Genomic DNA, 40,614 nt, shown 5'->3' on the forward strand with positions numbered 1-40,614 from the left:
ACTTTTGTTACCTCTGTGGAAAAAATCCTGAAAGAATTTGGAGAAAACTATGTAATTAATTTTGTCTAGCTACTTATTGACCCACCAGACGAGTGTCACCCCGTCAAGTCACGCTTGTTGATTCGGGCTGACGGCTTGAGGTTGGACGAGTTGAAAGTAAGGAAACACGGAATACTGACGTGCGAAATTCGATCGCCCATTAACAAAATTAGGACTTACGCACGGGGGCCAGAAACCGGGTTTTAGGAAAATCCTTCGTTTTTACCCAGAGATATAAGTAAAAAACCCCATTTCTTTGTCGGGAGTGCGTCTAGGACTGAAAATATAGGATGTTTTTTGATCTGGGGCTATCTGGAATCCTTTAGAATTGATTGAGCGGATTACCCATTTGCTGTTTTTGCAACCAGCAAAAAAACGGAAGCCCCCGACAATCGTTGTGGATACTCCCCAAATTTTAGACTAAAGCTCAACCTCCCAGATTTATCAAGGCGAGTCAAATCTAAAATCTAAAATCTAAAATCGACTGAGGGTTCGAGCAGTTGCATAGGTTAGAGGAGAGGTTGGGTTAATGCGTCGAGATTCAATATTTTACAAGTTATTTCAAGAAGCTCCGACGCTGCTGTTTGAGCTATTGGAAGAGTCACCATCGAATGCGGAACAGTATCGATTTGACTCCGTTGCTGTGAAGGAACCCAAGTTTGAAATTGATGGGGTGTTTTTGCCGCCGGATGCTGAGCCTGGAGTTGTATATTTCTGTGAGGTGCAATTTCAGCGGGATGAATTGCTTTATGAGCGATTGTTTGGTGAGTCGTTTTTGTATTTTTATCGCAACCGTCAGCGATTTACAGATTGGGAAGCGGTGGTAATTTATCCGAGTCGATCGACTGAACAATCAGAAACGCATCCGTATAGAGCGCTCTTGAGCAGCAATCAGGTGCATCGCGTATATTTGGATGAGTTGGGGGATATTGAACAGTTGCCGCTGGGGGTGGCGCTGATGGCTTTGACGACGATCGACGAAGCGAGTACGCCGGAAGTAGCGCGATTGTTGCTGGCGCGATCGCAGCGGGAGGAATCTGAAGCAGCGAGTCGCGCCATAATAGAGATGCTGACGACAATACTGGTTTACAAGTTTACAAGTTTGAACCGAAGGGAGGCAGAGGCGATGTTAGGGATTACGCTTGAGGAAACTCGGTTTTATCGGGAAGCTAAGGAAGAAGGCATCGAACAAGGCATTGAGCAAGGCATTGTGCAAGGCATTGTTCAAGGTCGCGAACAAGAAGGAAGAGCCTTGATTTTACGTCAGTTAAATCGCCGTCTGTTAAATCGGCGAGTTGGAACATTACCGGAATCTATCACGACTAGAATTGCTGATTTGTCGATCGAGCAAATTGAAACTCTAGCAGAAGAATTGTTAGATTTTCAGTCAATCGAGGATTTAGAGGTTTGGCTGGAGAATTTGCCGCAGGGAGATTGATACGAGGTTAAGAATTGCACTTGAGGGGGCGATCGCCCCATTTACGCGCACCAACACATCAAACGTACCCCTCTTCTATTTCCTGGGTTTTAGGGTTCTTTTCGTGCATCCGCCGTTGCTGAGAGGATGTTCAGGGTGCGATCGGGGATGATTCCGGCGGATTAGAAGCGGATTGATGATGGTGGAAGATGTTTTGGGCGATCGAACCTGCAGACTTATAGTCATTTCAAATAAGTATGAGACACTCTTTATGCACAATAAGCACGAATAACTTCATCAAGAGATGTGTTAGGAGACGCATACATTTTAGCTCTCTTTAATGCACTAAAATCATGCTCAATATCATTTAAGTCAGGAGAGTATTTTGGTAAAAATATTATCTGATGACCGGCCTCCTCAACCAATAGTCTAATGACCGTCTTACGATGAATGAGTGCATTATCCATAATCAATATAGATGGACTGGTTAAATCTGGTAACAAATATAAAGATAACCATCCTTCAAATCCTTCTGCATTCAAACTACCCATAAATAGCATTGGTGCAATTAAGTCCTTCTTTCCTTTTCTTCTTCCTGCTACTAAATTTTCTCTTTTTCCCCGTTTTCCTGGTCTTTCACCATAGACTTTATTTCCTCTTTTTGCCCAGGCATAGACAGAACCTTCAAATTCCTCAAATCCTGACTCATCAATGAATACAATACTTTTGCTGCCATAAATTTTAATTAATTGTCTCAGATTTCTATAATATTTCATTCTTTCTTCTCGATTTCTTTCTTTATAGCGAAGTTCTTTTTTTTTGTAATTTTCAATTTTTTTAAGGCATAGCAGATGGCACTCGGTCTGACGGAGAAAGTTTTTGCTCTTTCTACTAATCTTGCTTCCGGATTTTTTTCAACATCTTTTTTGAGGGCTTCCCAATCTAGCTTTCGTTGACGGTGAGTGACCTGAGTTGGTCGAAGGTCTTCCCAACGAGCGATCTATAAATTGTTGCTCTTCCTAACTTAAATATGGCGGCAGCTTTCGTTATACTCCCTCCATTTTCTACATAATTGACTACTTTTTGTCTGAGGTCTAGACTGTAAGCCATTTTTTTTTAATTAACTATTTTTATCGATTTTATCATGATCTTGCCTCTGTCTCACATTTATTTGAAATGACTATATATTAAATTAGACCTCTTGCAAAAAATAGCTAAGACGGGATCTCCGCCCCATTCCACAAGAAAAGATGATTTTTGTGGGATGGGCCGGAGATCCCGTCCTTATAATTTCATTAAAAGGACTTTTGCAAAAGGTCTATTTTCCTGTAGTTTCAGTCCCTCACAGTACCTCCGGCGAACGACTTCTTTTTAAAGCAATAGATAATTGCCTCAATCGTTCGCTAACTTCTAAATTCGATTCTTGTGACTTCAAGTTATCAGGTATTTCAGCAAACAGAAGTGGATTTCCCTGCAACCACTCATTGAGAGCAACGCCAGTCCAAGTACCTTCTTTGTCTCGGAAACTATCAACTAAACCCTTCAGTTCTTGAATACAGTATGACTCAAAACCAGCCGCACTGAAGATTGCATAAACTAAGTATTCTTCAAACGCACTAATATCATTTCCTACCTCAAAAACTACAGCTTCTTCTTGTGGCGATTTTATGTCATTAGAAAAATCTCCCACTATTTGCGCTGCTACCCCAGCAATTTGTGTTGCTATTCCTGTAACTCCTAATACTTGTTGCCGAATCTCCGAATTAAATAGTAAATCTGAACCATATTTTACATATTTTTTGAGAACCCTAAATGCAGCTTCTTCCCCACTATAGTAGTTATCAATAATTTCAATATCTACCCCTAAACTTTTGATTATTTTATTTCGAGTATCACTATTAACTGGGCCGCGAATCAGCGCTTCAGCAACTGGACGTGCAAAGCGTAAAAATAATACGCTTAAGCTATTCTCTAGTTTTGCTAAAAAATATTCCTCTGAATTTTCAATTAGCCTGGGTTTTACTTGATTACTTTCCCATAATAAACTTGTCATATATTCAACTAATTTTAATGCTTCATCCTTAAGTTCTAAAGCAAGTTGATGAGCAATTGCAGAGAGAAGCTTACTAATATCACCGTACAAATCATCACGCCAAGCAAAATTGGCTTTCATGCGGTCAAACTCTGGATTGGAGTTAGCAAGAAAGATAGTATCTTTCTTTTTAAATGTTTCCTCCCTGAGTTTCTGCATTTCATTGTCAACGATTTGTAAATATCGTTGTCTAAATTTTTCTATTTGAGTGAATGACTTAGCATTAGAACTATCTAAGGATTTGTTTATAACAGAATATTCATAGTATTTTTGTAAATCAGCTTTGATTGTTTCCCATTTTTGATTCCACCATTCGGTAAAGAAAACCCGCCGATTATTTTCTTCAAATAGCTTGGCTTCTTCAGGATTTTCGGGATACTTTTTGCTGACTGTAATATAAATCTGTTCTGAATTGCTGAAAATCTTATTGATAGACGCTTCGCATCTTTTCTTTAAAATCGAGACACGCTCAGTGTTGATATAGTTAAATATTTTTTCCTTAATTTCTGGAATTCCAGTACCATTTTTATTCAGAGTTTCGTCATCGGTAATTCCAGTCAGTCTCTTCAACTGAGCTTCGATATTACTTGCATCCCCAATCTCTAACTTAGTCTGTTCTCCTGCTAAACCATTCAAAATTAGATAGGCTCCGGCTGAACCATATACAATGCGTTCAGGTGGAAGCTTTGCACGCTTTAACCAGTCTTGAGATGCTTCTTCAATATGTGTTTTAAGCGCCTCTGCACTACCTAATGAATCAATCCGACTTAAAAATACAAAAAGCTTATCAGCAACGGTGACGTTTTTATCGCCAAGTTCGGTAAACTTGATTATTTCTAGTTCCTTTTCTCGGAGGCTAGTAAACCGCTGTACCAATATCACCGCATCACAGTCAGAGAGCATTGCTTGTGCTTCATCAACGTGCTTTGCTAAACCTGAATCTAAACCCGGAACATCATAAAAAACGATCCCTTCAGCTTGAGCAAGTTTGTTAGTATAAAGTCTAGCTTCTAAAACAGCGTGAGCATACTTTTCATCTGCTACATACTTCTTGAGTGGTTCTCTAATATCTTCGAGTCTAGTAAAGGGAAAAGTCAGATTACCTTCTCTTCTTACCTGTTGTAATGTTATTTCGTTTGCTCGTATAGTATTTAGGTCTTCTTTCGCCCCAACTTTCTCCAGTTCCTTGAGTAAGTTGATAAACTCTTCTTCAGTTCTCGCTTGTACTTCCAGCCTTTGTTCAGACTCGTTTTCAACTGAATAAATTTGTGTTGTGGTAAATGTGCATCTTCCTCCCTTTGCTGGAAGTAAATCACATTGCAACCAAGCATTAATAAAGGTGCTTTTTCCTGCTTTCTCTAACCCGACAACTGCAATGCGAAACTCGCGCTTTTTGAGTCTTTCAAGTTGGCGGCGAGTTGGTTCTGCTTCTTGTAAAAGTACGTCTTTTAATCGAGCCGGAACTTCGGCTTGGGGTAAGTTGGCTAAATTTACCGCGTGTCTTTGGATGTTTAAAGCGTCAGTGAGACGAGTCTCATAGTAAGAAGATGCTGTTTTCCAGTCCATTTTTATACTCCTTAAATGCGGTTAAATTTTTCTAATCCAGATAAATTTTCAAGACAAGCTAATTGTTTAACAATACACTGAGCTTGAAGTGGTAGATTCGTCTTTAAATAGTAAGGAATCTTTTTATCAATCAGGTTTCGACCATCATTAATATTGATTCTGAGATAAACTTCTCTTCTACTATCAAGTTGAATAGACTCACCTGTTATTTTTAAATATTGCTCATTTGAGTCAGCAACTTTAACAGTAGTACATAAAAAGTAAGAGGCATTATCTATGAGGTATGTTAGCTCATCAACTTTTAAATTTGAACGGTTTATGAAATTGCTTGCTATAGATGCTGGAATAACAAGACATAAATCAGCAGGAATTGGATGTGAAAAAATGGGTTGCTCTTTTATTTCTTGAACCGCCGATTTTATTTTATCCTGTTCCTTTTTATCAAGAGTTTGCTTATAAAAAAACAATCCAACGAATGTAAAAGCTGCTGCTACAAAAATCCACTCCATATTTCCTCCTTGAAAATTTTTTACCAGTTTTGCAGGTCGTTTTAATATTGGAATATTTCTTAAAATTGCATCCAACAAGTCATCAATAATTTTATTGTCTTCATCTTTATTAGCATGAGGTTTTATCCCAAAATAATCACATATTTTTCTTGTTTTTTCTTGTTCTAGTGATTGTTCTTCACCAAGTATCATCTGAATAGTCTCATATAAAAGACCTCTTTCAATCCCTTGTATTTGAGGATATATGTTATTACAAACTTGATCATATAGGCTTTTAGGATTTTCGGTTGCCACTAGATTTTAATGCTCCTCTTTTAAAACTTTTTCTAAGCTAGAAAATTCTTCTGCAAGGTTTTGAGCTTTTTGTTGAATAGGTTGCCAAACATTTTTTTGCTTTTCATAATCTAGAGTAATTTCTTGGTTAGCTTTATCAAGTCTGGTTTGATAACGGTCAATAATATCATTCTGAATTTTATCTACATTTTTTTTTAAACAATCAATTTGTTCTAGTAGCCAAGTTGCAATTTTGTTTACTATTTCTGCTTCTCCCTTTTTCGACTGAATAATCCAACCTGTTAGTAAATTTTCCACACTAGGTATTTCGGCATTATCACTAGAGCGTGTTTCATATTTCGTGTCATAAACAGTTTTTTTTGCTATCCATAATGTATACCAAATTCTTTCCTCTCTGGCAACCTGTACGGATTTTTGCCACGTTCCTTTGTTAATAGGAAAACCTGCTTCAAAACGAAAATTAAATGTAAGCTGACTATCAACTTTACTAAATTTAGATTCAGGGAATTTTATGGCTATATTAGGTGCAATATAATTTGCACCTTCTTCAATATAAGATAAGTGGCAATTGAAAAGTTCTACTACTGCCTGATACATTCTATTTAATTCTTGGTTAGAAATTTGCTTTAACACATCCTCCATTACAATATTCAAATGAATAGCTAGTTCATTTAATTCTTCATTTATTTGTTTAAGTTGATTCTTCTCAGAATCAGTTTTTGCTTCCATTATTTTACCTTCTTTAGCTACAGAAGCAGTATAACCTAAGTTTACAAGTCTGTTTAAGTTTCTTCCTAGCAAATTGACATTTAAAAGATTTGCTTTTTTTAAATTTGTACTGTCTAAGTCTACCTTTCCAGTTTCTAAAGACTTTGCTACTGCTTCTAATACTTGTTTAATTCCTTGACCTAATTCCCGTCTCCATCCATAAAGAGGATATAATTTTTCTCCTAATAGATTATAAGGTTCTACATTCTTAAGTTCTAAAATTGTTGATTCAAGATATAGCACAGGATCATCTTCTGACTGTTCTGCTATAACTTGTTTAATCTTTGTATCTATTCTTTCAAAGGGCTCTCTTAACTTTGTATCGCTAATTTGTAAGAAACGCTCAATGCATAATCTAATTTGTGATATCTTTTCGCATTCCTGTTGGTAGTGTTCTTCTGAACTGCTAAGAATGGCCGTGGTTGTTTGTACGGCCCACTCTGCTACAGCATTTCCAGCAGCTACATTAAAACGTTCTATAGCTTGCGGTATTACTAACTGTGGAAAGTGTTGAGTAATATGTTCCTTTAAGTGCTGCTGAAACTCTTCTGCATAAGATTTTTTCCATAATGCTTCAGCAACTCGGTTTCGGTCGTGTCTAGACCATTTTTGTACGTTACGTGGCAGGTCTTCTAATATATCTTCATCAATTAATCCATTGAAATTGTTATCCGCTTTTTTACACGCATCAACACTGAATATCTCATCATAATTTTGGATCTGAAGAGCCAGTAAAGCTGGCCATGTACTAAGTTTGACAACCTGCAACTTCTCAATATCTTCTGTATATTCTTTTAATTGGTCAGTCAATTCACTTTTAATACTGCAGATAGCATTTTCAAAAAAGCGATCTTCTGTGTCAGGCCAATTTCTATCGGCTCGAAAAACGTCAATCCGATTCAGAGTAAAGAGCATACGTGCAGGGGAACCCCCTAAATCTTTTACCTGCTGTACAACTTCTTGCAGTAAACTTTTTACTTTATGTGCATCGGTTTCTGCACTATTGTATGTTACTATGCACAATGCCTCTCGGCACTGTTTAATAACATCTGCGTTACCTTGATCGCCCACATAAGCCAAACCAGGTAAATCAAGAATTTTTACCCTTGTTCCTTGTGGTAGTTCCAGTTTAGACTCTTTGACAAGCCTGAAAGGGTAAAATATTGTAGATTGTGGGCAAGCTAAATTCGGTTGTTTTTCTCTGTTTTCGATATAACTTATCATTACTTGGTATAAGCGCTGATAAATTTTTTCCTCTCTGATACCTCTCCACTCTCCACATTCCCACAATGCTCCTGGTGTTTCATGAATTATTAGACACTTTTCCTTGCTATATTCGATAGTGACTGCCCCAGCGCTCATTTCACTTACGGCTACGGGGACAATTTCGGCTCCACATAACAAATTTACCAAAGTGCTTTTCCCACTACTGGTGGTTCCTGTCGTCGCAAGAGTCAGAGTTGGATTACGGAGTGCCTCAACCAGAATGCTTAAAGCCTCGTCTAATTTACTGGAGAGCTTTTGTATCTCAGGCTGATATGTATCTGGTAAATGCTCGGAAATTTCTGTATAAAAATTATTCCAGTATTTAGCAAGCAGTTGAGCTTTGAATTCTACTTCGTCAAAAACTTTGTATAATTGTTTACTCATGTGTTAAATACTGGTGTTGATAGTGAATATGTATTCTAGGTAACATATTTGAGTCGCAAGTCATAGAGGGCGGACAGCAGCACTGTTTAATTATGACTCTAGGTATAATACTATAACCTGTCCAGAGACGATCGCACTTTCTTTATTTAAATAAAGTTATAAACAGGCTCTTCAGATTTTTGCTGGTATTCAATTAGATTATCAGCGGCCGTTTCTGAATCCAGGTCTAAAACGATCGCACACACGCCGAAGGAGCGCTCTAAATTGCGATCGATTATACCCATATTCCCCAACCCCGCTGATCGAAATCTCGCACAATTAGCCAACAATCGATCGACTAAAACAAACCTCATTACCAAGGATTGCCAATCATTCTAAAAGCAGACCAATAATAAGGATGAGAGAAATTCTGACTCGCCGTGTTTGCCAATTCCGGGGGTAACGGCAGATTGCCAACAGAAGTGTGCAGCATCCCCCCTTCAATTCGCACTTCTCCCCGCAACATCGCTAATTGCGCTTGCTGCAGTGCTTCTGCTTTAATCGGAGCAGTTTTTAACTGCGCGTAAAACTCCGTCATCAATCCCAAACTGCCCTCGTCGCTGACATACCAGAGAGTCGCCATCGCCGATTTAACCCCGGCTTGCACGGCTAACCCGCCAAACCCCAACTCGGCCTCTCGATCGCCCACAGCAGTCTTGCAAGCACTCAAAACTAACATTTCCACTTGCGGGCTGTGCCATCCCATTTGCCGCAACTGATCCAAACGCAATTTAGTATCCCACAACTGAATAAAGGATTGGCTGGGCTCTCCTGCTCGAAATTCGGCGTGAGTAGCCAAGTGAATCATCCCAAAAGGATACTGCTGGCGCTGCGATTTTAAATTAGCCAGGGTGAAAGCTTCGTTCAAGAAAGACTTGCCGGGCCACTGCTGCGGCGTGATTGTCGATACTTCTATTTCCACCGCAGGCAAAGGACTCATATCTGGAAATTGCGACGCCCCCATTGCCAGAACTTGGGTATTTTTGAAATTGGCGACGCTGGTATCTGTCAAACTGAGACTCGGCATCGATCCAACACTGTAACGCTCTACCAGAAAGCCTTTGCCGTCGTGCAGTGCACCCATCGGTATCGATCGCAACCCCATATCTGAGATAAAAGATAAATTCTCAATGCCTTTGGCTTGCAGTTCTGCTTCGAGCGGCGCTACCATCCACTGGTAAAGTTGCTGAGCCAAGGGCAAATAACTTTTAGTGTTGCGCTTTACCGGATTAGTCAGTTCATCGCGAAATTTCCGAACAGCTTCCATTACCTGGGCGCGAGAGGTTCCAGGGATGCGCTGGCGAACGGGCAAACCTTCCGGGGTGATCACCATCATTTCCAGTTCGTCAGAGGCTTGAATTTGCTGTTCTACGCGCAAGATGGGGGAACTGCCGTAAGGCCGATCGACTGTAGAACCCCTGGGTACAAAGCTGATATAAATGAGAGCTGGTTTGATGCCTGTGGCTTGTTGGACACTGCGAAGGGTATTTTGGGCATCTTCTAGGGTGGCGATCGCAGTTGTTGATGGCAAATTTAGGTAATCGGTAAACTCCCTGGTAAATCTCTCCTCCACGGGAAAAATAACGGCATCGACGTTAGTTGGCAACTTGGAAGCGTCAAGATTCCCAGATGCGGGAGGTGAAATGCGCTGTTGCAAGGAATTAGATATCTGGTTTTGCTCTTGCAAGCTGGGCGAAAATAAACGATTTGTGCTGGGTGGCTGGTTGGCAGCGAGCTCCGGTGTCGGTATCGGTGCGAGATTTATCGGCGCAGCAGCAGGCGCAACCACTGGATTTTGAGTAATTGTTGGTGCTGGTGGCACATTTGAGACTGGTGCTGGATTTTGAGTAATTGTCGGTGCTGGTGGCACATTTGAGACTGGTGCAGGGTTTTGAGTAATTGTCGTTGCTGGTGGCACATTTGAGACTGGTGCTGGCGTCGGCGTTAATGTTTGTGCGGGTGCGGGTGAGGGTGCAGGAGTTGGCGCGGGTGCGGGTGCGGGTGCGGGTGCAGGAGTTGGCGCGGGTGCGGGTGCGGGTGCGGGTGCAGGAGTTGGCGCGGGTGCGGGTGCTGGTGCTGGCGCTGGCGCTGGTGCTGGTGCGGGTGCAGGAGTTGGCGCTGGTGCTGGTGCGGGTGCAGGAGTTGGCGCGGGTGCGGGCGCTGGTTCCGGCGCTGGTTCCGGCGTTAGTGTTTGTAAAGGTGTTGGCGCTGGCGCGGGTGTTGGCGCGGGTGTTGGCGCGGGTGCGGGTGCGGGTGCTGGTGTTGGCGCGGGTGCGGGTGCTGGTGTTGGTGCTGGTGTTGGTGCTGGTGTTGGTGCTGGTGTTGGCGCTGGAGTTGGTGCTGGTGCGGGTGCGGGTGTTGGTGCGGGTGTTGGTGCGGGTGCGGGTGTTGGTGCTGGTGCGGGTGCGGGTGCGGGTGCGGGTGTTGGCGCTGGAGTTGGTGCGGGTGTTGGTGCGGGTGTTGGTGCGGGTGTTGGTTCGGGTGTTGGCGCAGGTGTTGGCGCAGGTGTTGGTGCGGGTGTTGGTTCGGGTGTTGGCGCAGGTGTTGGCGCAGGTGTTGGTGCGGGTGTTGGTTCGGGTGTTGGCGCAGGTGTTGGCGCAGGTGTTGGCGCAGGTGTTGGTGCAGGAGTTGGTGCGGGTGTTGGTGCTGGCGAGACAGAAGAAGCCGTAATGTTAATTTGGGTCGGCTGTACTATCTGAGGATCGGGGCTGAAATAACTTCCCTGTGTAATAACATTTTCCTTCTTTGGACCCCCAGTGGCAATGCTGCCAGCAGTACCGTTGAGTTTGTTATAGTCGGCCCCAACGCTGAAAGGAGTGTTCGAGGCTTCGCCATTGTGGCGAATGGTGATATCTCCACCATTGGCGCTACCAGTAGTGGATGCGGAAATGCTGCAAGCTTGCGACAAGCAATTGTTATCGTTTGTGAAAGTGCCTGTAGCTCGGAAATTACCGCCGGCTGTAATGTCAATCTCTCCTCCGCCTGTTCGGCCTTCGGTGTTGATATGGGTTACTTGGATATCGTTGCGGGCGTTGAGAGTGACTGCCCCTCCTTGTTTTTCTTGGGAGTTGGCGTCTATGGACCCTGTTTGAATGCTGCTTGAGGGTGCTGCAATACTAACGTCTCCGGCGTTGCTGGTTTTGTCGATCGACCCTGCCTTGATATTGCCTGTTTCTACTTTTCCGGTACGGCTGGTGACGGTGATGTTGCCGCCTGCGGTGGTGTCGGAATGGGAGTCGAGATCGACAGTGCGAATGTCGCCACTAGCTTGTAGGGCGATTGGGCCGCCTTGGGAACTTGCCAGGTTTCCGCTGACTGTAATGGTGTTGGCTGCTTGAATGTCGATCGCCTGAGCGTTTGCATCTTTTAGTGCCACGTCCCCCGCAGCTAATGCTCGGTTAGAGGCCGTGAGTACCACTTCACCGCTGGCATTGACGCTGATGCCTGTAGCGTTTGTTTCACCAATGCCGGTGAGCAGTTCGGGCAAGGATGCGATCAAGAATGTCGAAGCTGTTGGCGCTGTTCCTGGGCTCGTCGCTGAGGGCGGCTCGATTTCCAAACTCAGCAAATTGCCTCGCTGGCTGACGCGGACTAAATTTTTCCCGATGACTGATGCTACGGTAATTTGACCGCCGGGGGCAGAAAGGCTGCCGGTGCCGACAACTGTGCCACCCACCAAGGTTAAGTTCTGCCCTGACTTGACTGCTAAGTCTGCCGTGCTGATAATTGCCCCTGCTCGATCGGCCCCAAAAGTAAAGGAATTGGGCGCGCCTGTCAGAGATGCGTAAGTGCTACTACCGACAGCGTTAAACGAGTTTGAACCAAATCCAATAGCGGTGGCGGTGGTTGCTGTGAAAGAAGCCGGCACGTTTAAGCTGGCACTGTTGCCAAATATGATGCCGGATGGATTCATCAGAAACAAGTTAGAGTTGCCGCCGGTTACTTGAATTAAGCCGTTAATAATCGACGGGTTGCCGCCGCCTATGCCCGCTAAAATGTTGCGAATGTTGGGGTTTGATATAAAGTTGGCAATCTGATTTTCCGACAAGCCGAATTCTTTAAAGCTGTGGAAAAGATTTTGTCGATCGCTCGATAATTGTCCGCCTTCAATATCGAAGCGAGTTGGCTGCCCAGGAGTTCCGTTTTGCGCTGCGGGAGTGACGGTAGTACCCGTTGCGTCCGCCGCTGGAACAATTGTTTGACCTTCGGCTTTTGCTTGCCAAAAGTAAAGATTTATTAAGACTATTTGCAGAGCAAGTGCCAGTTTGCTTATTCTTGCTTTTGATAAAAATTTCGACTTTTTTTGAATATTTTTGACGGCTTTCATAGGTTTTTAATGGGTAAAATATATAAATCACAGAAATTAGGTAAAGAAATCGGCTTTTTAGAAAAAACTTGGGTTGACGGCTGTGTCACTAAATATCTGCACATCTCTGCTGTGTCTGGTCAATGTGCATAGAAGATTGGAAATCCACCCCTCATTTTCAGAGGGGTATTAGTGAGTTATTCTGTGAGTCTTATTGCTAAGTAAGCTTGACCTGGTAAATGTTCACATTCCCTTGTTAGGAAAGCGATACGCTTTATCAACCTGTTTACTCGTTCCTTAATCGCCTTCGACACTGCATAATGCTGGTGTTTGCATCACGGTGTTATGGCCAGATGAAAGTGGTCAGTTAAGACGCTTGACGGCAGGTTCCGATGTTGTACAGGTGCTGACTAGAAATGCCAATATCTGCATAGGTTTTTCGGAACAGTTGAAGACGCTATATTTATGAAGCAACCGGGTTACTGACTGCAAGTACATTTAGGAGTCAATGGGTAGAATTTGCCTCTGCTTTTGCAATTTTCTCAGCGTATCTTCTCCACATTCTAAATATAACTTGAAATGCCTAGGCTCTGTATCTTCCGCATGACATATTAATAAAAAATAACAAAAACGGCTTTCCTAGAGGCTATCCGACGCCTAGAAACCCGGTTTTTTAAATATTATTGATAGTCTGAAGGAAGGATGGGGGTTCAAAAACTAGGTTTCTGCGTCCAAGACTAACCGGGAAACATCCCAAAATATTTTATACACAACAAAAAATACTATATGCTTGCCGAAAATTAAAATTATGGAAAGAAGAAATGAGAAGGAGTCAAAAGAAAGAATTCAGAAGGTAGAATACCCCCTGCCTCCAGTGATAGTTAAGGGTCACGGAAAGAATTTTTGTGATCCACGATTAAAATCGGGGCTTTAAACCTCGATTCTCGATCCTGTCGCACAGAATCCCTTCTGGATTCTGGCTGCTGAATTCTTCTTCAGTAAGTCAAATTGTTAGAGTGTTCAGAAACCCGGTTTATTTAAAAAACCGGGTTTTTGGGTTTATTTGTGTGAGCTTTTGTGAAGTAAAACTCCTTAAATCCGGCTCTATTTCCTTCTTGCAGTCAACTCCACTATTGCAGATTTTGAGCTGCTGCTTTTCGGTTTTAATCGATCGCCCTGTGGGTGTTTAAGGGGGTGTGCAGGCGGATTTGTGGCAGGATTTAAGAGTTAATTGGGTGAAGTTTGGACAGTGGGCGAGGGACTGGGTGAAGCAGAGCGCGGTGAAGCAGGGCGCGGTGAAGGATTTGCAGAAGGAGTGGATGGGGTGGATTTTTTGAGACCGACAAAAGCGTCATAACGGGTGGTACGATCGCCAATGACGGCCGCTGTAACGCCGATCGACCGCGTGGCGTCTATCCACATTTTTTGGTTGGGAGGAAACTCCGGCAAAGCTAGGTTTTTCGGGTTAAACGCACTCTCGGTGTCAATGAAGAAATTGCCGTTGTGGGGTTTAAGTTCCGATCGGACAGTCTTCTGGAACAGTTCGCTGCTTAAAAGCGGACTTTTCGGTTCCGGAACGATCGAATCAACCACGGGAGCTCCTACTGTCATAAACGCTACATTGTTCATCCAGCCGCGAGTTACCGTAATCCCTCCAAACGGCGATGTCCATTTAATCGCCGGTTTACCGCCGACTTGAATTTCCTCCACTCTAAATCCTTTACTTTTCATGGTTTCATCAAGCTGTTTCAGGGATTTGTTCGCTGCGCCCTGGTTGTTTGTTTCCACCATAAATACAAATCCGGCAGCAAATTTGTCTCGGGGATTCTGGGCGGGCGCTGGTATTAATGATAGAGAAAATTCTCCCGCCATCCAGTTCATCAAGTCTTTATCTAAATCCAAGCCGGTAGTGGATTTTAAACCTGTGCGTAAAACTTGGGGATTAATTGGGGAAATCGGGTTTGCATCGGCTCCTAATACGTAGTCTTGCCACAAACGCTGCAAGTTGCCGCCGGATACCATCATTATTGTATTGTTTGGCAGGCGGTTAACCATTTTTAGAGCATTGTTTTCTACTGCTATCCTTCTGGTAGAATCTGGTTTTAGCCAAGAGACTGATTTGAAGGCAATTCCTTCTACATCCAGCGTCGCTGTGGTGGCAAATCCCTGATTTTGTTGCAATTTTTCGAGGCTTTCTGGCGAAATTTCACGGGCTGAGTTGGCGGCCGCATAGGCGGTGGCAACGGGCATATTGACGTAGATTTGACCGAAGGCGCCCGGACTTTTTATTTTGTCTATGGCGTCTGCATAGCCAGGGGTTTTTGCTAGGGAAGGTTCGCCTTTGTAGGTGTCGATTATTCTGTCTGTAGCGCTAGGATCTGTGGTGACTGCTAGATAGCTTGTGCCGAGTACCGCGACGGAGAAATTGCGATCGGGTACGCCTTGAGTTTCTGTGACTTGCACACCTTTATAATTACGCTCAACTATTTTTCCTTGGCTGAGGGGTCTGGATTTTGCTAATAATTCTTTGGCTTTGATCGGGTTGGCAATTGGCAGGATAATTGCCACTGACTGTTGAATTGGCGGAGATGGGGGCGCGTTGGGTGCCGGCGAGGGGGCTGGTATAGCTATTTTGTTGCGGAGAAAGGCTACCATTGCTGTGTTACCAACCCAGGGTTGAATGTCTTGCTGGTAGGCGTAGCCGTTGCTTGTGAGCAGGCGATCGCGCATTTCCGTTAAAAACCTCTCAAACGAAGCTTTTGACTCCGGCGTGCCAAATTCTCGCAGTCTATTCCACTGCGATTCATCGGTGGTGATGGATAGGGCCATCATCGTATCTTGCGGGACAACCGTTGCCCCCGGCGGCAAATCTTTGGCGGGCCCACGGGAAATGACGAGGTAGTAGGTGACAAAGCCTAAACCGATCAGAAGTGTGGCGGCTCCGATCGTAAACAACAGGGAAGATTTATCTTTCTTAAACATTATTCGTAAGGTTCGGGTGCTCGCAACATGATAGATTATTTTCTTGGCTCATGTAGCAGATACATTAGCAGATACATTTAACCGGGCAAATTTAGGAAAGTTGAGTGTTGAGTGTTGACTGTTGACTGTGAGCCGAAAAACAAATGATGGTTGAGTGTTGACTGTTGACTGTTGACTGTGAGCCGAAAAACAGAAAATTGTGCTTATATTTGGTGGCAGATTGAAGGAGACTTTACCAGAACGATGCTACCGGATTTGATATAAGTCCGTGTAAGGAAACCCAACACAAAAAATGTGTCAAGACTTTGGTGAAATGGTATTAACTGAATCAGTTTCTGGCCTTAAAGTCTTTAAAGATTGTTTGAAACGAGTACATCAGCCGGTGGACATCGTTTGTGGCTCTAGGAAAAATGTTGAGTTCCCATTTTTTGCGAGCAGTAGTTAGCAGTTTTGCTATGGGTTGGGAGTAACTGTTAGAAATGAAATAGCTGCCGCCTTCGTAGCGAATGTCTGACGCTAAGCCGATAACAGCACCAGCCATTTCTAGTTTTAGTTCCGAGGTGCTGTGTTCCGATTTTACTGCTAAAATTACCTGCGAGTGTCGGGGTTCGCGGTTGAGCAAGCGGCAGATATTTGCTTCTTTTTGGTACAAAATTAAAACGTTACAGTTGTGCAAAACTCCGGCTCTACCTTGGACTTTTACTCCTAGGTGAACTTCCAGGGCTGGTTTGTCGGGAAATTCCACAACAGCATGAGTGTATGGATGTGCACTTCCGTGGATTTTTCCCGCTGTCTTTCTAAATGTTAAATATTTCGGTGTTTCGTCGTCTAAAACATTGTTGTAATAAATAGTACCGCCTTCATTAGCAACAGCTTTTAGCAAGATGGTGAAGAGGTAAGTATCAAAAATTCTGGCTTGTTCTGCCGCTGTGTTAAACTCTGGATCGATTGAGCTTTTTAATTTGCTTTTAATTTCGGAATTGATGGCGTAGTTGGTGGGCCCAGAGGGCAGTTTTTCCAGCAAGTGCTTGAGGGCGATCGCCTGTTTGTGACGGGGGGCTGTGACGCTGGAAGTAAACTCGATTGTTTGGGCAGTTTCGGAACCTGAATTGGCAAATGTAATTTTTGTGCCGAGGGGAGAGGTTTCTGATTCTACTTTCAAGAAATAAGCAATTTCGTCTTCCATTTCGGAAGTGTTCACCGTCGCTTGTTCGACAGCATCAATTAATAGCAAAAGTTGTTCTTTTGCGGTATAATCTTCTATCTTGAGCAGGGGTGTTTTTCTTTTGAGCGATCGCTCTTCAATTACTTTGCCTATCTCTACAGTATCCGCTACTTGTTGAACGACCCAACTCAAATTAAACTCATCCAGAATTGCCGCCAGTTCTTGATAGAGTTTGGCGTACTCGATCTCGTCCATAATTGTTTCTGCGCTGCACACTATTTTGATTATACAAGCAGATTTGATTTTTTGGTCAATGGCTTTTGAGCAACTACGCAGATTGCCTGTAATGGCGGATTGGTGAAGTGTTCGAGTGTCCCAATGGGGAAAATTTTTCTCTTCCGCGAACATCCATCCGTTACATCCGTTAAATCCCGTACACTGCTGGTTGCCGAACTTGCTGCTGCTTGAGAGAGACAATTGGGAGTAAGCTATTCTACGACATTTGTAGCGATCGAACTATGGCAACTATCAACGACAACTACCTCAAACTCAAAGCTGGCTACCTGTTTCCCGAAATTGGGCGCAGGGTGAAAGCCTTTGCAGAGGCGAATCCCGAAGCGCCCATCATTCGGCTGGGGATTGGCGACGTGACTGAACCGCTACCGGAAGCTTGTCGCCAAGCGATGGTGAAGGCGGTGGAAGACATGGGCTCGCGGGATAGCTTTAAAGGATACGGCCCGGAACAAGGTTATGAGTGGCTGCGGGAGAAAATTGCCGAGCACGATTTCAAGTCGCGGGGATGCGATGTTGATGCTTCGGAAATCTTTATTTCTGATGGTTCTAAGTGCGATTGTGGCAATATTCTCGATATCTTTGGCAACAATAACACGATCGCAGTTACCGATCCAGTTTATCCGGTGTATGTAGACACTAACGTGATGGCTGGACACACGGGAGATGCCAACGAAAATGGCGAATACGGTGGCTTAGTTTACCTGCCAATTACAGCGGAAAACAATTTTACTGCCGAAATTCCCACCGACAAAAAAGTCGATTTAATTTACTTGTGTTTTCCGAATAACCCGACGGGGGCAACTGCAACCAAGGAACACTTGCAAGCTTGGGTAAATTATGCTAAAGCTAACGGTTCGATTATTTTCTTCGATGCGGCTTACGAAGCGTATATTACCGATCCGAGTTTACCGCATTCTATCTACGAAATTGAAGGGGCGCGGGATTGTGCGATCGAATTTCGTTCTTTTTCCAAAAATGCTGGTTTTACGGGTACTCGCTGTGCGCTGACAGTTGTACCGAAGACTTTGACTGGAAAAGCAGCAGATGGTTCCGATGTCGAAATTTGGAAGCTGTGGAACCGCCGCCAATCTACTAAGTTTAACGGCGTTTCTTACATCGTGCAGCGCGGTGCTGAGGCGGTTTATTCTGAGGCTGGCAAGGCACAGATTCAGGCATTAGTCAATTTTTACATGGAAAATGCTGCGATTATTCGCGAGAAATTGACAGCGGCGGGAATCCAGGTTTTTGGTGGCGAAAATGCACCTTATGTGTGGGTGAAAACGCCTCACGGTTTGTCGAGTTGGGATTTCTTTCAGAAGTTGCTGGAAACTTGCAATGTGGTGGGAACTCCAGGTTCTGGTTTTGGTGCGGCGGGTGAGGGTTATTTCCGCATTTCGGCGTTTAATAGTCGGGAGAATGTGGAGGAAGCGATGAGACGGATTGTGGAGAAGTTTAAGGTTTAAAATCATCTTCTGCTTAAACTGAAAGGCCCCCAGTCCGCCAGGGAATGAATTCCCTGGCTAATAGCTAAAGTCCTCTGGAGAGGACTAATGAGTTCTTCAGTCCTCTTCAGAGGACTTTAGCTTTGAGACAGGGGTTTCAACCCCTGGCGGACTGCCGGAATCAGCGAAAAAGCATTAATTTAATATGTTGTGGAACAGGCCGGAAAGTCTGTTCATGAAAATAGTAAAAGATGTGAGTTATAATCTAAAATGATTGTGGCTCAGGGTTTAAATAAAAAATGCAACCCAACACCAGGAGTTTATTATGCACTTGCTACGAGTTCAAGTTCCTGACTTTCGCGGTTTAAAGGACATTGACATCACTTTTGAAAAAGATTTTTTTCCTAAAATTTTTCCGCTGGGAAGTCAAAATGGCGGCGGGAAAAGTACGCTGTTGCAGTTAATTTTTGGGTTGCTGCACTGTTCTGTGGATGACGATAAAAAACCATTTTTACAAAACTTGATACAAGGATTTAAAGTGGCTGAGGGAGAAGATAAAAAAAACTTAGCAATTATTGATATTTGGAATGAAAAAAAAATAGTTCAAATTATTTTTTTTGCTTGCAAAAATTCTTTTCTCAAAAAGTCCGCGTCTTTAAATATTAAAATCAAAAATACAGAAGATATCACTTTTTATCCTGTAACACAATTTAAAGGAATGGAAAAACAAATTGCCGATTTAGAAGCAGTAAATAATAGCTTAACACAGAGTAGTCATCGATTAGATACAATCAAAAACATTGAAGACAATGAACAAAGGTTTGACACGGCTAAAAAAGAATTTATGTGGATTCAACAATTGGTATCAAATTCAAGAGTTTCAGCATTAATATCTGTTGTCAACTCCAAAAAAAATGTATCTATTAAAGAAATTGAAAGGTTTCAAGACGAAATAAAATACAGACTACAAGAAGTTGAAAATAATCTAAATAATTTGAAAAGTACCTATAGAAGCTGTGAGGAAGTTTGGAAAAAGATCGTTGAACATTTAACAGAAAAAAATATGACATATATATGTAACTATTCAAGTGGAAAAAATTCAAATGATCAGCAAAATGAAGCTTTACTCTGTAATTTAATTAATATAGATAGGAAAGAAACCAACGATTTTTTAAACAGACTTTCAGAAAAAATATTTTTAGCAGCTCCCTCCACACAAGTTTTTCTATTCCTAGATAGATCTGCTAGAGAACTATTATTTAAAAGTCATAGTCAGACAAATGAGCATTATTTCGATAAAATTAAAAAATCAAAATCTCAATTAAAAGGATTTTTTACTTATGACTTCCTGGATGTAGATTTACTCATTGAAGCCTTTAAAGCTGCTATAGATAAAGATATTAAAGAAGCTAGAGAAACAGGTAAATATGGTAACAGCTATCAAACCTTAGTAAATGAATTAAGCTTTTTATTAAGCTGTAAAACAATAAATATTGACAAAGACCTTTCGGGAGTAAATTTAAAATTAGAGAAAAATGGTGAAACTATAGAACTATATCCAGAAGATTTAAGTCACGGCGAACTAAAAAGACTCAGCATTTATCTATGGCTCAAGTTCCGCAACATAGAAGATGCTATTGTTTTGATGGATGAAATTGAAATAGCTTTTCATCCAGATTGGCAATATCAAATTATATCAGACCTCAAAGAGTGGACTCCCAGCAATCAATATATTCTAGCAACTCACTCCTACGCATTGTGTGAAGCTTTGACACCAGCTCACGTTAAAGAAATCGAGCCAAAACTGCTCAAACAACAATCTAATATTACAAATGAGTCTTAATCCAGAACAGCTAAAACAACATTGTGAGGCAATTCTTCAATCTCACAGAATTAACAACAGAATTGTGGTGCTATGCGAAGGCCCTATTTCCGATATCGAGGGTAGGCGATCGCCTCAAGCTTATAAAAAAATGGAGGAAATGCCGGATGCCAACTTTTATAAGGCTTGCGTTCCGAGATGGTGGAGAGAAAAGCTGCCACAATTTTTCAACTGTGGCGATCGCGCAAGTGTAATAAATACTTATTTGAAGCTTTTAACATTACACAAACAGGATACCGCTAACTCGTATTTAGAGCCCGATCGACTTTTTGCAATGATAGATTTGGACTTGCACCTGCAAAAGATTGATGATTACCCTTTTCCCGATACAGAAGCAATTTTTTGCGATCTTTACGAAAAATCGGAGGTGCGATCGCAAAATGCAAAACGGCACCGGATATGGATTACAGGGTTAATTCATAAAGAAGCATATTTTCTTACACCTGAGCTTCAATCAATATTTGATGATTATCCTCATCCTCCGATGTATCAGGATAATCCTGTTGAAGTGAATAGTATTTATATGGATATGGCTGATAAAATTAGTAGCGATCCCGACTTGAAGAATAACCTTAACATACAGAGAGCGCTCAATCGCATCAATCATTGTTTAAATTGTGCGGACTTAAATAGATTACAAGATTCATGGAAAACTGAGTTTCAAAATACCTCCGATGAAACGTGCAAGCATCAATTAATTATGGCTTTGCTCACAATTAAAAAAGCTAAGGATTATTGGGGAGAAATCAAGCCACCCGTTGACTGGAGCGGTAACGATCGCCAATTTAGAGACCAACTCTCGTTAAAAATTGGGGAATTTTATTCCCAGCAAAATAGCGATGTTAAGTATCATATTCCTTTTTTTTTCAAAACATTGCATGACTTCGTTTAAATAAAACACATCGATTATAATGTTTCATTTTCTATCCATCAGCATCGCTAGGAAAACCAAATTGATCGGGTAATTCAGCAGAGGTAATTTGCAGAATCTCTAGCAACTTCTTGTATTGAACAGGCGTTAGCTTCGGTACCGATCGCCCGGATTCCCAGTTCCTTACCGTCGCTTCCGTGACTCCAAGTGCTTCTGCTAGCTGCTTTTGAGTCAAAAACCGCTGAACTCTCAGTCGCATTAGGGGCGATCGCTCGGCTCTTTCTGAGATTTCCATAGGCTATTTGTTACTTTATGTTAAAAAATGCACGGTTTTATTAAATACGTTGACGCATACCGTTATTTAATTTACGCTTATAGCAAGAGAGATTACACAGCACCAGCTAAGCCACTTGTGCTTTAGGGGAATTGCTGTCTTTTCTTCAACTTGTTATTGTACGCGGTTTTACCGTTACAAAGCATCAAACCTATCCAAAATTATCAGTCAAAGCTATGTTGCAAGATTCATCATCGAACCAAACATCGCCCAATGTTTTAACCAACCAAACCTTTGAGGGCGATCGCGAAGCAGTCCGTCACGTCATCATCGGTTCGCCGCTGGGGGTACGCCGAACTATCCACCAACTGCACGCATTGCGCTACGAAGAAGCTGTTCGTTGGACTCATCCGATCGCCATTCCCGACAACCGCATCATTATTACACCCGATCAGGGAGAAATCATGAGTCTGTTAGTCAAATTAATCCGCCTGCAATGAAGTCTAAATGTGCGATCGATGTTTCTAGAATTGAGTCAAAAGTGCGATCGCGAATCTCTTCTCGTTCCCCGTGCTAAACTCAACAGATATATCCAAAAACTATTGTGGGGTAGGCATCCTGCCTGCCCGCACAAACTTAACAACTAGCTCGCAATTCAGCTTATGATTGTTATCACCCCCGTCCTAAAACCCGTTAGCCAAATAACGCTTTCTCCCGGTAGTGTCGGAACTATTCCCAATATAACTTGGCTGGAATTTGAGTCGATTTTGCAGGAATTAGGGGAAAAACGAAGGACCAGAATTGCCTACAGCAACAGTACCTTAGAAATTATGGTTCCCTTACTAGAACGCGAAATTCCGAAAGATTTAATTTCCGATATTGTAAAAAATTTACTCAAGTCAGCGGGCAGAAGATATGAACCCTTTGGTTCTACTACTTTCAAACGGGAAGGTGCAGCAGGAGTTGAACCTGATGCTTGCTTTTATATTCTAAATTATCAGCGGATGATTAGCCGCCGCCGACTTTTACCGGACGACCCGCCGCCCGATTTGGCAATTGAGACGGATGTTACTTCTAAAACTAAGATCGATGCCTATAAAATTATTGGAGTTCCAGAAGTATGGGTTTATGACAGCGGCAGACTTCGCATTTATTTGCTGCAAGATGGAGAGTATGTAGAATCGGATATTAGTCCGAATTTTCCAGAAATCGCGATCGCACAACTTATCCCCACTGCGGTAGAACGTGCTTTACAGGTGGGAAGTTGTCAAGCGCTAGAAGAATTTGAAAGTGCGATCCTCTCCGAGGGCTTCGCTAACGGCTAAACTCCTAGGATGCGTTACGCACTTCGCACTTCGCATCCAAAAAATCACACACTTACTGCCAAATTGTCAACCCCTAAAGGTCGATAAATTGTATCTCTTTGCTGATAACTCCGCCCCAAAGAACGAATCGCATTTTGCAAATCTTCGACAGATTGACAACTGCCGCCAACCGCACCGGCCATCGTTGTAATATGCTCTTCCATCAATGTACCGCCGATGTCGTTGCAGCCCCATTTCAGCGCTTCTGTAGCTCCATCTAAACCTAATTTTACCCAACTCGGCTGGTGATTGGAAATCAAATTGCCTAAGAAAATTCTCGATACAGCGGTGAGTAACAATGTATCTGCTAAAATTGGTTGGTCGCGGCCGACTCGACTCCGCAAAGGAGCCGGTGCTTCCTGTCCGACAAATGGTAGTAAAATAAATTCTGTAATGCGTGCCCCATAGTTTTGGTCGATCGCAGCTTGTTGGAGCGATCGCACTTTTTCTAAATGCAAAACCTGCTGTTGGGCCGTCTCAATATGCCCGCAAAGCATCGTACTCGTTGTCGGCAAACCCAGACTGTGAGCAGTTCCCACAATTTCCAGCCAAGTTGCCGAATTTAGTTTTTCCGGGCAAATCACCCGTCGCACAGAATCGTCGAGAACTTCCGCCGCGGTTCCCGGCATCGAACCGACTCCCGCATCCTGCAAAGCCGAAATTACATAGCTGAAACTAAGATTATCTTCTCTGGCAATAAATTCTATTTCTTGCGGCGAAAAAGCGTGCAAGTGCAACTGAGGAAACTTATCCTTAATAGTTTTCACCAATTGTAGATAATAAGGTAAAAATGCGCCGTTCAGCTTAGCTTGAAGATTTAAGCCCCCCTGCATACAAATTTCCGTTGCACCCCGCTGCACTGCATCAGTTGCCTTTTCCTGAATTTGAGCTGCATCTAACCAAAAAGCACCCTCATCTCCCTCGTCGCGGCGGAATGCACAAAAACTGCAATGCTGCTCGCAAATGTTAGTAAAGTTAATATTCCGATTGATAACGTAGGTGACAGTATCCCCTGATTGTCGGCGGCGGAGCAAGTCAGCGGTTGTTTGAATAGAAGCTCGCACGTCTGGATCTCTTTGCTGCAAAAGTACCAAGGCTTCTGCAGCAGAAATGTTATAACCTTGTAAAACTCGATCGAGAATTGCATCCACAGTTTTCTTTTTAACTCAGCTACAGAATTACTGACTAGAATTAAGCCGTTTTTATATTTTAACTAATCAATTATGGAGGAACGATATTTTACAATCTCAAGTGCTACCAAACTATTCTTAACTTTCTGAACACTCAAATTATGGGCAGCTACCAACCAAATCAGGTCTTGCCAGTGCCGTCGGGGCCTTTGCAAATTCCTGCTATACAGACTTTCGGTTCAACTTTTGTAAACGCAGGCACACCACCAATTTATTTTTCCCTGGTAATTCCCACGTACAACGAGCGCAGGAATATCCAGAGTATTGTGGAAAAATTGAGCCAATTGCTTGATGGTATCCTTCCCCGCAACTACGAATTAATTGTAGTCGATGACGACAGCCCCGATCGCACCTGGGAAGTCGCCCTGTCCCTGACACCGGAATATCCGCAATTGCGGGTAATGCGCCGGGAAGAGGAGCGGGGACTTTCCACAGCGGTAATTCGCGGATGGCAGGTCGCTCGCGGTGAGGTTTTGGGCGTCATCGATGCCGACTTGCAGCATCCCCCGGAGACGCTGTTGCAGCTTTTAGCAGAAATTCAGCGGGGAGCAGATTTAGCTGCTGCCAGTCGTCACGTGGGCGAGGGTGGGGTGAGCGACTGGAGCGTTGTCAGGCGATTTTTATCGCGGGGCGCTCAAACCGTGGGGTTGGTGATTCTGCCGGGAGTGGTGGGCCGAGTTTCCGATCCGATGAGTGGCTATTTTATGGTGCGCCGCAGTTGCATAGCCGGCAAAACCATGAATCCTGCTGGTTACAAAATATTGATTGAAGTGCTCGGCAGGGGGGACATCCGCTGGATTGGAGAAGTTGGTTACGTGTTTCAGGAGCGGCAAGAAGGCGAGAGCAAAGTTACCTGGAAACAGTATATTGACTATTTGCGACATTTGCTTCGGTTGCGGCTTGCCCGCTGGCCGATGGGCCGATTCCTGCGGTTTGGCGTGGTTGGTTTCAGCGGTGTGTTTGTCGATATGGGAGTTTTTTGCCTGCTGCGGACTGTCCTTGGTTTGGGGCTGACTCGCAGTGCAATCTTTTCTGCTGAAGTGGCAATTATCAATAATTTCTTGTGGAATGATTTATGGACTTTTCGTGATATTTCTAAGCGGCAGCCTGGAAACCGCCAGCGCTTGAAACGGCTGTTGAAATTTAATGTGATTTGTTTGATTGGCTTGATTATAAATGTGCTGCTGGTGAATCTGCTGTTTAATGTTTTTAAGGTAAACGAATATTGCGCTAAGTTGATTGCGATCGCGACTGTGACTCTGTGGAATTTCTGGATCAATATGAAACTGAGTTGGCGGGTGACGGACGTTCAAAAATAGCTTTTAGTTTGGTTACTTGTTAGTTCTTATTAGAACTGACAACTAACCACTGACAACTGCCAACTGCCAACTGCCTTTAGATGACTGAATTAATGATTAAGAACAAACAACTGTTGTTGCTATTTCTATGGACTGCGATCGCCTTTATTTTGCGCTTTGCCAATTTGGACTTGAAACCGCTGTGGACGGATGAGTTTTCTACTCTAGTGTTTAGTTTGGGCAACAGTTTTCGCGGTGTGCCGATCGATCGCGCGATCGACCTTTCTACATTATTACAACCCCTACAATTGCGCCCCGATGCTGACACCGCCGACGTGCTCCGCAATTTGCTGCTAGAAAGCAACCATCCACCAGTGTATTTTATGCTCGCCCACTGGTGGATGCGACTGTTTGGGCCGACCGAGGATAGTTTAGTTTGGATAGGGCGAGCTCTTCCTGCATTATTGGGCGTGATTTCAGTTCCAGCTATCTACTTTTTGGGGAAATTTGCTTTTAGTTCTCGTTTAGTCGGTCAATGTGCAGCCGCGATGATGGCAGTTTCTCCCTACGGCATTTATCTCGCTCAAGAAGCTCGCCATTACACTTTAGGAATCTTATTAGTTATTGCCTCTCTTTTTTGCCTCATATTAGCCGCAAAAAAGCTGCAACAGCGCGCTCCTCTCCCTATTTGGGCGGTGCTACTTTGGGTAGTTGTTAATTGTTTGGGAATTGCGGCTCACTATTTTTTTACACTGGCTTTGTGTGCGGAAGCAATAGCATTAATTGCTGTAATCTGGCAGCAGTTTAATGGAAATTTGCCAATTGACAACAGCCAGCAGCCTAATATTTGGCAATTTCAAATCCTCTGGCGGTTTTTCGCAGTAGCGATCGGTACTTTAGCTGGCGGTTTAGTTTGGTTGCCGGTATTTTTGTCCAATAAATACGGCAGCGAACTAACTAATTGGATTGTCAGCGGCGATCGCACATTTTTAAATTGGATCGCGCCGATTTTTCAAGCTTTAGCTGGATGGATCACTGTCATCTCTCTGCTGCCGGTGGAATCGCCAAATTTGGCAGTAGTAGTAGCATCGGCGATCGTAATGGCAATATTTTTGATCTGGGCGCTTCCCCTGCTGCGAGGCGCTCTTAAAACTTCCTTAAAAACAACCGATACTCGTTTAGGTACTGTTATTTTCGGCGGATTTGTGCTAGGAGCCATTTTCCTATTTTTCAGCTTTGCATATATTCTCGGAATTGACCTAACTCGCGGCGCACGATACAATTTCGTCTACTTTCCGGGGGTGATATTGCTTTTAGGAGCAACCTTGGCGGTTATTTTTAACACACCTACAGCAAAAAGTCAATCGTTTAATTTACGGGCGATCGAAGTTCCGGGCAAAAAAGCAGTGGTGCTAATTTTAGCAATGGGTTTTTTTAGCGGTGTCACAGTAAATTCCAATCTCGGCTATCGCAAATATTACAAACCCGACCTTTTAATTCCGATTATTCGCGAATTATCGAAAGTTCCCGTGTTAATTGCCACTACTCAAAAAACTCATGTAGAAATAGGAGAGTTGATGGGGATAGGGTGGGAATGGGAAAGAAGTTCGGCAACGGATTTTGTAGGGGATGTAGCTTATGTAACGGATGTAATGAAGAAAGAAGAAGTTAAAGCCTTTGATTCTCCGCTGTTTCTTTTGGCTAATCAGAGAAGGGATGCCCCGGAAATAGCGGCAGGGACACTTGACAAAACACTCAGTCAATTAGAACGTCCGCTTGATTTGTGGTTGGTTAATTTTCGCGCACCTGTCAATCTAGAAGGACAAAAATGTCAGGTTGAATCGCGCGATTTCCCTGCGGTGGATGGGTATGAATATCACGTTTATCATTGTTCCTGATTTGGCGAGCGCCTGCAACTCCGGTCCGATTTTAAAAATATAATACGATCGAGAAGGTAGATAGATAAACAAGTTTATGACTCAAGAAACTACTATTACTAAAGCTATTACCAAATTCAGTGAGAGCTGTAGTAAGTTCAATTTAACTAGGAAATTCCTTTTCTGAAGTATCTGTCTCGAATTTCCACATGCCTCGCTAAGAAACGCTCTAGTTCTAACCTAGACCAACAATCTGTCTCAATACGTTTATTGCTAGCAATACCATCCAGCTTGTCGTAGAGCGTACTATCAATAACGCCGCTAGTCATTACACAGAATCCACCTGCTCCATACTGGTCTACAGTATCGGAAACTTTAATTTTAGTACCTGTGAGCGAACTACTATCCCGAATCAACTTACACTGTACAATCCACTTAACAGTATTTTTACCAATCCGCTCAGGTTTTTGAAATTCTATATCTCTACCCCCATCACGAGATCGAGATTTTCCCATTTTTCGGATGTTACTCGGCTGATGGTAGTATTCGATAATGTCGTAGCAAAGCTGTTCAAACAGTTCATCATCAAGCTCATCCCAAGGACAAGCAATCTCAGTGGGTTTTCCTAGCAGTATTCTTGCTCTCTCTGATAGTTTCGTAATTATATCTAAATACTTTTCTATAACTTCATTTTTAATTCTCCCTATGGAATCCTCGAAAAAAACATACTGAGTAACTTCATCACATACTATTAAAATATTTCCCTCCGTAGACAATAGTAACTTTTCAATAGAGCCAATATTATTATAAAAGTGTCGATATTCTTTAATTCCCGACTGACTTCTTCTGCCTTCACAGTCAATACTTGTAAACCAAACATCTCGCGCACATTCTCGCGCATTATATATGTTATTTAGAGGATAAAGGACTATATTAGCTTTATTAAAAACAATCGGAGCAAGTTTTAATGATGATATCTGTTCTGCCGCTTCTAATGAGGGTAAATTATTCCTGAATCCACCATATTTTTTGAGCAGTTCTTCAACAGGTGCATTGAGCGGAACTATCCAAGCGTTGCTAGAAATATAAAAATCATAACCGACGTTATTACTTGCAAATGAACGCCAGAAACCATAACGCCACTCAGGATGATCGTTGTATAATTTTTTAATAAGTTTATCTCGTTCTTCCTCTTCTTCATCTTCGTATAAATAATCTATTCCTACCACGAAATTAGCCAGGTATGAGTCAGCCAACTCAGGAAAAGAAAGCGGAATTTTTTCTAGATTATCTACAAATAATTCATACATATTTTGGAGTTCAGTATCTAAGTCATCCCAAACTACATCCTCATCAAATGCAGGTAAAATTAAACATAGATATTGAGTTAAACCTATTAAATCTTTAGGTCTAAAAACAAAACAGACTTTAACGGGGAAATTTGTATAGTCCATTTGAAAAGAAATAGGCTGGCAAAACCTAGCTATATTTTCTCCGACAAATAAAGCCCAGAGATAATCGTATGCTAAATCTTGAGGATATTGTGAGAAATTTACTGATTTGCATGGAACTTCCCAAACAATATCTTCTAAAGCATTAACAAGAGTGCTATACAATTGGTTAAAAGTAGAGTGGCTAATCTCTGAAGGTATTAGTCTTAATGCAGTTTTCTTGTTCATTGGATGAATATCTGGTAAAAGGTCAACGTCTAGGTGAGTTGGTACTCGCGATGTAATTAAAATAAGTTCCTTGGCATTTAAGTTGATTTCAATCTTGTCTGACACTATCGGGCACGCCCACGGCCGAAATACCCGATATCGCCTTTAAGTTTTGACACCGAATCAACTCATTAAAATCCAAACTGCGCTTTTCAATTTGCGCCACAGCCTCGATCGCCCCAAGCAAATGTCCGGCCGCTTCCGCTTCGTTGTAACCACGCCTTCCCGCTACTCTAATCGCCCCTTCATCAGCATCTAACTCTACTTGGGAACTGCGGTTGTCGCGCCAAATTCGAGTCATGGCGAGTCCCGTCAAACCGCCCGCGATCGCAGTGCCGATCGCATCTCCCTGCAACAATTCTACAACAGTCCCGACAATTCCCGCCAGAGCCGCACCTTGATAAATATCCGGTTTAAACCACTTAACACTGCACAGAAAACTTACATTCCGCAATAGCAGTAAATCCCGCTGCGGCTTAGATAGCAGCCGCCACAAATCAAAATTAATATAAATCGGGCGAGATTGATTCCAAGGCAAAGGAAAATCGCAGTCAATTACCGTTGATTGTTGTGGCTTATTAATAATTTTACACATCATGCGGCCGGAAGCGGGCATCACATCTAACAGGCGGCTAATTTCAGGTTGGGGATTCATAAGTTTTAGGGTAATTGGTAATTTGTAATTGCATCTGCATAAAAAACAATAATATCGATCAGCGGCTTGTAAGGGAGGTTTACCTACAATATTTGTCGATACTTGACAATCTCTCAAACCCGCCCAACGGTAACTCCCCGCCTACATTTCTCTCTGTATGAAATGGTTTCACATACAATAATTGTCGATCATTGAGGATGTGTAACACCTGCCCAAAACAGTAAGTTGCCTCTTACAGTTATATTTTCGCATTTGATCGAAATCAAAGTTGATGTAGGTTATTCGTTGTGTGGGGGCTGGTTTATGTAGATTTTTGACGGGAGTTAAATATTGTGTGTGAAACCAGCCCCTACGAGTTCTTAGAAGATAATTAAGGGTTTTTCTTGGATGCGGGAGAGGGAGATTCTTGATCTCTGGGAGTCGCTTTTTCGGCGTTGGGCGAAGGCTTCGGGCTGGCAATTGCTGGGGCAACTGACGGCTTTGAATTCGCGGTTGGGGAGGAAAGCGGTTTTGGAGAAACTGGTGCGGCTAACGGGGCCGCAGGAGCTGTTTGAGCGCCTAAAATGCTGGCGTCTCCGGTGTCAAAGGTGCCGGCGATGCAAGCGATCATCATTGTCGCTAAGGTGCCGACAAATAATGCTTTCCAACCGAGTTCGGAAATGTCTTTGCGGCGGGATGGAATTAGGGCGATTGTGCCACCGACAAATATGCCGACGGAGGCGAGGTGGGCGAAGCCGGAAAGGGCGTAACTGACAATCAAAACTGTTCGATCGCTCACGAGTCCTTTTGCCCCCGCTTCTGCTAAACTTTGATAGGGCGGAATGGCTGTTTCTAACAGCCGGCGACCGATAATTACTGACGCTTGCCAAGAGTCCTCTAATGGAACTCCTGTTAATAGCGTCAGGGGATAAAATAAGACTCCCATAATGTTGGCTAAGGTGACAACTTTGAACAAGTCACCAATTGGACTTGGCAAAATTGCCAGCCAGCCAAAAAATTGATTAATTAAGGAAACTAAGCCTAAGATTAAAATCAAAACAGCGGCAATGGCTACCGCCATTTTTACACCGTCCAATGCACCAATTATCGCTGCATCCAAAGGGCTGACTCGTTCGATGGGTTCTCCCCCAACTGTCTCTTGTTTGAATTCTTCGCGATCCATTTCGGAAATTTCTTCCCCCACAAACTCGCGGCCTTGAGGCTTCGGTTCTTCCTTGGGAATGCCACCCATTGTCACGGGCAAGCCTGTTTCGGGTACTAAGATTTTGGAGAGGACAAAACAAGCGGGAATGGCGATAATTGAGGCTGAAACTAAATGCCCTAAAATATTGGGAAAAACTGGCTTTAGAAAACTAACGTAAATTGCTAAAGTTGAAGAAGCGGCAGTCCCAAAACAGCAAGAGAGGATTGCACAAATTTCGGAACGAGTCATTGTCGGCAAATAAGGCTTGACGACAATTGCCGCTTCAATTCCTACGAAAATATTAGCCGCACCGCTGAGGGCTTCCGCACCGCTCAACCGCATTGTCATATAAAAGATTTTGGCAAAAAGTTCGGTGATAATTTGAATCACACCGATGTTGTATAGCAAGGCCATGAGACCCGAAAAAAAGATGACTGTCGGTAAAGCTCGAAAGGCAAAAATATATCCTAAATTAACTGTCGGCTCTTTACCAGGTATGGGTACAACATTGCTCCCGAATACAAACCTCGCTCCAGCGTCAGCAGCGGTGAATACTCCATCCAGTAAGCTAGTAAACCATTCTAAAGCGATGCGAGTTGGGGGGAACAGGAATACTAAAAATCCTAAGACTAATTGTAGGCCAATGCCCCAGATGATGACGCGCCAAGGTATATACTTCGACTGTCGGTTTTCTGAAAAAACCCAGGCGATCGCACACAAGCCAAAGATGCCCAGAAACGAGATAAGATTGTAGATAGACATGAGCCTAGTCCTTGAAATAGTTGAGAATGCCGATCGACGGTTTGCACCACATCAGTTATACTATTCATCTGACGGCAAATGCTAAAAAAAATAACGGGCAGATAAATTACGCACTCAACAGCGTACTGATGTCATTGCTTAGGTCATTCCGAACTCTGCGGATCTTTAGCAAGCCTTGATTTGCCGTAATTACCAGCAGTTTAGATAGAAACTCTAACACATGGAAGCTTTTGCTCCACATCCTCCTGAATGGACTGCGACGGCGGTTCACGCTAATGAGTTTTGCTGTCCCAAGTGTGGCGCTAGCTGCACGGATGCCGCTGAGGTCTGGATTAATCGCCGATCGCCAGTATACACCGAGTTCAACCGCCGTAAGTGGCAAGAATTTTACCGCTGCCAGTGCGATTCCGTGTGGTGGGCCTGGAGTAACGATAGGCCTCCTTCTGAACTTGTGCGTCGTGATCAGAGCTCAGATGACAGCTCAGATGACGGCCCGGATGATGATTTTTAGAACGGTGACAGAATTTTCGCTTTTCGCTTTTCGATTTTATTTAAAATTAGGGTAAGGTGCGCCTGGTCGCACCCTACATTGAGATATGTTAGCGCTAGTTATCAACTAATTCATCACGTCAAGTATTCCCTTGACTACGCCTTCCATGACTCTTTCAATTAAGCTCAATTCATTTTCGCCGATCGACTCATTTAAGAGCATTGACTGAATTCGCTGTCTGTCATCGCGAGTCAGTTCGCCTGACGAAAATATCCGCTCTACTATTTGTTCAGTTAGAAATGGGAAAGCTGGAGTTTGCATGGTTGGTCTCTAAAAGCATCAATATTTTGTTTTTAACTTTATTAGAGGAGCCAGTTATTGTGTGGGTTTTTACTTTACCACCCAATCCGTGCTCTAATCCTATGACTCTGGGGGGATTTTGTCAATACACTTGTTACAGATCAATACAAAATTTGCCTTAAATTTCCGACATTCTGGCAACGGGTGGTTTTGGAGTGCGATCGACCCCCGGTGGTTGCGGTGTTCGATCGACTTTTTTAAGTTTATTGGCACTTTTGCGGAACATTACAGCTCAAAAAAAATCAAAACGAGAAGAGATTAAAATTGGTAATGGAGAATTGGCTTTTCTAAATTCCCTCTTCCTTCCGGCTAATGACTAATGACTAAGAACTAATGACTAATAGCTTCCTCCAATGACCTATTTTCGTTCTGCTCTAATTTTGACATTAGGTTTTGGGCTGCTACCGCTAGCAGTGCGATCGCAACCTGTGGTTCCCGCTACTGACGGCACGAATACTGTTGTTCAGTCCGAGCAAAACCGCACAGACATTAGTGGCGGACAACTGTCAGGAAACGGGGCAAATCTGTTTCACAGCTTCAGTCAATTTAATCTCAGAGAAGGTCAAATTGCTAATTTTCTAACTAATCCAAATATTCAAAATATTTTAGGGCGGATTGCCGGCGACAATGCTTCCGTCATTAACGGTCTGATTTCTGTAAGTGGCGGTAACTCCAATTTATTATTAATGAATCCGGCGGGAATTATCTTCGGCCAAAATGCTAGATTAAACGTGCCGGGGTCTTTTTTCGCCACAACTGCTACAGGTATTGGCTTCGGCGATCGCTGGTTCAATTCTGCCGGAATCAATGATTACAAAGCTTTACTGGGAAATCCCAATCAATTTAATTTTAATAACTCACAAGTTGGTGCAATTGTCAATGCAGGAAACTTGGCAGTTGGTAGCGGGCAAAGTTTAACTTTGCTCGGTGGCACAGTTATTAATACAGGACAATTATCGGCTCCAGGCGGTCAAATTACTGTGGCTGCTGTTCCGGGAGAAAATGCAGTCCGTATCAGTCAAGCTGGCAATGTATTAAGTTTAGAAATTACTCCGTCTTTGCAGTCAGAAAACTCGGCGATCGCCCCGGTTTCTTTGCCTCAGTTGCTGACGGGCTCCGGCTTAGCGTCAGCCACAGGTTTAACGACTAACGAACAAGGTCAATTGGTACTGATTGGCGGCCAAACAGTGCCCGCAGTTGCCGGAAGTGCGATCGTCTCCGGTTCTGTAAATGTATTTGGCCCTTCTGGGAATGCTGGCGGCACAGTCAATATTTTAGGAGAAAAAGTCGGACTCTTCGGCGCAAATATCGATGCTTCCGGGACAGACGGCGGAGGTACTGTGCGCGTCGGAGGCGGTTTCCAGGGGATGGAACCAGTGCCAAACGCCCAGGTAACTTATGTTAGTCCTGATTCTACGATCGCAGCAAACGCGATCGACCGCGGCAATGGCGGCACTGCGGTAATTTGGTCAGACAATACAACTCGCTTCTTGGGCAATATTAGTGCTCGCGGGGGCACTGCCGCAGGTAACGGCGGCAGAGTAGAAGTTTCCGGCAAAAATGCTTTAACTTTCCAAGGAGAGGTCGATACCCGCGCGACTAACGGTGCGATCGGCAACCTGTGGCTTGATCCGGCAAATATTACGATCGTCAGCGGTAACGGCGACACCAGCGCGCCATCTGGCGGGGAACTCGCATCGGCACCTGAACCCAATGAAACATCGATCTCAGAAGTACAGTTGGAACAGATGGCAGTCGGCAGCAACGTGGTTATAGAAACCCCCGGCTACATCACCCTCCAAGACTTACCCGATAACCAACTTTCCCTGCAAGCAAGAACGGGAGACACCGTAACATTTAGATCAGGCGGAGTGTTTGTTGTCAATGATCCCAAGGATTTAATCGAGACTCAAGGTGGCAACATCAACATTTTCGCCAGCAGCATCTCTCTGGGCGGACTTAATGCCAACGGTGGCAATATCGCTATCACTGGTAACGGCATTGACTTCAGAGGCGGCAGCAATTCTATCAGCAGTGCAGGGGGAACAATTCGCTTGCAACCCAACGATAGCCGAGCAATCCGGATCGGTGGTACCGGCGATATTTTGGGCATTTTGGACTTGACGGCAAGGGATCTCGGCGCTTTGGCGGGGGATTTCGGCTCGATCGCGATCGGGCGCGAAAACGGTAACAGCTCCTCGATCGCGATCGTCGCACCCATTACCTTCAACAGCCCGCTGACACTTCAAGGCAGCTCGATCAGGATCGACAATCCCCTGAACACAAGCGGCAGCGCTAGCTTGACTCTCGACGCCCCCCAAACTGATCTCAGCGCCAACATTACGATATCCGGCGGCGATCTGACTTTTACAGGAAACGCATCCCTCAATGCTGACGTGGCTTTAAGCACGGAAGTTACCGGCAACATTCTGTTCTCCGGTAGCCTAGACGGATCTCACGCCTTAAGACTAGACGCTGGACGAGTGCTGTTCGGCGCTACAGTTGGTCAAGCTGCACCGCTGGCGAGTTTGAATGTCAACGCCGGCCGTAGCGAGGTTTCGGGCAATATTGCGACATCTGGCGACATAACTTTCAATAGTAACGTCACAGTCGATCACAGCGCCACCCTAGCCGCCACTACCGGCAATATCACTTTTGCCAATACCCTCGACAGCACGCCGGGCCGGGCTAATAATTTGACACTGCGCGCTGGTGGCAACATTACTTTTGATGGCAGAGTCGGTCAAACTCAGAGGTTGGGCCAGCTCTCGGCCGATGCTGCTAGCGTGAGGGCTGCTTCCACAATTACAGCACGAAGTTTGAGCGTTAACGCGCGAGATGCCGTTACCTTCGGGGGGGACACCACGGCCGCTTTGGGAGCCGATATCAAGGCAGAAAACGTCCTTCTAGAGGGTAATTTAAGGACGGATGGCGGCAGCGTGAATCTGCAAGGAAGCGGGGAGGTGCGGACTGGTAATATTACCTCGAATGGTGGGAGGATTCGGGTTGAGGGGAATACTGTTGCTGCGGGTGCGATCGACTCGTCATCGGCGGGCACAGGAGGCGCGATCGCTCTCCAAACCAATGCTGGGCCTTTAACTGCCGGAGCTTTGAACGCTTCGGGGGCTATCGGCGGAAATATTGATGTCACCTCGAAAGCGGGCATTTCGGCTCTAGATATCAACTCCAGCGGCACTTCAAACGGCAACGGCGGGGGCGTTTCCCTGAACGCGACTGATAACATTCAGTTGGGCTTTATCAATGCTCAAGGTGGTACTGGTGGCACTGGTGGCAGCGTTGATGTGACAACCCTCGGTTTGTTTCGCTCGAACAATGTTTTCAACGATATATCGGGCAATTCTTCGAGTATTTCTACTGCCGGAGGTGCGGGGGCGGGGGCGATCGCAATTCGCCACGGAGGCGCTATCGATCAACCGTTTGTAGTTGGCGGCGCGATCGACAATGGAACCCTGGGAAGCATTAATGCTGGCGCGGGAAACGCCATTTTGCCCACTTTTTCTTTTGGACAAACTTACACCCAAGGAAGTTTACCAAATCAGATTTCCCTAATTACACCGGCCGCGCCCTCTACTCCTGCACCAATTCCCGAAACAATTCCCGAACCAATTCCCGAACCAATTCCCGAACCAATTCCCGCACCGCCTGTAGTGCCAGTAGTCCCCGTAAATCCAGATCCGGCGCTGTCACTTCCTGCATCTGTGCAAGTAGAATTGCGATCGCAAAGTCCATACAAAACTCCCGAAATTAGCCCGGATATTTTCGCTCCTTCTCGCAGATTAGATGGGGCTGGTTCGGGAGTTTTAGAGTTTGAGCAAACCTTTACTCGCGAGTACGAAAAATATCTGGACTTGCCCGCAAGAAGACCGATTAGTAATATGTCGGTAATTTACGAAAATCTTCGCAAAAATGAACAAATTACCGGGATAAAATCTGCGATTATTTATATGAATTGGGTCAGCAGAGCGGATGCACGCGCGGCTAAAGAAAATGGTTCGGTGCTGGTGGCTAGTCAGGATTTATCTAATCTATTACCTGTGAGAAAAAACCTCGCATCCCAGCCTCCTCATCCTTTAGAAGATAAGTTTGCCCAGAGGTTGCCGCCGGATGGCAAAGAAGTTTCCGATGTTCCTAATGGGGAGTATTTAGAATTAGTGTTAGTAACAGCTAACGCTCAACCCCAGCGCGTTTTAATTCCGGCGACAACGCGCTGGCAGGTGTTGCAACTAGCCGACGCCCTGCAAAGCGAAATAACTAATCCCCGAAAAAGAAGCAGCCTTAGTTATTTGGATACCGCGCAAAAACTTTATCGGTGGTTAATTGCGCCAGTTGCTGCAGAATTGACAGCTTTAAAAATTGACAATTTAATTGTAATTCCGGCAGCCGGTTTGCGGAGCGTGCCGTTTGCGGCTCTTCACGACGGCAAAGGCTTTTTAGTTGAGAAATACAGCATTAGCGTGATGCCGAGTCTGAGTTTAACTGATACTCGCTACGACAATATTGCGGATGATGAAGTTTTGGCAATGGGGGCGTCGGTATTTGAAGATAAAGCGCCATTACCAGCGGTACCGGTGGAGTTAGAGTCGATCGCGCCGCCCGATCGGGGAAAATCATTTTTGAATCAAGATTTTACTCTCGGAAATTTGCAAGCTCAGCGAGCAAATCGACCTTTTGGTATCATTCACTTAGCAACTCACAGCGAATTCCAGCCCGGAGAACCGAAAAATTCTTACATTCAGTTGTGGGATACTAAATTACGTATCGATCAAATGCGGCAGTTGCGATGGAATGAACCGCCGGTGAATCTGTTAGTTTTAAGCGCGTGCAGTACCGCTTTGGGCGACGAAGATGCGGAGTTAGGGTTTGCGGGTTTGGCGGTAGCTAGCGGTGCTAAATCGGCTTTGGCGAGTTTGTGGGAAGTCAGCGATGAGGGGACTTTGGGGCTGATGACTGAGTTTTATCGGCAGTTGCGAACCCCCAGACGCGGTGGCAATTTGATGATTAAAGCGGAGGCTTTGCGGCGCGCGCAATTGGAGATGCTGCGGGGGCGCGTGCGGATTCAAGACGGGATGCTGCGAGTCGATGGGCTTTCTGAAAGTCTAATTTTGCCTCCTGAAATTGCTGCGCGGGGCGATCGCGTGCTTTTGCATCCTTATTATTGGGCCGCCTTTACAATGATTGGTAATCCTTGGTAATGAAGATGTTGAATGAAGAAGGAAAAAGAGCCGGTTTGCACTCGCTTTCATTGCATGGTGATTCGCCCTATTTATACTCTAATTATGCAACTCCCACATCTGCTATGAAGACCAAGGGCGATCGCACTTCACTCTGTTTTGCCGCATTTTGCAGGAAACTGGGGAGCGATCGCACTCCTGACCGGAACGTTTAGCCGTCTTATTTTTAAGAAATGTTAATAAACAATAACTTTTCTTTTTAAACTTAAGTTTTTATTAAATTTTCGGATATTATTATGTATTAGATAATACATATACTTAATTAATTAACAATTGCTAAAAAAATAATTGAGTATTAATACTGACAAGAGGATGTAAGAATGATTAACTTACCGGGCTACGACATTACCAACCAAATCCATGAAAGTAATAATTCTTTAGTTTACCGGGGACTGAGAAAGCAAGACAACCAACTGGTAATTATCAAATTTCTCAAACAAGATTATCCGATGCCAGCTTCGTTAGTCAGATACAAGCAGGAATACGAAATTACACACAATCTTCACCTAGAAAGTGTGCCTAAAACCTACAGTTTAGAAAGATACCATAACAGTTTGGCTATCATTTTCGAGGATTGTGGTGGAGACTCATTAAAGCTCTTGTTGGCTTCTCATCAACTTACCTTAGAAGAGTTTTTATTAACAGCTATTAAAATAACCAGGGCTTTAGGTGAAATTCATAGACATAAAATTATTCATAAAGATATCAATCCCAGCAATATTATTATTAACTCAAGCACAGGGCGAGTTCAAATTATAGATTTTGGCATCTCTACAGTTTTAAAGCGCGAAAATCCTAGCCTGAAAAATCCTAATGTTTTAGAAGGCACTCTTAGCTATATATCGCCGGAACAAACAGGCAGAATGAACCGATCGATCGACTATCGCACTGATTTTTACTCATTAGGAGTCACTTTTTACGAACTGCTAACGCGGCAATTGCCATGGGATTACAGCGATGCAATGGAATTAATCCACTGTCACATTGCCAAACAAGCAGTACCGCCCCATCAAATCAATCGAGAAATTCCTAAAGCTGTTTCTGATATTGTGATGAAGCTATTAGCGAAAACTGCTGAAGCCAGATATCAAAGCCCTTGGGGAATTATCGCTGACTTAGAAGAATGCCTAGAACAATTAAAAACTATGGCAGGAATTGCAGATTTTGCGATCGCCCAAAAAGATATTACAGATAAGTTTCAAATCCCTCAAAAACTCTACGGCAGAGAAACAGAAGTTGAAACCTTATTAGCAGCCTTTGAGCGAGTCAGCAGAGGCAGCACCGAAATGATGCTAGTATCCGGTTACTCTGGCATTGGAAAATCCGCCTTAGTACAAGAAGTTTATAAACCAATTACTAAAGCCAGAGGTTATTTTATTGCCGGAAAATTCGACCAATTTCAACGAAATATTCCTTACGCCGCCGTTGTCAAAGCCTTTCAATCATTAGTCAAGCAACTCTTAACAGAAAGCGAAAATCAACTCAATAGCTGGAAAGAAAAAATATTAGCTGCTGTTGGCGCTAATAGTCAAATCATTGTCGATGTCATTCCCGAAGTAGAATTAATCATTGGCCCACAGCCAGCCGTACAAGAATTAGGCACTACAGAAGCACAGAACCGCTTTAATTTAGTCTTTCAAAAATTCATCCGCGTCTTTTGTTCAGTTGACTATCCCTTAGTCATCTTTCTCGACGATTTACAATGGGCTGATGCCGCCACGTTGAAACTGCTACAAGTAATGATAGCAGATGAGCAAACCAACTATCTATTTCTAATTGGTGCTTATCGAGACAACGAAGTTAACCCATCTCATCCTTTAATGATGACTTTGGACGAGCTGCAAAATCAAGGTGCAAGAATCGAGCGAATTACTTTAGCTCCCTTACACCTTCACCAGATAGCTAACTTAATTGCTGATACCCTGCGTAAAGACACAAAATCAGCACTCCCCCTAGCCGAGTTAGTGCTCAATAAAACTCAAGGTAATCCTTTCTTTGTCAATCAGTTTCTCAAAACTCTCTATCAAGAAAACCTGCTGAAATTCAACTTTCAAAAAAGAAACTGGGATTGGAATATATCAGAAATTGAATCAGTAGGTATTACTGATAACGTCATTGAATTGATGCTAGGAAAATTGAAAAGACTGCCCGCATCAACTCAGCAAGTTTTGCGTTTGGCTGCTTGCGTGGGTAATAGTTTTGACTTAAACACTCTTTCAATTATTAACGAAAAATCTTGGGGAACCACCTTTCAAGAACTATTGCCCGCCATCCAAGAGGGCTTAATCTTAACTACTTCTGAGTTAGGTGCTACCGAATCAGAAATAATTAACTCAGACTTAGTAATTACTACTTATAAATTTTTGCATGACCGCGTGCAGCAGTCCGGTTACGCATTGATTGACTCAAAACTGCAAACCGCAATTCACCTACAAATTGGTCGTCTATTACTAGCAAATATTTCTCCTGAGCGACGAGCCGAAAGAATTTTTGAAATTGCTGATCATTTGAATTCGGGTCGGACTTTAATCATTGATGAGCACGAGAAAATTGAACTAGCTATTTTAAATTTAACAGCAGCTCGCAAAGCCAAAGATGCAACGGCTTATGCTGCTGCCAGAGACTACTTAAAATTCGGTCGAGAAATTTTGCCGGGCGATATTTGGCAAGACTCCTACGAACTAGCTTTTACCTTTCATAAGGAGCTGGCAGAAGCCGAATATTTAAACGGCAATTTTGAAGAATCAGAAGCTTTAATAGAAGTGGCATTTGCTCAGGCAAAATCTGAGCTAGAAAAGGCCGAAATATACAACATTTTGATCGTGCAGTACACTCTGCTGAGTAAATATGAAGCAGCAGTTCAATCGGGATTAAA

At 43.6% G+C, this 40,614-nt stretch carries 25 protein-coding genes and 1 pseudogene; 12 read left to right on the forward strand and 14 right to left on the reverse strand.

From position 1 onward, the window contains the following. The first annotated feature begins 568 nt into the window (after nt 1–568). Nucleotides 569–1,477, forward strand: coding sequence for an Rpn family recombination-promoting nuclease/putative transposase (locus tag QUA24_RS19795; protein WP_333231465.1), 909 nt, complete (start codon nt 569–571; stop codon nt 1,475–1,477). 248 nt (nt 1,478–1,725) lie between these two features. Here the strand turns inward: QUA24_RS19795 and QUA24_RS19800 are convergent. The 8 genes and pseudogenes from QUA24_RS19800 to QUA24_RS19835 all read right to left on the reverse strand — a co-directional run bounded on the left by QUA24_RS19800 (nt 1,726) and on the right by QUA24_RS19835 (nt 17,082). Next, a pseudogene (locus tag QUA24_RS19800) lies at nt 1,726–2,566 on the reverse strand (IS630 family transposase). A gap of 232 nt (nt 2,567–2,798) precedes the next feature. Next, nucleotides 2,799–5,114, reverse strand: coding sequence for a dynamin family protein (locus QUA24_RS19805; protein ID WP_333231467.1), 2,316 nt, complete (start codon nt 5,112–5,114; stop codon nt 2,799–2,801). A gap of 11 nt (nt 5,115–5,125) precedes the next feature. Then, nucleotides 5,126–5,917, reverse strand: coding sequence for a hypothetical protein (locus QUA24_RS19810; protein WP_333231469.1), 792 nt, complete (start codon nt 5,915–5,917; stop codon nt 5,126–5,128). 6 nt (nt 5,918–5,923) lie between these two features. After that, complete coding sequence (locus tag QUA24_RS19815; protein ID WP_333231471.1) at nt 5,924–8,335, reverse strand: dynamin family protein; 2,412 nt, start codon at nt 8,333–8,335, stop codon at nt 5,924–5,926. 146 nt (nt 8,336–8,481) lie between these two features. After that, nucleotides 8,482–8,688 (reverse strand): hypothetical protein, encoded by a 207-nt coding sequence (locus QUA24_RS19820; RefSeq protein WP_333231473.1) that lies wholly within the window; start codon nt 8,686–8,688, stop codon nt 8,482–8,484. Further along, nucleotides 8,688–12,701, reverse strand: coding sequence for a CHAT domain-containing protein (locus QUA24_RS19825; RefSeq protein WP_333231475.1), 4,014 nt, complete (start codon nt 12,699–12,701; stop codon nt 8,688–8,690). The genes QUA24_RS19820 and QUA24_RS19825 overlap by 1 nt, the downstream gene beginning before the upstream one ends. A 1,206-nt stretch (nt 12,702–13,907) precedes the next feature. Beyond that, the gene (locus QUA24_RS19830) at nt 13,908–15,662 is read right to left on the reverse strand and encodes a DUF3352 domain-containing protein (RefSeq protein ID WP_333231476.1); all 1,755 of its coding nucleotides are present in this window, start codon (nt 15,660–15,662) and stop codon (nt 13,908–13,910) included. Between the two features lie 328 nt (nt 15,663–15,990). Next, nucleotides 15,991–17,082 (reverse strand): hypothetical protein, encoded by a 1,092-nt coding sequence (locus QUA24_RS19835; protein WP_333231478.1) that lies wholly within the window; start codon nt 17,080–17,082, stop codon nt 15,991–15,993. Between the two features lie 263 nt (nt 17,083–17,345). Between QUA24_RS19835 and QUA24_RS19840 the strand changes: the two genes are divergently transcribed. The 3 genes from QUA24_RS19840 to QUA24_RS19850 all read left to right on the forward strand — a co-directional run bounded on the left by QUA24_RS19840 (nt 17,346) and on the right by QUA24_RS19850 (nt 21,337). Next, nucleotides 17,346–18,584 carry an LL-diaminopimelate aminotransferase gene (locus tag QUA24_RS19840; RefSeq protein ID WP_333231480.1) on the forward strand — a complete coding sequence of 413 codons (1,239 nt, stop codon included), beginning with the start codon at nt 17,346–17,348 and terminating at the stop codon, nt 18,582–18,584. A gap of 304 nt (nt 18,585–18,888) precedes the next feature. Next, nucleotides 18,889–20,406 (forward strand): AAA family ATPase, encoded by a 1,518-nt coding sequence (locus QUA24_RS19845; protein WP_333231482.1) that lies wholly within the window; start codon nt 18,889–18,891, stop codon nt 20,404–20,406. Then, nucleotides 20,396–21,337 (forward strand): hypothetical protein, encoded by a 942-nt coding sequence (locus QUA24_RS19850; protein ID WP_333231484.1) that lies wholly within the window; start codon nt 20,396–20,398, stop codon nt 21,335–21,337. Before QUA24_RS19845 ends, QUA24_RS19850 begins: the two co-directional genes overlap by 11 nt. A gap of 31 nt (nt 21,338–21,368) precedes the next feature. On the opposite strand, the gene QUA24_RS19855 is transcribed toward QUA24_RS19850, so the two are convergent. Beyond that, the gene (locus QUA24_RS19855; RefSeq protein ID WP_333231486.1) at nt 21,369–21,611 is read right to left on the reverse strand and encodes a helix-turn-helix transcriptional regulator; all 243 of its coding nucleotides are present in this window, start codon (nt 21,609–21,611) and stop codon (nt 21,369–21,371) included. Nucleotides 21,612–21,826: 215 nt separating this feature from the next. Here QUA24_RS19855 and QUA24_RS19860 point away from each other — a divergent pair, with 215 nt between their 5' ends. Further along, nucleotides 21,827–22,090 (forward strand): hypothetical protein, encoded by a 264-nt coding sequence (locus QUA24_RS19860; RefSeq protein WP_172186722.1) that lies wholly within the window; start codon nt 21,827–21,829, stop codon nt 22,088–22,090. A gap of 162 nt (nt 22,091–22,252) precedes the next feature. Further along, entirely contained in the window at nt 22,253–22,915 is a 663-nt protein-coding gene (locus tag QUA24_RS19865) for a Uma2 family endonuclease (RefSeq protein WP_333231487.1), read from the forward strand. 44 nt (nt 22,916–22,959) lie between these two features. Here the strand turns inward: QUA24_RS19865 and cofH are convergent, their stop codons facing one another. Next, nucleotides 22,960–24,105 (reverse strand): 7,8-didemethyl-8-hydroxy-5-deazariboflavin synthase subunit CofH, encoded by a 1,146-nt coding sequence (gene cofH, locus QUA24_RS19870; protein ID WP_333231489.1) that lies wholly within the window; start codon nt 24,103–24,105, stop codon nt 22,960–22,962. 140 nt (nt 24,106–24,245) lie between these two features. Between cofH and QUA24_RS19875 the strand changes: the two genes are divergently transcribed. Next, nucleotides 24,246–25,463 (forward strand): glycosyltransferase, encoded by a 1,218-nt coding sequence (locus QUA24_RS19875; RefSeq protein WP_333231491.1) that lies wholly within the window; start codon nt 24,246–24,248, stop codon nt 25,461–25,463. A gap of 80 nt (nt 25,464–25,543) precedes the next feature. Next, nucleotides 25,544–27,340 (forward strand): glycosyltransferase family 39 protein, encoded by a 1,797-nt coding sequence (locus tag QUA24_RS19880; RefSeq protein WP_333231493.1) that lies wholly within the window; start codon nt 25,544–25,546, stop codon nt 27,338–27,340. Nucleotides 27,341–27,486: 146 nt separating this feature from the next. Here the strand turns inward: QUA24_RS19880 and QUA24_RS19885 are convergent, their stop codons facing one another. The 3 genes from QUA24_RS19885 to QUA24_RS19895 form a co-directional block, all read right to left on the reverse strand. Beyond that, on the reverse strand, nt 27,487–29,103 hold the full coding sequence (locus QUA24_RS19885) for a hypothetical protein (RefSeq protein ID WP_333231495.1): 1,617 nt from the start codon (nt 29,101–29,103) through the stop codon (nt 27,487–27,489). Beyond that, a complete protein-coding gene (locus tag QUA24_RS19890) occupies nt 29,087–29,692 on the reverse strand; it encodes a DUF3318 domain-containing protein (protein WP_333231497.1) in 606 nt (201 codons plus the stop codon). The genes QUA24_RS19885 and QUA24_RS19890 overlap by 17 nt, the downstream gene beginning before the upstream one ends. Before the next feature lie 370 nt (nt 29,693–30,062). Next, nucleotides 30,063–31,637 (reverse strand): nucleoside transporter C-terminal domain-containing protein, encoded by a 1,575-nt coding sequence (locus QUA24_RS19895; protein WP_333231499.1) that lies wholly within the window; start codon nt 31,635–31,637, stop codon nt 30,063–30,065. A 220-nt stretch (nt 31,638–31,857) separates the two neighbouring features. Between QUA24_RS19895 and QUA24_RS19900 the strand changes: the two genes are divergently transcribed. Next, complete coding sequence (locus tag QUA24_RS19900; RefSeq protein WP_333231501.1) at nt 31,858–32,148, forward strand: hypothetical protein; 291 nt, start codon at nt 31,858–31,860, stop codon at nt 32,146–32,148. Between the two features lie 105 nt (nt 32,149–32,253). Here the strand turns inward: QUA24_RS19900 and QUA24_RS19905 are convergent, their stop codons facing one another. Next, nucleotides 32,254–32,448: a hypothetical protein gene (locus tag QUA24_RS19905; RefSeq protein ID WP_333162645.1), complete on the reverse strand. Its 195-nt coding sequence runs from the start codon at nt 32,446–32,448 to the stop codon at nt 32,254–32,256. A 392-nt stretch (nt 32,449–32,840) separates the two neighbouring features. Here QUA24_RS19905 and QUA24_RS19910 point away from each other — a divergent pair, with 392 nt between their 5' ends. From QUA24_RS19910 to QUA24_RS19920, 3 genes are all read left to right on the forward strand, one after another. Further along, nucleotides 32,841–37,700 carry a CHAT domain-containing protein gene (locus QUA24_RS19910; protein WP_333231503.1) on the forward strand — a complete coding sequence of 1,620 codons (4,860 nt, stop codon included), beginning with the start codon at nt 32,841–32,843 and terminating at the stop codon, nt 37,698–37,700. Between the two features lie 5 nt (nt 37,701–37,705). Continuing rightward, nucleotides 37,706–37,894: a hypothetical protein gene (locus QUA24_RS19915; RefSeq protein WP_333231505.1), complete on the forward strand. Its 189-nt coding sequence runs from the start codon at nt 37,706–37,708 to the stop codon at nt 37,892–37,894. Nucleotides 37,895–38,059: 165 nt separating this feature from the next. Continuing rightward, nucleotides 38,060–40,614 (forward strand): serine/threonine-protein kinase PknK (locus QUA24_RS19920; RefSeq protein ID WP_333231507.1); only part of this gene is annotated, 2,555 nt, incomplete at its 3' end.

It is taken from the genome of Microcoleus sp. Pol12B5, assembly GCF_036701335.1.
Taxonomy (GTDB): domain Bacteria; phylum Cyanobacteriota; class Cyanobacteriia; order Cyanobacteriales; family Microcoleaceae; genus Microcoleus.

Bases quoted from the DNA above. Each gene is read 5' to 3' on its own strand.
- QUA24_RS19795 (WP_333231465.1), top strand. From the start codon at position 569: ATGCGTCGAGATTCAATATTTTACAAGTTATTTCAAGAAGCTCCGACG.
- QUA24_RS19805 (WP_333231467.1), bottom strand. From the start codon at position 5,114: ATGGACTGGAAAACAGCATCTTCTTACTATGAGACTCGTCTCACTGAC.
- QUA24_RS19815 (WP_333231471.1), bottom strand. From the start codon at position 8,335: ATGAGTAAACAATTATACAAAGTTTTTGACGAAGTAGAATTCAAAGCT.
- QUA24_RS19820 (WP_333231473.1), bottom strand. From the start codon at position 8,688: ATGAGGTTTGTTTTAGTCGATCGATTGTTGGCTAATTGTGCGAGATTT.
- QUA24_RS19825 (WP_333231475.1), bottom strand. From the start codon at position 12,701: ATGAAAGCCGTCAAAAATATTCAAAAAAAGTCGAAATTTTTATCAAAA.
- QUA24_RS19830 (WP_333231476.1), bottom strand. From the start codon at position 15,662: ATGTTTAAGAAAGATAAATCTTCCCTGTTGTTTACGATCGGAGCCGCC.
- QUA24_RS19835 (WP_333231478.1), bottom strand. From the start codon at position 17,082: ATGGACGAGATCGAGTACGCCAAACTCTATCAAGAACTGGCGGCAATT.
- QUA24_RS19840 (WP_333231480.1), top strand. From the start codon at position 17,346: ATGGCAACTATCAACGACAACTACCTCAAACTCAAAGCTGGCTACCTG.
- QUA24_RS19845 (WP_333231482.1), top strand. From the start codon at position 18,889: ATGCACTTGCTACGAGTTCAAGTTCCTGACTTTCGCGGTTTAAAGGAC.
- QUA24_RS19850 (WP_333231484.1), top strand. From the start codon at position 20,396: ATGAGTCTTAATCCAGAACAGCTAAAACAACATTGTGAGGCAATTCTT.
- QUA24_RS19855 (WP_333231486.1), bottom strand. From the start codon at position 21,611: ATGGAAATCTCAGAAAGAGCCGAGCGATCGCCCCTAATGCGACTGAGA.
- QUA24_RS19860 (WP_172186722.1), top strand. From the start codon at position 21,827: ATGTTGCAAGATTCATCATCGAACCAAACATCGCCCAATGTTTTAACC.
- QUA24_RS19865 (WP_333231487.1), top strand. From the start codon at position 22,253: ATGATTGTTATCACCCCCGTCCTAAAACCCGTTAGCCAAATAACGCTT.
- QUA24_RS19875 (WP_333231491.1), top strand. From the start codon at position 24,246: ATGGGCAGCTACCAACCAAATCAGGTCTTGCCAGTGCCGTCGGGGCCT.
- QUA24_RS19880 (WP_333231493.1), top strand. From the start codon at position 25,544: ATGACTGAATTAATGATTAAGAACAAACAACTGTTGTTGCTATTTCTA.
- QUA24_RS19890 (WP_333231497.1), bottom strand. From the start codon at position 29,692: ATGAATCCCCAACCTGAAATTAGCCGCCTGTTAGATGTGATGCCCGCT.
- QUA24_RS19895 (WP_333231499.1), bottom strand. From the start codon at position 31,637: ATGTCTATCTACAATCTTATCTCGTTTCTGGGCATCTTTGGCTTGTGT.
- QUA24_RS19900 (WP_333231501.1), top strand. From the start codon at position 31,858: ATGGAAGCTTTTGCTCCACATCCTCCTGAATGGACTGCGACGGCGGTT.
- QUA24_RS19905 (WP_333162645.1), bottom strand. From the start codon at position 32,448: ATGCAAACTCCAGCTTTCCCATTTCTAACTGAACAAATAGTAGAGCGG.
- QUA24_RS19910 (WP_333231503.1), top strand. From the start codon at position 32,841: ATGACCTATTTTCGTTCTGCTCTAATTTTGACATTAGGTTTTGGGCTG.
- QUA24_RS19915 (WP_333231505.1), top strand. From the start codon at position 37,706: ATGTTGAATGAAGAAGGAAAAAGAGCCGGTTTGCACTCGCTTTCATTG.